41 protein-coding genes, 1 tRNA gene, 1 pseudogene and 1 riboswitch (1 of these 44 cut by a window edge) are annotated in these 50,457 nt (G+C 39.8%); of the genes and pseudogenes, 7 read left to right on the top strand and 36 right to left on the bottom strand.

Annotated elements, in window-relative coordinates:
* The 3 genes from MPH60_RS00570 to MPH60_RS00560 all read right to left on the bottom strand — a co-directional run.
* On the bottom strand, positions 1 to 1,412 hold a 1,412-nt coding region (locus tag MPH60_RS00570; RefSeq protein ID WP_241615802.1), incomplete at its 3' end, for a pectate lyase-like adhesive domain-containing protein.
* Between the two features lie 1,453 nt (positions 1,413 to 2,865).
* A complete protein-coding gene (yhbH, locus tag MPH60_RS00565) occupies positions 2,866 to 4,035 on the bottom strand; it encodes a sporulation protein YhbH (RefSeq protein ID WP_101223356.1) in 1,170 nt (389 codons plus the stop codon).
* 459 nt (positions 4,036 to 4,494) lie between these two features.
* Positions 4,495 to 4,674, bottom strand: coding sequence for a hypothetical protein (locus MPH60_RS00560; RefSeq protein ID WP_063235975.1), 180 nt, complete (start codon positions 4,672 to 4,674; stop codon positions 4,495 to 4,497).
* Positions 4,675 to 4,791: 117 nt separating this feature from the next.
* On the opposite strand from MPH60_RS00560, the gene MPH60_RS00555 reads away from it, so the two are divergent.
* Positions 4,792 to 5,001, top strand: a complete 210-nt coding sequence (locus MPH60_RS00555) for a hypothetical protein (RefSeq protein WP_241589380.1) — start codon at positions 4,792 to 4,794, stop codon at positions 4,999 to 5,001.
* 163 nt (positions 5,002 to 5,164) lie between these two features.
* On the opposite strand, the gene MPH60_RS00550 is transcribed toward MPH60_RS00555, so the two are convergent.
* The 3 genes from MPH60_RS00550 to MPH60_RS00540 all read right to left on the bottom strand — a co-directional run bounded on the left by MPH60_RS00550 (position 5,165) and on the right by MPH60_RS00540 (position 10,332).
* The gene (locus tag MPH60_RS00550; RefSeq protein ID WP_101223357.1) at positions 5,165 to 7,060 is read right to left on the bottom strand and encodes a PrkA family serine protein kinase; all 1,896 of its coding nucleotides are present in this window, start codon (positions 7,058 to 7,060) and stop codon (positions 5,165 to 5,167) included.
* A gap of 465 nt (positions 7,061 to 7,525) precedes the next feature.
* Positions 7,526 to 9,160 (bottom strand): APC family permease, encoded by a 1,635-nt coding sequence (locus MPH60_RS00545; protein ID WP_241589381.1) that lies wholly within the window; start codon positions 9,158 to 9,160, stop codon positions 7,526 to 7,528.
* Positions 9,161 to 9,342: 182 nt separating this feature from the next.
* Positions 9,343 to 10,332: a glutaminase gene (locus MPH60_RS00540; RefSeq protein ID WP_241589425.1), complete on the bottom strand. Its 990-nt coding sequence runs from the start codon at positions 10,330 to 10,332 to the stop codon at positions 9,343 to 9,345.
* 427 nt (positions 10,333 to 10,759) lie between these two features.
* On the opposite strand from MPH60_RS00540, the gene MPH60_RS00535 reads away from it, so the two are divergent.
* Together MPH60_RS00535 and MPH60_RS00530 are read left to right on the top strand one after the other, a co-directional pair.
* Positions 10,760 to 12,019, top strand: coding sequence for an ATP-binding protein (locus tag MPH60_RS00535; protein ID WP_241589426.1), 1,260 nt, complete (start codon positions 10,760 to 10,762; stop codon positions 12,017 to 12,019).
* A gap of 4 nt (positions 12,020 to 12,023) precedes the next feature.
* Positions 12,024 to 12,971 carry a response regulator gene (locus tag MPH60_RS00530; protein ID WP_241589382.1) on the top strand — a complete coding sequence of 316 codons (948 nt, stop codon included), beginning with the start codon at positions 12,024 to 12,026 and terminating at the stop codon, positions 12,969 to 12,971.
* Between the two features lie 82 nt (positions 12,972 to 13,053).
* Here MPH60_RS00530 and MPH60_RS00525 read toward each other — a convergent pair whose 3' ends face one another.
* The 8 genes from MPH60_RS00525 to queG form a co-directional block, all read right to left on the bottom strand.
* On the bottom strand, positions 13,054 to 14,061 hold the full coding sequence (locus MPH60_RS00525; RefSeq protein ID WP_241589383.1) for a FecCD family ABC transporter permease: 1,008 nt from the start codon (positions 14,059 to 14,061) through the stop codon (positions 13,054 to 13,056).
* Positions 14,058 to 15,068 (bottom strand): FecCD family ABC transporter permease, encoded by a 1,011-nt coding sequence (locus tag MPH60_RS00520; protein ID WP_241589384.1) that lies wholly within the window; start codon positions 15,066 to 15,068, stop codon positions 14,058 to 14,060. The genes MPH60_RS00525 and MPH60_RS00520 overlap by 4 nt, the downstream gene beginning before the upstream one ends.
* 66 nt (positions 15,069 to 15,134) lie before the next feature.
* Positions 15,135 to 16,055 carry an iron-hydroxamate ABC transporter substrate-binding protein gene (locus tag MPH60_RS00515; RefSeq protein WP_241589385.1) on the bottom strand — a complete coding sequence of 307 codons (921 nt, stop codon included), beginning with the start codon at positions 16,053 to 16,055 and terminating at the stop codon, positions 15,135 to 15,137.
* Positions 16,006 to 16,854 (bottom strand): ABC transporter ATP-binding protein, encoded by an 849-nt coding sequence (locus MPH60_RS00510; protein ID WP_241589386.1) that lies wholly within the window; start codon positions 16,852 to 16,854, stop codon positions 16,006 to 16,008. Before MPH60_RS00510 ends, MPH60_RS00515 begins: the two co-directional genes overlap by 50 nt.
* 268 nt (positions 16,855 to 17,122) lie before the next feature.
* A complete protein-coding gene (nfsA, locus tag MPH60_RS00505; protein ID WP_241589387.1) occupies positions 17,123 to 17,872 on the bottom strand; it encodes an oxygen-insensitive NADPH nitroreductase in 750 nt (249 codons plus the stop codon).
* A gap of 71 nt (positions 17,873 to 17,943) precedes the next feature.
* Entirely contained in the window at positions 17,944 to 18,432 is a 489-nt protein-coding gene (trmL, locus tag MPH60_RS00500) for a tRNA (uridine(34)/cytosine(34)/5-carboxymethylaminomethyluridine(34)-2'-O)-methyltransferase TrmL (RefSeq protein ID WP_241589388.1), read from the bottom strand.
* Between the two features lie 67 nt (positions 18,433 to 18,499).
* Entirely contained in the window at positions 18,500 to 19,357 is an 858-nt protein-coding gene (locus MPH60_RS00495; protein ID WP_241589389.1) for an amidase domain-containing protein, read from the bottom strand.
* 179 nt (positions 19,358 to 19,536) lie between these two features.
* On the bottom strand, positions 19,537 to 20,676 hold the full coding sequence (gene queG, locus MPH60_RS00490; protein WP_241589390.1) for a tRNA epoxyqueuosine(34) reductase QueG: 1,140 nt from the start codon (positions 20,674 to 20,676) through the stop codon (positions 19,537 to 19,539).
* Between the two features lie 106 nt (positions 20,677 to 20,782).
* Between queG and MPH60_RS00485 the strand changes: the two genes are divergently transcribed.
* Positions 20,783 to 21,451, top strand: a complete 669-nt coding sequence (locus MPH60_RS00485; protein ID WP_241589391.1) for a B3/B4 domain-containing protein — start codon at positions 20,783 to 20,785, stop codon at positions 21,449 to 21,451.
* A 792-nt stretch (positions 21,452 to 22,243) separates the two neighbouring features.
* On the opposite strand, the gene MPH60_RS00480 is transcribed toward MPH60_RS00485, so the two are convergent.
* The 5 genes from MPH60_RS00480 to mgtE all read right to left on the bottom strand — a co-directional run bounded on the left by MPH60_RS00480 (position 22,244) and on the right by mgtE (position 28,038).
* A tRNA-Gly gene (locus MPH60_RS00480) sits at positions 22,244 to 22,317 on the bottom strand.
* 190 nt (positions 22,318 to 22,507) lie between these two features.
* A complete protein-coding gene (locus tag MPH60_RS00475) occupies positions 22,508 to 22,921 on the bottom strand; it encodes a YbjN domain-containing protein (protein ID WP_241589392.1) in 414 nt (137 codons plus the stop codon).
* A gap of 165 nt (positions 22,922 to 23,086) precedes the next feature.
* Positions 23,087 to 25,039, bottom strand: coding sequence for an FUSC family protein (locus MPH60_RS00470; protein WP_241589393.1), 1,953 nt, complete (start codon positions 25,037 to 25,039; stop codon positions 23,087 to 23,089).
* Between the two features lie 248 nt (positions 25,040 to 25,287).
* Positions 25,288 to 26,316 (bottom strand): NADP-dependent oxidoreductase, encoded by a 1,029-nt coding sequence (locus MPH60_RS00465; RefSeq protein WP_241615837.1) that lies wholly within the window; start codon positions 26,314 to 26,316, stop codon positions 25,288 to 25,290.
* A 363-nt stretch (positions 26,317 to 26,679) separates the two neighbouring features.
* Positions 26,680 to 28,038, bottom strand: coding sequence for a magnesium transporter (mgtE, locus tag MPH60_RS00460; protein ID WP_241589395.1), 1,359 nt, complete (start codon positions 28,036 to 28,038; stop codon positions 26,680 to 26,682).
* A gap of 249 nt (positions 28,039 to 28,287) precedes the next feature.
* A riboswitch (M-box (ykoK) riboswitch) is annotated at positions 28,288 to 28,453 on the bottom strand.
* Between the two features lie 926 nt (positions 28,454 to 29,379).
* Here mgtE and MPH60_RS27655 point away from each other — a divergent pair.
* Positions 29,380 to 29,508 (top strand): hypothetical protein, encoded by a 129-nt coding sequence (locus MPH60_RS27655; protein WP_272492785.1) that lies wholly within the window; start codon positions 29,380 to 29,382, stop codon positions 29,506 to 29,508.
* A 303-nt stretch (positions 29,509 to 29,811) separates the two neighbouring features.
* On the opposite strand, the gene MPH60_RS00455 is transcribed toward MPH60_RS27655, so the two are convergent.
* From MPH60_RS00455 to speB, 14 genes and pseudogenes are all read right to left on the bottom strand, one after another.
* Positions 29,812 to 31,335, bottom strand: coding sequence for a sodium:solute symporter family protein (locus MPH60_RS00455; protein WP_241589396.1), 1,524 nt, complete (start codon positions 31,333 to 31,335; stop codon positions 29,812 to 29,814).
* A complete protein-coding gene (locus MPH60_RS00450; RefSeq protein ID WP_241589397.1) occupies positions 31,332 to 31,532 on the bottom strand; it encodes a DUF3311 domain-containing protein in 201 nt (66 codons plus the stop codon). Before MPH60_RS00450 ends, MPH60_RS00455 begins: the two co-directional genes overlap by 4 nt.
* A gap of 11 nt (positions 31,533 to 31,543) precedes the next feature.
* Positions 31,544 to 32,716 carry an amidohydrolase gene (locus MPH60_RS00445; protein ID WP_241589427.1) on the bottom strand — a complete coding sequence of 391 codons (1,173 nt, stop codon included), beginning with the start codon at positions 32,714 to 32,716 and terminating at the stop codon, positions 31,544 to 31,546.
* A 231-nt stretch (positions 32,717 to 32,947) separates the two neighbouring features.
* Positions 32,948 to 34,246: a hypothetical protein gene (locus tag MPH60_RS00440; RefSeq protein ID WP_241589398.1), complete on the bottom strand. Its 1,299-nt coding sequence runs from the start codon at positions 34,244 to 34,246 to the stop codon at positions 32,948 to 32,950.
* Positions 34,247 to 34,987: 741 nt separating this feature from the next.
* Positions 34,988 to 35,587 (bottom strand): undecaprenyl-diphosphatase, encoded by a 600-nt coding sequence (locus MPH60_RS00435; RefSeq protein WP_245406225.1) that lies wholly within the window; start codon positions 35,585 to 35,587, stop codon positions 34,988 to 34,990.
* 248 nt (positions 35,588 to 35,835) lie between these two features.
* Positions 35,836 to 36,357: a topology modulation protein gene (locus tag MPH60_RS00430; RefSeq protein WP_241594826.1), complete on the bottom strand. Its 522-nt coding sequence runs from the start codon at positions 36,355 to 36,357 to the stop codon at positions 35,836 to 35,838.
* Between the two features lie 141 nt (positions 36,358 to 36,498).
* Positions 36,499 to 37,545 (bottom strand): annotated as a pseudogene (locus tag MPH60_RS00425) (alkene reductase); the annotation flags it as partial.
* A gap of 201 nt (positions 37,546 to 37,746) precedes the next feature.
* Positions 37,747 to 39,177 carry an MDR family MFS transporter gene (locus tag MPH60_RS00420; protein WP_241594822.1) on the bottom strand — a complete coding sequence of 477 codons (1,431 nt, stop codon included), beginning with the start codon at positions 39,175 to 39,177 and terminating at the stop codon, positions 37,747 to 37,749.
* A 61-nt stretch (positions 39,178 to 39,238) separates the two neighbouring features.
* Complete coding sequence (locus MPH60_RS00415; protein ID WP_241594823.1) at positions 39,239 to 39,811, bottom strand: TetR/AcrR family transcriptional regulator; 573 nt, start codon at positions 39,809 to 39,811, stop codon at positions 39,239 to 39,241.
* A gap of 849 nt (positions 39,812 to 40,660) precedes the next feature.
* Entirely contained in the window at positions 40,661 to 40,753 is a 93-nt protein-coding gene (locus MPH60_RS27935; RefSeq protein WP_220126990.1) for a putative holin-like toxin, read from the bottom strand.
* A 156-nt stretch (positions 40,754 to 40,909) separates the two neighbouring features.
* Positions 40,910 to 41,899: a D-2-hydroxyacid dehydrogenase gene (locus MPH60_RS00410; RefSeq protein ID WP_241594824.1), complete on the bottom strand. Its 990-nt coding sequence runs from the start codon at positions 41,897 to 41,899 to the stop codon at positions 40,910 to 40,912.
* A gap of 73 nt (positions 41,900 to 41,972) precedes the next feature.
* The gene (locus tag MPH60_RS00405; protein ID WP_272492873.1) at positions 41,973 to 42,752 is read right to left on the bottom strand and encodes a class II aldolase/adducin family protein; all 780 of its coding nucleotides are present in this window, start codon (positions 42,750 to 42,752) and stop codon (positions 41,973 to 41,975) included.
* Positions 42,753 to 42,776: 24 nt separating this feature from the next.
* Positions 42,777 to 44,216, bottom strand: a complete 1,440-nt coding sequence (locus tag MPH60_RS00400; protein ID WP_241594827.1) for a sodium:solute symporter — start codon at positions 44,214 to 44,216, stop codon at positions 42,777 to 42,779.
* Positions 44,217 to 44,317: 101 nt separating this feature from the next.
* Positions 44,318 to 45,316, bottom strand: coding sequence for an agmatinase (gene speB, locus MPH60_RS00395; protein WP_241593906.1), 999 nt, complete (start codon positions 45,314 to 45,316; stop codon positions 44,318 to 44,320).
* Positions 45,317 to 45,859: 543 nt separating this feature from the next.
* Here speB and MPH60_RS00390 point away from each other — a divergent pair.
* Positions 45,860 to 47,263, top strand: coding sequence for a sigma-54 interaction domain-containing protein (locus MPH60_RS00390; protein ID WP_241593904.1), 1,404 nt, complete (start codon positions 45,860 to 45,862; stop codon positions 47,261 to 47,263).
* A gap of 481 nt (positions 47,264 to 47,744) precedes the next feature.
* Here the strand turns inward: MPH60_RS00390 and MPH60_RS00385 are convergent, their stop codons facing one another.
* From MPH60_RS00385 to MPH60_RS00380, 3 genes are all read right to left on the bottom strand, one after another.
* Complete coding sequence (locus MPH60_RS00385) at positions 47,745 to 48,065, bottom strand: antibiotic biosynthesis monooxygenase family protein (RefSeq protein ID WP_241593902.1); 321 nt, start codon at positions 48,063 to 48,065, stop codon at positions 47,745 to 47,747.
* A gap of 173 nt (positions 48,066 to 48,238) precedes the next feature.
* The gene (locus tag MPH60_RS27650; protein WP_260359184.1) at positions 48,239 to 48,367 is read right to left on the bottom strand and encodes a hypothetical protein; all 129 of its coding nucleotides are present in this window, start codon (positions 48,365 to 48,367) and stop codon (positions 48,239 to 48,241) included.
* 279 nt (positions 48,368 to 48,646) lie between these two features.
* On the bottom strand, positions 48,647 to 48,826 hold the full coding sequence (locus MPH60_RS00380) for an IDEAL domain-containing protein (RefSeq protein ID WP_137019900.1): 180 nt from the start codon (positions 48,824 to 48,826) through the stop codon (positions 48,647 to 48,649).
* Between the two features lie 431 nt (positions 48,827 to 49,257).
* On the opposite strand from MPH60_RS00380, the gene MPH60_RS00375 reads away from it, so the two are divergent.
* Positions 49,258 to 50,457 carry the 5' portion of an MFS transporter gene (locus MPH60_RS00375; protein ID WP_241593900.1) on the top strand. 99 nt of this gene lie beyond the right edge of the window, so 1,200 of the gene's 1,299 nt are visible here — the first part of the coding sequence; it begins with the start codon at positions 49,258 to 49,260; its stop codon lies off the right edge, out of view.

Genomic DNA, 50,457 nt, shown 5'->3' with positions numbered 1-50,457 from the left:
TCTTCCACTTTGTTCTTCGCATCGGCTAGGTCTCTTTCTGCTTGTCCATCCACATCTTTTCCTATTTCAATCTTTTTTGTTTCACTAAATGCAATATTGAAATTCTCTGGATTACCACTAATTGATTGAGCTACGTTATAACGATATATAGCTTTCCAAGTAAGATTGCCACCGGATTTGCCCACATAACTATTTGCAGCATCACCTGTCGCACTCGTCCAGAGCTTTACCATGCCCGTAACCATACTCATCGTAAGCGAGGTACTTAAATTATTTAATGCTTGTTTTTTTATTGAAGACAACACAACATTCTCAGGATTAATAAAATCAATGGTGGATACTTTATTTTCCACTTCCATAGCATGACCGTCTTCTGTAGTTACATGGAGTTTCGCTTGATCATTAATGTTCGCTGAGCCATAAAGTGAGACCATGGGATATGAATCCGTTCCCGTTCTATTCATTTGTACATCTGCATTCGAATCCACGTTGAATGATTTAAACTTTCCACTTTGAGTCATTCCCTTTTTTCCATCTATTTTTACCTTTGCATTATTTCCAACGGCAAAATCTATATCACCGCCTGTTGCATAAAATATTCCATATCCACTTTTTTGTGTATTAATTTCCACATTCGCATTTGGGGCTATCTTAAATTGCGGTTCTTTTGTAATCGACCAAATAAGAGCATATCCATTATTATGGCTTATTTTAGTTTCACCATCGAATTCCACACTCCCGGTTTCTGCCATCTCTTGTGCAGGTGACGATCCTGTCATTGTATGATCATTAATATAAATGTCGTTGACTCCTTTGAAAATCGCGTTCCCGTTGCGGTTCCAAATTAATTGTGGCCCACTGTAATTTACATTTTCGAATATTTGCTCTACATTTTTTGTTACATCATGTATTGTAATGAGACCATAATAGTTCTTTCCTTTAATATCCACGTTCTTGACATGGACACTGCTTAATATATCACCATTGGCATAGATACCACCTGATACTCCTACAGCTCCCGTTTCCGATAATGTATGGTCATTTCCTTCGATAACGATTTCCGATTTTTTCGGGTGAATTTTAATCGCTTCGCTGATATCAATGCTTTGTCCAAGATGGATCGTAGTAATTCCGTTATCCGCCTCCAAGGCAACCTTCAACTCTTGAAAATTATTGACGACTGCTTCATTTGCCATCATTTTTGAAACTGCTTTCCCTGGAGACTGAGTTTCAGTTGCTTGTGTACGAGCTTCTTGATTATTCACCCTAGACTCTTGTGAATTCGAACTATCCTCATTCTTTGGTGTGGATAGTTCTTCTGCAAATCCTGCACTTGGCATTAATAGAGAACTTGCTAAAAGAAATGATGTTGTCATAACGTTAATAGGCTTTAACATTTTACTTTTCTTCATAAAAGAAACGCTCCTCTAAAAATTAATTTTACTTACAAGATTCATAATACTTTTTTTCGAGAAGTACCTCGTTCCAATAATGATTCATAAAAAATCATTTTAGGAACCACATTAGGGCATTAAACATCAATTTTCATGTTATTATTTTCATTTTTGGCGACGTGTTTAATCGGAAGAAACGATCCTGCAATTTATAAAATCATAATTTCATATCATATCCACCTTAAAATTTAAGGGGTTACAATCATTATGGTTACATAACTAAAAAGGTGATAAGAGAAACCTTAGGTTCCCTCTTATCACCTTTTCGCTTGAAACGAATTATCCAATTTGAGTTATTAGTTTCATTCCCTGAAGAGGTTACTTCAATTTCCGTCGGATTACATGAACATATATCATCCAGCGCTTTTGGTACACCTCCCATAGGACTTTTCACCGTAATCTCCTTACATGCACTTTTACTTATATTCACCTTTTTTTCCCATGGGCACTTTTAAGAAAGGAAAGTGAAGTTATTAATATGAGGGTGATTTTCAGCGTATTTATTTCTTGTTCATTTAATAAAAGATACATCAAAAATAAGACTAAAAAGGCTTGAATAAAATAGATCCTGTATTTCAATAGGGTGAACCAAGTTTGTGACACCCATAGTAAAAAAGAGGTAAATTGCTTCGACATCATCTTTCTCCTTTATCATGATGTAGATATGATCTAAATCTAGATTCTGGCATCATTATATACAAATTGATAGGTGTCGGTATTTCATAAAGTAAAATCATTCGTTCTGAAAAGGAATGCAGTTCATGGAACTTTGCTCTGATTGATCATTCTTGAATGTGAAAAATATGGGTGCAGGTCAGAGAGCGGTTGATTTTTCTTTAGAACGACTATTGTTTCGATAAGATGGTATAGGGATGAAAAGGAAGTGTGGGCATAACAAATAAAAACGAGTAGCCATTGGGGAAACCCCCCCACTAATATCCATCCACCGGTACTTTTTATTTCTTAAAGGATCGAAACGTTATTCATAAAAAAACAGCCTGCCCCCTAGGATCATAGGGAACAGGCAGCCTGAGGGGTTATCCTAGGCATAATGTTTTGGAACCGCTCAGAGAATGGGTTTTCTGCAATGGGGTTTTTGGGAAGGATCCTCACTGCTACTTTATTTTATAATATATTCCAAGTCATTACGTTTCAAAAATGGAATGAGATAAACCATTTTTTATATTGCGCCTACAGTAAAAAGAGTGTCATGAACGAAAACCATAACTTTATATCTTGAATTTATGAACAAATGCTATTCATTTGCCTCATAGGGAGATTTGTTTAGAATCCTTCGATTAGTCACCAATTGGAACTGAATATTTTTAAATCAGATTGATCGATAGATAAAAAAAGATTGTAGAGAGAATGACGCTTTCCCTACAATCCAGAACAAGCTAACTTATTTCTTTTAAGCATACTTCTTACTTTCCTCGTCTTTAAAAAAGCTCTTCATTGCATGGAAAACGTCAGCCTTTTGCTTTAGGATATAGTACCTGAATTTTTCATTATCGATGTTCTTATAAGCTGTCATCAATGTCGAATGACGATTGTATTGATTGACTTCCCCGTATCCGAACATATTGGAAACCTTCATGAGTTCTTCAACAAGCTTAACGCAGCGGACGTTATCGGATGTTAGGTTGTCACCATCGGAAAAGTGAAACGGATAGATATTAAACTTCGCGGGGTCATATTTATGATCAATAAGTTCTAATGCTTTTCGGTATACGGACGAACAAATCGTACCGCCGCTTTCCCCTTTTGAAAAGAAATCCTCTTCCGGAACAACTTTCGCTTCTGTATGATGGGCAATGAACTCGATTTCCACCGTTTCATATTTTGTCCGCAAGAAACGGTTCATCCAAAAGAAAAAGCTTCGAGCCATATATTTTTCCCATAACCCCATACTTCCGGAAGTATCCATCATTGCCAGTACAACTGCTTTGGAATCTGGTTTCTGAATCTCATTCCAGGTTTTGAATTTAAAGTCTTCCTTATAAATAGGATGAAAACCTGGGTCCCCTCTTAAGGCGTTCCGTTTGAAAGCCGATATCATCGTTTTCTTTTTATCGATATTTCCCATTAGGCCTGTCTTGCGGATGTCGTTGAATTCGATGTGTTCAAGCGTGTGCTCCGCGTGTTCTTTCTTCTGAAGATTAGGGAGTTCCAATTGACTGAACAGTGCTTCCTCCAATTCCATCATCGACACTTCGGCTTCATAATAATCCTCGCCTGCCTTATCACCTGCACCTTGGCCCTTACCGGCCCCGGCATCGGACGGTGAGCCATCCCTTGCGACCACATCCCCCACTTTACTGTCTCCATCGCCTTGCCCTACATGTTTGTTTTTATCATAGTTATAACGAATTTTGTATTCATCCAAGGAGCGAATGGGAATCTTGATAACATCCCGGCCATTGGACATCACGATGCTTTCTTCTGAAATTAGATCAGGCAAATTATTCTTGATCGCTTCCTGCACCTTTTCCTGATGACGTTGTTGATCATCATAGCCTTTCCGATGGAGGGACCAATTTTCCTGTGAGATAACATACTGTTGATTACTCTCTTCCGACATTCTCTTCCCCCCTTAAAAATGTTTGCACGCTTTTCATCATTCCTTCATATAATAAATTAGTGTGGGAAAGCCCACATCATTCCGGTTTTCCAATCAAAAATACAGTGCGAAAAAACGGATTAAAAGAAAAGTATTACTCTATCTTATGCAGCGATGCTGGATAATTTACAACAAAATTCAATAATGGACGTTTGCCTACGAACTAGACAAGTCCTGACATGGGCATTAGAGGCCCTTTAAAGTTCTTTCAAAAAAATGCTACTGAAAATAAATATTTCAAAAAAACGAACAGACCTGATGATCATCAGGTCTGTTCGTTTTTTTAGCGGGTGTCATTTTTCGGGTTAGAGGATTATTTAAATGCCAGTGTAATTAATGAAATACAACAAAAAGGGTGTCCCAGCAGTTTTTCTGGACACCCCTTTTAAACAGATAGAATGGTTCTGGTTGTTAAATTCGTCAATCTTTATCTTCCTCTATTTCATGTTGAACTGTACCTGGGCGTTTATCCCACTCTTTCAATTCTTCATTCGTCCTTTGATTTTCCATCTGCTTTCCAAGTTCTTTCATCTCTTCATAATCCTTAGCCATGGAGCTATTTTCCGGAACATGTTCTTTTTTCAATTCTTCTTTACTCATTTACCATCACCTCTACTTATTGATACCCAATATTTCCAAATCTAAAACGTAACATATCTCATGGAAATATGGGGTATAGATAAGACATTATGAGCAAATGTAAGGAGGTGCAAGAATATGCAAACAACTACCCTTTATGTAAAGGAAGCAACGTCAGAAGGCCCGATTTTAAATCTGGAGTCCATACTTTTGAAAACGGAAGGTGTGGAACGTGCGATCATCGATGTTGATGATGGGGAAATTAAAATTGATCACAGCGAAGAAAAACTATCACCGAATCAACTTATTACACTTATTGAACAGTATGGCTTACATGTAACTAAATAGATATCAAAGCCCCGGACTACCTCCATTCAGAAGGGCCCGGTGCTTTAATCTCTTGCATAATCACCCTTTATTAAAAGATGCATGATTTCAAGGGAATTCATTTTACATTCGCAAAAGGCCATAAACCCCTGCCCGATTGGGGGCAGGGGCAAAAAAGTATGGTTTACCGATTTAACAAGCTGCCCACATATCGCAGCAAATCATTGGCTGATGTGGAATTATAACCGTGCTCGTCGATAAGTCTCGTGATGACCTCGTTCACTTTCTTCAGTTGCCTTTCGTCTGGTGTCTTCGTTGAAGTAGTGATCTTAACAACATCCTTCAAATCCGCGAATAGTTTTTTCTGAATCGCTTCCCGTAAACGATCATGGGAATTATAATCGAATCTCTTACCTTTACGTGCATATGCAGAAATGCGAATCAATATTTCTTCGCGGAATGCTTTTTTTGCATTCTCGGAAATTCCAATTTGCTCTTCTATCGAGCGCATCAATTTTTCATCTGGATTGATTTCTTCCCCAGTCAATGGATCGCGAAGCCTTGATTTGTTGCAGTATGCTTCGACATTATCCAGATAATTATCCATGAGGATCTTCGCCGACTCTTCATATGAATAGACAAATGCCTTTTGCACTTCATTTTTTGCAATGGCATCGTATTCTTTACGTGCCAGGGAAATGAAATTCAAATACCTCTCCCGAAGTTCGTTCGTAATGGACGGATGCTGGTCAAGACCTGCTTTTAATGACATAAGTACATCCAATGCATTAATGGACGGATTTTCCTTACGAATGATCGTAGAGGAAATTCGGTTAATCACGTAACGCGGGTCGATTCCGCTCATGCCTTCGTCCTGATATTCTTTTTTCAATTCATTGATGTCCGCGGAATTAAATCCTTCGACATTTTCCCCATCATAAAGTCTCATCTTTTTCACTAAATCGATATCGCCCTTTTTGGGATCCTTCAGGCGTGTCATGATGCTGAAGATTGCCGCTACCCTTAATGTATGCGGAGCTATATGAACATCCGAGACATCACTTTCACGGATCATTTTTTCATAAATCTTTTCTTCCTCGGTAACCTTCAGATTATATGGAATCGGCATGACAATGATACGGGAATGCAATGCTTCATTTTTCTTATTGGAAATGAACGCTTTATACTCCGTTTCATTCGTATGAGCCACAATCAGTTCATCTGCACTGATCAATGCAAAACGGCCAGCTTTAAAATTCCCCTCTTGGGTCAATGAAAGCAAATGCCATAAGAACTTTTCATCACATTTCAGCATCTCCTGAAACTCCATCATCCCGCGGTTCGCCTTGTTCAGCTCCCCATCAAAACGATAGGCCCTCGGATCTGATTCAGATCCGTATTCGGCAATGGTCGAAAAATCGATGCTGCCCGTCAAATCAGCAATATCCTGTGACTTAGGGTCAGAAGGACTGAATGTTCCAATTCCAACACGCTTATCTTCCGAAAGGAAAATACGCTCGACCATCACATCTTCTATCCTGCTTCCATACTCCTGTTCTAACCTCATTACATTCAGCGGCGATAGGTTTCCTTCAATCCTGATGCCATATTCTTCAAAAAAATCATCCCGTAAATACTGCGGAATGAGATGCAGTGGATCTTCATGCATCGGGCATCCTTTTATTGCATAAATAGCACCAGTGTCTTTTAATGAATAGTTTTCAAGTCCACGCTTCAGTAAAGAAACGAGTGTGGACTTCCCGCCTGATACAGGACCCATGAGAAGCAATATCCGCTTACGGACATCGAGCCGCTTTGCCGCCGGATGGAAATATTCCTCGATGAGCCTTTCCAATGAATCTTCAAGGCCAAACAACTGACCGCTGAAAAAATTGTATTTCTTTGTCCCATTTACTTCCTCTATCCCTGCATCTCTGATCATGTTGTATACACGTGAATGAGCAGATTGAGCAACTAAAGGCGTTTCTTTCAATATTTCTAAGTACTCTGCGAAGGTGCCTTCCCACTTCAGCTTCTGTTCATCTTCTCTAAATTTTTCGATTTTCTTTAAAATATCCATTTAAGGAACCTCCCCCTGTCACTTTCAGAGAATACTTAAATCTATGCTCCAAGTCTGACAAACATGTCAGACTTTAAAAAGTCGCCGGCCATTGTTTCGAATAGAGCTTGACTCTCCATGTATCGAAAAAGGCTTAATCATTGAAGAATTGAAGACATTTATGCTGACAAGAAAAATTGTGTGCACTCCTGCTAAAAATTAGGGTATACTAAGCCTATACTTAAGTGGGACAATATGGGTAAAGGGAGGTCACAGCATGGGCACAGTTATTATCGTTGGGGTTGCTATTACATTTTTAGCCGCTATCTTCACTGCCGGGTATAATGATAAACCAGGTGTGAAATAAAAAATAACAGCCTTTCTTAAATTCCAAAAAGGGGACAGCAAATTAAAATTGCCGTCCCCTTTTTTTCACCCTTCATCGATATAGTTAGCGCATGCCAATCAATGAAGTGGCTACACCATTTATACAGCGTCCTTTTTATCTGTGTGGGCTGCAATGTTATTCTCCATCGATCTCAAGTCTTCATTTACTTTTTTTCCTTGTTCCAAATATTCTGTTTGGAAACCACTCTTTATTGCCCAACTATAAAACCCTAGCGATAAGCATGTTATGATGACCATATCCCAACCAAATGGGATTATGTTCAGTCCACCAAACTTTTCACTGCCTAAGTATGAAATGGCCATCATACAGAGTAAGTAAACAACCATCCAAACCCCTGCCAAGAAGTTTTGACGGAATCCCTTCCAATTGATTTTTGCTTGATAATAGAAATAAACGGGGAGACCAATCATGATGATAAATAATACTTGTCCTGTCAGTGGCCATCTTGCCCAATATAAAACCAAAGAAGCAAAAACAAAGCCTAACGGTGCAATGATACTCAATCCTTTTAGACGTAATGGTCTATATAAATCCTGACCGGTGCGCCTTAATGTCATAACAGTAACTGGACCTGTAATATAAGAGACTAATGTCGCAACAGAAATAACCTCTGCCAATACGCCCCAGCCTCTAAACATGAATAAAAATAAGAAAGATACACCTAGATTAAAAAACATGGCTTGACGAGGGATACCATAAAGTGGATGAAGTTTTCCAAACACGCTTGGCAAATATTTATTCTTTTCCATTCCATAAAGCATTCTTGACGTTGTCGCCGTGTATGTTATTCCCGTCCCGGAAGGTGAAATAAAAGCATCAACATATAGTAAAATAACTAACCAGTTTATCCCTAGAACAATTGCTAAATCAGCAAACGGTGAATTGAAATTCAAATGTTGCCATCCGTTCACAATCATCGACGGATCAACAGCCCCAATAAATGCAATCTGTAATAAAACGTAGATAACCGTTGCAATTAAGATGGAGCCTATTACTGCAAATGGAATCGAACGTCCAGGATTCTTTGCCTCACCTGCCATGTTAATCGGACTTTGAAAACCATTAAATGCAAAGATGATACCAGAGGTTGCTACAGCAGTTAGCACACTTGCCCAACCATTGGGAGCGATACTTCCTGCAGCGGTAAAATTGGAACCATGAAAACCGGCAAATAAAAGTGAGCCGATTGTCAGTCCAGGTATAATAACCTTAAAGACTGTAATAAATGAATTTGCTTTTGAAAACAAACTAACTGTCCAGTAATTTAATAAAAAATAGACGACCAATAATGCTGAAGCAATTGCCAAGCCTGGCCCAGTTAGACTCCCATTTTCCACTAAACCATGTGTCCACTCCGCCCATTTCCATGGCCACGAGCTCATATATTGAACAGAAGCAATCGCCTCGACTGGTATTACAGAAACAATTGCAATCCAGTTTGCCCAACCAGCAAGAAACCCTATAAACGAGCCATGAGAGTATTGTGTATATTTTACCATCCCCCCAGCTTCAGGAAACATAGCTCCTAATTCACTGTAAGATAATGCGATAAATAAAATAACAACCATCCCGATAATCCAAGAGATAATGGCAGCAGGTCCTGCGATTTGTGCCGCTTTCCAAGCTCCGAATAACCAGCCTGAGCCAATAATGGACCCGAGTCCTACCATCGTTAACGAAAACGTCCCCATCTTTCGCTGTAAATTATTCATATGTTCATCACCATGCTTTCCAAATTTCATTCTTTTCTAATGACGTTCTTAACTGATTTATGAATTGTTTCAAGTTCGTCCAATAGAATCTTAAAGTGATTTCTGCATGGCATCACCTCTTGCTAAAGTTTAGTCAATTGATAAGGAAAAATTAGCATGTCCCTAGATGCTTTTCTCTGCTTTTAGAAAATACTAAGATCCCATTCCTGTGCCATTTGTTTCAATAACATACCACCCGTTACGCTATTCCCATATTCATCAATGGCAGGTCCGTATATACCAATGCCGCATCCATCTTGAAAAGGAAGCCCGCTTCTGGAACTTGGAGGAACTAGTGCCATGATCCCGCCAGATACTCCACTTTTGGCAGGCACCCCCACAAAAGCTGCAAATTTACCCGATGCATTGTACATTCCACAAGTAAGCATTAATGCTTTGGCCAGCTTAGCCACTTTTTTTGGGAGTACTTGTTCTTTACGGATGGGATGGTATCCATCTTGTGCAAGAATCAGCCCAAGCAGGGCTATGTCTTCTGTGGTTACTTCGATGGAACATTGTTTGAGGTAAACCTCTAAAGCTTCCTCTACATCCGATTCTAAATAATTCGTCTCTTTTAAATAGTGAGCCAAGGCTCTATTTCTATGAGAGGTTTGCCACTCAGATAGATACACTGCCTCATTGATAGCCGGGCGCTTTCCTAATAATTTTTCGAATAATGTAAAGAGAAATTCTAATTTCTTTTGTGAAGAATCACCTGGGAGAAGCGAAGCTATAGTTATCGCCCCAGCATTTATCATCGGATTAAACGGCTTTCCCGGCTTATGCATTTCTAAACGAATAATTGAATTGAAGGCATCTCCAGTTGGTTCCACATCGACCCTCTCTAACACATAAGAAATGCCGCAACCCAAGCATGCGGCTATAAAGCTGAGCACTTTTGAAATACTTTGCAGCGTGAATGGGACTTCCCAATCCCCTGACTTGATCATTGTTCCACCAGGCTCCAGTATGCAGATACCTAATTGCGATAAGTGTGCATTCCTCAATGCCGGTATATAATTGGCGGTTTGCCCTTCAGTAGCATAGGGTCTGTAATGTGCCACCCATTCATCTAAGTCGGCTTGCTTTTGACCATTAACGTGAATGTCATACTCTTTCGACAATTCTTCAATCACATTTTTCCACCTCTTCAGTTGTTGTATCATTATTCAAAATGAGCGTTTATCGAATGCCATCATGCTGTAATAGATTAGATGAAAACATAATGAATATTCTAATAATTGTTAAGCGCTTTCAAAAATCTCTATCTACCGTTCATTTTAAATTGGGAACTACATAATCATACGAAAACCTACAAAATCTAAAAAATAAAAATCCACAAAAAAAAACGGATTCATCTCATATGTTCCGTTACCATTTTTTGTGGATAGAAAATCAGATTGGTTTTGCGATAATTGGTTTTAAGCCGTTCCTTTCAGGAACAAAGTAAGCGTTGTATTGAAGCCGATGAAACTGTATACTGATTTTTTAAACAAATTGGGAGGTGACGACTTGAATCTCAGTACGTTGATGAAAAAAGAGGTCAATATCCTTGCGTTGATGCTGTTGACAGTGCCATTAGCAGGCGAATTGAGTTTTTATCCTTTAAATGAAACGTTTCGGGTAAGCTTTGGTCCGCCTGTACTTTTCTTTTTTTTACTATTATTACAGAAAACACCTGCCATTCTTTCGGGCCTTCTGACAGGAACAATGGTTGTGGCATTTCGTATTCTTATAGATTTTTTCATGCATGATAGTTTTTCCTGGGCTTCCGCATTCCAAGTTCATTATCCAAGTTTTTTCTTTTATTTCACCTACTGCTTTCTTTTTTATTTAGTGAAAATCAATCGCTTTCAAAACCGATCTTTAATTATTGGATTTATTGGTCTCATTATCGAAATATTTTCCGACTCTGTAGAATTGATCTTTCAATATATTGTATTGGAAACAACCATTACGCTAGGTTCACTGAACGAGATGATCATGATCGCATTCGCCCACAGTTTTATCGTTTTAAGTTTTTTTAATATGATGAAACTTTATGAAGCACAATCAAGGGAAAGACAAATCAGAAAACAAAATGAACATATGCTGATGCTCATTTCCAACTTATACGAGGAAACGATTCATTTAAAAAAAACATTAAAAAATGCTGAGAATATTACCAAGAAATCGTATGATTTGTATCGAGATTTAAAAGCTCTGGAAAAAAGGGAAAAGCAACCCCATGTTTATACAGAGCCATATAGTCAAAAAGCATTGCGCATCGCGGGTGAAATGCATGAAGTCAAGAAAGATAATCAACGGATTTTTGCTGGTCTCTCCAAATTGATTTCCAATGAGAGTTTTAAAGATTATATGAATGCTGCTGAACTTTTTCATTTAATTATCCGAATTAATGAAAAATATGCCTTATCACTAGGAAAGGATATCCAATTTGAATATTCATTGGATGGAAATGATTCACATTATCATGTGTATACCGTGTTATCTCTTTTCAATAATTTAGTCGCAAATGCAGTTGAAGCAATTAAAGAAAAGGGAATCGTCCGTTTAAGTTTGTGTGAAGTTCATGACAATGTAGAATTTAAAGTTGCTGATACTGGACCTGGAATTCCTCAAAAATATCAGACTGTCATATTCAAACCTGGGTTCACTTCAAAATATGATCATTTCGGGACACCTTCAACAGGGATTGGTCTCTCATATGTTAAAGAGGTCGTAAAAGAACTGGGAGGCGATATCCTGTTTGAGAATAGTTTTAACGGCGCCGTTTTTTCAATAAAATTACCCATTCAAAAGTTGATCCAGAGAGGATGATTCCATGCGTTTTTTTATAACAGATGATGATTGTGCCATACGGTCAAACTTAAGCCAAATTATAGAGAACGAAGATTTAGGAGAAGTGGTGGAGGAAGCCGAGGATGGAAGCCTATTAGAAGGACATATTTTGAATTTAAAACAAATTGATATTTTATTTATTGATTTATTAATGCCCATCCGGGATGGCATTGAGACACTTCGTCATATAAAAAATACATTTAACGGGAAAATAATAATGATTTCGCAGGTTGAATCAAAGGAGCTGATTGGTGAGGCATACTCACTTGGAATTGATTATTATATTACTAAACCAATCAATCGTATTGAGATATTAACAGTTATCCGAAAAGTTATGGAACGAATTCATTTAGAAAGATCGATCACAACTATTCAAGCCTCTCTGAATAGTGTATTGAATTTTGAACAGCCAAAAGTTGATAAATCCATTAATTTTAATGAAAAAAGTATCAGTGAGGTAGGTGAATTCCTACTATCGGAATTAGGGATCGTTGGAGAAAATGGCGCAAAAGATTTAATGGAGATGCTTCAATATTTATTTATGTATGAAAGGACTTTTACTTTTGGAAAGCAATTCCCCACCCTTAAAGATATCTTTGTAGAAATCACCAAAAAAAAGCTCGGCACAGCAGCTTTGCAGGCTGATATCAATCGGGAAATAAAAGCTTCCGAACAGCGGATACGCAGAACGATTAACCATTCGTTAAATCATTTTGCTTCGCTCGGTTTAACGGATTTTTCAAATCCGAAGTTTGAAAATTACGCTTCCAAATTTTTCGATTTCACAGTCGTTCGCCAAAAGATGAAAGAACTGCAAAATGATTCATCATTCGTTCTTACACCTACCCGGGTAAATACAAAAAAGTTTATTCAAGTATTTTATTTCGAAGCGAAACGATTGAATCCTGATGAAATAAATAGATATAGATAACTCCTATTAAAACAAAAAACTGCGGAAGCACTCAAAAACATAAGATCCCCTGAAATCATTCAGGGGATTTTTTAGCAAATTGTTATTTTTTCAACAATAAATACATGAAATAAGGAGCACCGATCAATGCGACCATGATACCTGCAGGAATCCCCTCGGGTTCAATGATATTACGGCCTATCGTATCGGCAAGCAGCAATAGCCATCCACCGATTAAAATGGCAACCGGAATGAATAGTTGATTTCGAGGTCCTACCAAGGATTTTGCTATGTGCGGGGACATAAGTCCAATGAATGCAATTCCGCCTGTAACAGAAACGGCTGCCGCTGCCAGTGCCACAGCCGTGATCAGCAGGACGATCCGCTCCTTTTCAATCGATACACCGACCCCAATTGCGACCGGTTCATTTAAGCCAAGCAAATTCAAACGATTTGCTTTATATAAAGTGAATGGAATGAGGATGATTAACCATGGAATGATTGCCCAAATGAAAGGCCAATCCGTGCCCCATATATTTCCCGCCAACCATTTTGCGATGAAATCGACCTTCGCTCGTTCCGCTGACGAAATGAGGACAATCATCAGGCCTGAAAGCGCCATTGAAAAACCTACGCCGATCAACACTAACCGAACGGGTTCAAGGCCACTCTTTCTCTTGTATGAGAGGATATATATTAAACAGGCCGTCAGTAACGCTCCGATAAAACCGACAAGCGGAACCATATAAACAAACGAACCAGCGTCAAGCGGGAAAAACAGAAAGAAAGCGGCAATGGCAACACCTGCTCCTGAGTTGATCCCGATTATTCCTGGATCGGCTAAATCATTACGTGTGATCCCTTGCAGAATGGCTCCCGACAGTGCAAGGGCCATGCCTGCTAAAAGGGTGATGATGATTCGCGGCAAGCGGACGGAAAATAATATGAATTCCTCTTTAAACGTCCCTTGCCCGAAGAGCGTTGGAAACAGTCGCCCTAAAGAAAGATTTGAATATCCCGAACACGTCCCTATAATGATCGTAATGATGATGAGTGCAGTTAATGCACCTATTATCCAACGCTGTTTTTTGACTAAAGCTGAGTGGATCATGAGAATGCTTTACCTCCTTTACGCACGATTAGGAGGAAGAAAGGTAAACCTATCATCGCAACAACCGCTACCACAGGTGTTTCATATGGAGAATTGATGGTACGGCCGATCGTATCGGCAAGCAGCATGAAAGTGGCTCCCAAAATCGCAGACATAGGAAGGATGAATCGATAGTCCGTACCCACGATAGCCCGAACAATATGGGGGACCATTAACCCGATGAACACCATATTTCCAACAAGCGCAACGGCAGCTCCTGCCAGGAGAATGATGACCACGAAAAGGACCACCTTTATTTGTGTTGTCTTTTGCCCTAAGCCTACCGCCACTTCTTCACTTAAGCTAAGTATGGTGAGCTGTCTGGAAAAGATAAGGGAAATCAGGATGCCTATTAAAATGAACGGCACGATTACGCGAAGCTGCTCCCATGAAGTTCCGATATTCCCGCCAGCTGTCCACATCGAAACATCTTTTGATACCTTGAAATAAATGCCGACCCCTTGCGAAACGGCAAATAGGAATGCAGAGACTGCAGAACCAGCCAATACGATCCTTAATGGTGAAAATCCTCCCTTTTTGATCGCACCGATTCCGAAAACCATGGTTGCCCCGACAGCGGAACCTATAAAACACGCAATCATGATCCCTAAATTATTAGCATTTGGAATAAATGCCAAAGTAATGGCGAGACCTGCATTGGCTCCTGCCGTCAATCCAAGCAACCCCGGATCGGCAAGTGGATTCCTGGTCATCCCCTGCATGATGGCACCAGAAACGGCAAGCGCTGCACCCACGAAGATTGCTCCCACTTCACGGGGGAAACGGATTTCCCGGATGATTGAAAGCTTTTCACCGACAGCATTTGATGTCAGTGCTTGCCAGACATCTTTTACAGTAACATCAGCCGCACCAAATGCCATTGAAATAATGAACATGCCTATGAATACAGCAATCCCTATGATCAGTTTATATATAAATGGGATGAAACGTTGATTTTCTTTAGTCATCTGTCTCTCTCATCTCTTTTTTATAGAATAAAAGGAGAGGAAATGGATTTCCTCTCCCTCGCTGTATTATTTTCCAAGAAAACTTTTGGAAAAGAAGTCTAATTGATAATCTAATGTTATTGGGTCATTGAAGTAGAATTCTTTCGCATTCACTTCAAATAGTTTATTGTTTTTAACAGCAGGAATGTTTTTATACGTATCAGTTTGTTGGAATGAATTGTCCTCGTCTTTATTATTACTCAAAATAACATAATCACCAGCATAGTCTGCCAGAACTTCTAAAGACAAAGCAAAGTAACCATCTTTCAACGCTGCTTCTTTTACTTTTTCAGGCATGGCCAACTTCATTTCCTGATAAAGGATTTCCGTTCCACGACCCCAATTATCGCCAAATACATAGAACTGTTTGTCAAACTTTTCGAATACGGAAACGGTTGTATCTTCACCGATTTTGGCTTTAATGTCTTCACCGGTTGTTTTTGCCCGTTTTTTGAAATCATCCACCCAAGCTTGGGCTTCTTTTTCTTTATTCAAAAGCTTGCCAATTTCTACGTGCTGTGTTAAATAGTCCACTTTTCCGTATGTATACGTTACGGTCGGAGCAATTTCACTTAATTTATCAACATTTTTAATCGTTGATAAACCAATGATTAAATCCGGATCCAACTCGATGATCTTTTCCAGGTCTTCGTCCGTCACTTCTTCGACATCTTTTAATTCCTTAAAGTTCGGGTTCATTTTAGACCATGAATCGACACCTACAAGGTTTACATCCAAAGCCATTACGTTACCTGCGAAAGTAGATAGCACTAAAACACGCTGAGGATCGGCCGGAACTTCAACAGGGCCATTTTCAGATTGGTAGGTGATGGTACCTGATTTTTCCTTTTTGGAAGCCGGGCTTTTTTCTTTTTCGGCTGACTCGTTGCCACAAGCACTAATAATTAACACTAACAGCAGTATAAACGGGATCATTATCTTTTTCATTTGTCGTCAAATCTCCTTTTAGTAAATTGTATGTGCTGCACATTGGTTTGTTCGTTCGTTGATCTCGTCCGATTACCGCATCAATTTGGAATACTTCCTTAAGCACTTCATGAGTGATGACTTCTTCACAATCTCCTGCTTTGACTATTTCCCCGTCCTTTAAGGCAATGATATAGTCGGCAAAGCGAGCAGCTTGGTTTAAATCATGAAGAACCATGACAATTGTACGTCCCTGTTCTACATTCAGCCTTTGTAATAATTCTAGAACCTCCAGCTGATGTGCCATATCCAAATAGGTGGTCGGCTCATCAAGGAAGATGATTTCCGTTTCCTGGGCAAGGGCCATCGCAATCCAAACACGCTGGCGCTGACCTCCTGATAGAGCATCCACCGGACGGAACTTGAAGTCTTTCGTGCCGGTCACTTCAAGTGCCCAATCAATCACATCATAGTCTTTTTGGGTCAGGCGCCCAAAACCTTTTTGATAGGGAAAGCGCCCATATGATACGAGCTCCCCAACCGTCAATCCGCTTGCACTCTCGGGTGTCTGCGGAAGTATGGCCATTTTTCTTGCAAGGATCTTAGTGCTTTCTTTTAAGATATTCACCCCATCTAAAACAACCGTACCTGATTGATTGGGAATGATTCTGGTCATCGCTTTCAAAAGTGTCGATTTCCCACATCCATTTGAACCGATGATCGTCGTGATTTTTTTATCTGGAATTTCCACACTGAGATCTTTTACAATTAAACGTTCACCATAACCAATATTTAAAGCCTCTGTATATAGGCGAAGCATTTTTTAACCTCCATTTACTGAAAAATAGGTAAGTAAAAACTCAAATGAAAATGATTATCATTATCCACTACTTAATTACTATAATTCTATCTAAATATATTGTCAATGGTAATTTCATGGGCATATAAGAAGAAATCCTGACTGGATTTTTTGGGCCAGTCCGGATTACCGAGTGACAAATGAACACAGTAAAGATCCCGGAAATGTTTCCGGGATCTTTACTCCATACTCAGGACTTTGGAGGATGTCCATTATGGGAAAGGCATAATCAATGTTTCTTAAATCCTTGCTTCTCAACATATTCTTTCATGTACAACCTGCTTTTCTTTCCAAGCATTCCAGCCATTTGCTCGGTCCAGGTGTCTTTTCGTTTACCTTTAGTCCGTTGCTCGTAATAGCTGGAAATCGTTTCATTATACTCTTCAAGTTGTCCGATGAACTCTTGCCTATCCTCCTGATATCCATTTTCATGATAGATATTGGCCAGCGGCAAACGCGGCTTTTTATCCGAACGGTTTTTCGGATATCCGACAACTAGACCGAATAATGGCATAACGCGATGCGGTATATTCAAAATCGCTGACACTTCCGGGAGATTATTGCGGATCCCGCCTATATAGCAAATGCCAAGATCCATCGATTCTGCTGCCAATGCCGCATTCTGAGCCGCAAGAGCAGCGTCAATACAGGCAACCATGAACTTCTCCGTACTTTCAATTGATTCGGACAGGTCAGTGTTTTCCATTTCGGAAACCATATCCTGACGATATAAATCGGCACAAAAGACGAATAGATGTCCATTCTTCTCTACATATGCTTGTGGTCCGGCAAGTTCAGCAAGCTTGGCTTTCTTTTCCGGATCGGTTACCCCGATGATTGAATACGCTTGAATATAACTTGAAGTCGATGCAGCTTGGGCACATTCAACAATCGTGTTGATTTGCTCATCAGACAACAACTTGTCCTCAAAAGAACGTATGGAACGGTGATCTAAAATCTTCTCAATAAAGTTATTCAATGCTCCCACCCCTTAAGAATATGTATCCATCATCGGGGCTGAAATGCCCCCGATGATAGTATTGATGAAACTCAACCTTTTGTTTTCAAATCCAAATCACGGTAATTTTGCTGTCTAAGTGCTTCATAAACCAAGATGGCAGCCGTGTTCGACAGATTAAGTGAACGCACTTTATCCGTCATTGGGATCCGCAGGCACCGATCCATATTTTCTTGGATCACCTCTTTCGGGAGACCCGTCGTTTCTCGGCCAAAAATGAAGTATATCTCACTGTCTTGATCACTGTAATCGAAGCTGGAATGTGGCTGCTCTCCAAATTTCGTCAAGTAATAAAATTCACCGCCGGCATTTCTTTCATAAAACTCTTCTAACGAATCATAATAATGGATCTTTACATTCTCCCAGTAATCGAGCCCGGCCCGTTTGAGCTGTTTGTCATCCGTCGAGAAACCGAGCGGGCGAATGAGATGTAAAGACGTATCCGTCCCTGCACACGTTCTTGCGATATTTCCTGTATTTGCTGGAATCTGTGGTTGATATAAAACTACATGTATTGACACTTCATTTTCACCTCTAGTTTGAACTTCACCTTAATTATAGCATTAAACAAAAAAGACTAAAAACCAATCAACCTCCATCCAAAATCACAAAAAATTTATAAACGATGTTCGGTGTGTATCTGGTTGAATCCTCATATGTCCAATAGCGGTGACGGCTGTTCATCGTATGTGCATTCACTAGGGGCATCCCGTCCTGATCCTTCGCCGTTACGATCAAGTTATGATCAAACCGTCCGTCCCCTTCGAAATCTATGCAGAGGATATCTCCCAAATTCAATTCCTTGGCAGACTCGACCTGCTTTGTCCTTATGGCATTCCCGGCTTTAAGCAGATGATATAAAGCATGGGCCGTCGTCCATGTATAACTCCAGCTTTTCCCTCTCATCCACCAGCCCTTACTTTTGTTTGGCGCCCCCCACATCGGTATGCCTCCCGCATGTAAACATTGAGAAATGTAATTCGTACAATCATCAGTGAATTTATGATAAGCGGGATTGAATTCGTTCCACCAACGCTCAGCATATTGGACGGCCTTCATTCGATCATACTTATATGCGAGACGATCTGCGCCTGGATCACATTTTGGCGGTGCCTCTTCGGTTTCAAAGCTGGGAAACAGCTCATGTTCATCCACTATATACCCATTTCGAAAACGGGCCTCCCTTTCTTCCATTTCTTCTTCTATATAAAATGAATCCTCCTGTTTCAATAAATATTGCAGGTGCACATGATATGTCAGAACTGTATCATTGTCTTCCTTTCTTTTCGAATGTACCTTACCTGCCGCATTCACCCGAACAATTTCCGCCGCACGGTTCCTCATCACTTCCTTCTTCAAATGTAACTTCCTTTCACCCCGTTCTAAATCATCGGAAGTATAAAACTCCACTCTTTCTTGTAAAAGGCGTTGCAATTGTTCCCTCAAGTTCATGCCCTCCTTCTTACCATCTATGCTAATGTGTATGTATGTAGGCATGGACAAAAACACAATTTCATAAAATGTGGGAGTTTCAACTTTTAAAAAGGCTTCCTCGAAGGTAACGATATATTTTAAGCCAAATAAAGCCGCCCGTTAATATTTACCGGGCGGCTGCATTTTAGATATCATTTTGTTTCCAAGGTAAACTGCAGTCCTTTCTCAATTTCCGCCAGTACCTCTTCATCCGTTTCCTTCATTCGTGCTTCTTCCAATGCGGAAACAGCCTGCTCCCGGCCAATTTTCCCAACTGCCCAGGCCGCCGTCCCCCTGATGACAGGCCGCGGATCATCCTTCATGACCTGTATCAATTGTGGCAATGCCGTTTCATCTTTGAAATGGGCCAATGCTAAAATGGCATTTCGTTGGATTGGTTTTTTACCGCGCCAAGAGCCAGATACATGGCCGTATGTCTCTTTGAAGTCCCGATTTGAAATCGTAAGCAGGGGTTTCAACAGCGGTTTCGCCAGCTCCGGGTCGGGTTCCATCTCTTCATGAAAATGAAAATCCATTCCTTTATTTTTCGGACAAACGGTCTGGCATGTATCACATCCATACAAACGATTGCCTATTTTCGTCCTGAACTCATCCGGCAGGAAACCTTTTGTTTGCGTTAAGAATGCGATACAACGCTTGGAATTTAGCTGCCCGCCCTGAACGAGCGCACCAGTCGGGCAAACATCGACACATTTATTGCATGTCCCGCATTGATCTTCCATCGGTTGATCCGGTTCAAAAGGCAGGTTGGTTATCATGTCTCCCAAGTATACATAAGAACCGAATTCCGGTGTGATGATCATACTGTTTTTTGCACTCCAGCCAATACCTGCACGCTCAGCCACTGCCCTGTCTGATAATTCGCCCGTATCGACCATGGATTTCATCATTGCCCCTGGCACTTTATCTTTAATGAAATCCTCAAGCAACTGCAATTTATTACGAAGAACGGTATGATAATCCGTTCCCCAAGACGCCCGGCAAAAGATCCCCCGGCGCTCACTTTTTGTACTTTGCGGAGCATTCTTCAATTTCGAAGGATAAGCAAGCGCAATCGAAATGATCGATTGCGGTTTATCGAATATCAATTCTGGCCTTACCCTTTTTTCTATATCAGCTTCTTCAAAGCCTGACTGATAATCCAGCTCTTGTTGACGTATCAACCGACCTTTCAACTCGGTAAAGGCCGTGGCCGACGTAAAGCCGATTTTATCGATGCCGATTTCCTTACTATATAAAATCACTTCTTGCTTGAATGTGTTCATATCCATATTAATCACCTACGTTCATTCAGTATTCCCATTGAAAGCTTGAATCTTTTTCAAACCATTGCTATCTATGATAAACTAATTGCAATCATTTTTGGAGGTGAAACGGTTGGAAATTACCATATCAGCTAATCTTAACAGTAAAATCCCTCAATTCAAAGTTGGGATCATTACATATGAAAACATCGAAGTAGGTCCCTCCCCGCAAATGGTTAAAGGAAGACTTCAACTATTTCAGGAAGCCCTTTTCTTCGACCTTGAAGAAAAGGAATTGACCGACTTTTCCGGCATTAAAGTGTGGCGGGAGATTTTCAAGGCTACAGGAACAAATCCGTCACGGTACCGCCCCTCCGTGGAAGCTCTTTACCGCCGCGTAAAAAAACAGAATTACTTAACACCCATCCATTCAGCCATCGATTTAAATAACTTCTTTTCGCTGTTATATGAAGTTCCGATCGGCATTTATGATGCGGAAAAATTATCAGGGGACATCTCGATTAAGATCGGCGAAGCGTCAGATGGTTATGAAGGTTTGAACGGCCGCTTGAATTCCATGGAAAATATGATTACATCAGCCGATCATGTGGGCGCCTTCGGAAGTCCTTACGTTGATTCAGAACGCACGAAAGTCACCGAGGAATCGAAAAAGGCCATCCAAATCATTTATTTACAGCCCAATACTCCAATCATGGAAGCAGATCAGCTAACGAAATCCTTGATGGACATGTTCCTTGAAATCCATGGTGGTGAAGGGACTTACTCGATTGTAGAAGGATAATTAAAAATTGACGAAAATAAACCCTTTCCACAATCGGAAGGGGTCTTTTTATGATTTTTCCAATTAATTAAACCAGTGCCATAGTATCCTTTTATTCAACCGATCGATCCATCCCCTGAAAAAGGCTGGAATTTATGAACATAAAGGATATTCACTCATATCATTACTACAAGCTTAGGTAAGTACATGACAAATAATATTTAAAGAAGCGAACACACCACAACAATGGTTACAGACGTAGGCAAATTAATAATAGTTGCTGTTGATTTTTCGCCGACTGCTTGCCAAGCCTCATCAAAGCAAGCTTCTTTGAATCCCGTCTAGCCAGTTATTCGGCAGGAGTGTCGCAAATTTCTTCCATCCAGTAAGGATTACTGTAAAAAAATATGAAGATTAACCTAGCTTAAACTTGGTTCGGATGAGTCCACCCTGCGTTTTTTTCTTAATAACATTTCAGTTGATTCCAGCCGGAGCACTTTTGTTTCAACCTACACGACTCCCCACACTTTTTTGGTCGGTAAACCGCAACCATAACAATGGTTACATAGCCTGGCACCTCTTTCTCTATCCCATTAACAGTCGCTAAACAGACTTCGACTTCACAACTTGCCAGTTTGGACAAAAAAACTCCGGTTTTCGTTTGCGTATGACATACGGGAACACTGCTTTCATAAAATGCAGGTAATTTGGACAATAAAAAAATCCCACTGTAAACAGTAGAATTCTTGTAATAATATTTAAACGCAAAGCTTCGTTCTCCAGGTAACGAAACCCTACGTTATGAGTATGTATTGGAGCGGGTGAAGGGAATCGAACCCTCATCATCAGCTTGGAAGGCTGAGGTTTTACCACTAAACTACACCCGCATATTCTTGTAGAAGTTTGTCGAATTACCAATCAACAAAATTAATTATATAGTTTAATGTGAAAAAATGCAATAGTTCTTTTAAAAAAAATTAATAATTAGCGTATTGTAACGTTAATATATTCATTCACTCTAGTAAAAATGTTAAAAAGTCCCCTGATTCAGAGAACTTTTTCATCCTTTATGATGATTTAAGACCAAATGACTTCCATTAGCCGCGGATAAACCTGCTGTGCCGTTTCAAGCAGCATGATTAACTTCCTGAACGCCAGATCCGGTACGATATCCCCTTCAATGGAGTATGAATACCGAATGGAAATGGTCCCATTTTCCTCATACAGCTTAGAATACCTAAAATTAGCATTATATTCATTCAACAGTGTATGTACGGCCTGTTTCTTTTCAGGATTCTTCAATTCGGCGACATTAAAGCAAAATAAGTCCGCCACATTTTCATCTTGATTGAAAGCAAATACTAAAAGAACCTTCCACCCGTCCTTTAACTTCTGCTCAGCCCTAAAAAAGGTGGTGCCATCTTCATTCAACTCATTCATATAGATTTTCTCACTAGTTAAAAAATCACGAAATTTAGCAACGTTTGACATGGTTCATCACCTTTCTCTTTGTAATTACATTTTATAATGAAAACTGGCATTTTTACAGACTTTTCTATAACTCTTCCAATTTCATCCTATTAATAGAGGTGAAGAATCACTCATTTCAGGATAGGGATTCAAATATGAACTCCCATAAGAGGATCAATGGATTGATTAGCCAGTTGCTTCTCCGCAAAACTGGAGCGCATCTTGCAGGTCCAGAATTTCCTGGCGGATTTTTGAGTATCCTTCTATTTCTGGCACTTCTTTATTCGTAAGTGATCGACTTTTATCGGCCGCTATCGCCATGGTTTCGAAAACATACAGCAATTGAGCAAGCTCTCGCTCTGAAAGGATTGGCCGTTCAGAGGATTTTAAGCTGGCATTTAGATAATATCCCAACTGTTCTATCGAAAATATAACGGGCCAAAGAGATTCCAAGCTAGCCTTGTTTTTGAATATCTCACCAAGGGATGCATTGTAGACGGTTAATAGATTCACCATATTTGTTTGCATTTTGTTCCTTTCACTGCTTTCATCAATTGCAAGGTCATTATCTTTTTCAGAGAACGCCATCAATAATAGCTGCCCCTGGCTACGAATCGTTTTGGCTATTAAATGATTGAGAAGACTGGATGCCGAACGACTTCCGAGCAACAGCGACCCAAGAAGACCTATCAAGCTTCCAACGACAATATCGGTTATCCTTACAGTCGCAAAAAAACCGAAATCATAGCTTTGAGATGAATATTCCGCCATGATCAATGCAGAAGGGGTAAAAAACATCGCCGCCAATCCATAATTCCGAACGATGAAAAGCTCTGTAATGAATGTCAAAGATAAAATGATCAGAACGATGATGAACTCGTTATGGACGGCTGCTAGAATTAAACTTGCTATCAGGAGTCCGATGACCGTCCCGAAAGTCCTTTGGACCGCCCGATGGAATGTGGCGATGATGGTCGGACCCGACATTACGGCCGCACAGGATAAGGGAATCCAGTACGAACGGTTAAAATCGGCAGAATAGGCGATGATTGCCGCAATGGTAAGGATTGTTCCATATCGAACGGAAGAGAGGAAAACAATGGAATTCTTATCGAACGCCCCAAGAAAAATGGTTTTTAAAGAAGGCTTGGAGATGGTTGCTGCTTGATCGATTTTATGCACAGGTTCATTCATGATGGCATCTGCATCGTAAATCATCATGAATAACTCTTCCACCTCATAAGTCATTTGGTCTGGTTGAAGGATCATTTTTTTATTCTTTGTTCCAGATGCAATGGAACCGGCCAAGGCACGAACGGATTGACCTAATTCTGGCGGCATCACGATCTTTTTGTTCAAGGTAATCTCCAGAGCCTCCAAGAATATGGCATTTGCATGTTCATTCAATAGATATAATCGCTTCAACTCATCTTTACTTCGCCTGTTTGAAACCCCCGCTAACAGTGTATCTTCAGCGTGTTTCATCGCCAATACCGTTCTCTGTCTTGCTTTATTGAATGTCTCGGTGCCCATGGAATCAAAGAATGCCCCCAATTCTATGTACACCTTTTCTACCGCAAGCGATTCTGGTCCATGAGGGTTGAAAAACCAGCCTAACATACAGATTATCCATGATAGTGCCCCACCCATTAAAACGAGGACACCACGCAATGGGGCCAGGCTTTGGTCAACGGGCATACCTGTCGCAAGCGCAAAGCTCAAGACGAAGAATACCGCCGAAGGACCGGTTATCTTTAATGCACCAAATACAAAAAAAACACTGGCCCCGATGATACCCATCATTATGGCCGTTCCTAATTGGTATGGAGCCAAAAGCGTCCCTAAAATAACAGATAAAGCAAGACCCACCATCACAAAGAAAATCTTTTTAGCTCTTTGGCGATACGGTTGGTTAAAAACGTATAAATAAGTGAAACCTCCTATCCCTGCAAGTAAACCGTACGATAAATTGCCGAATAATAATCCAATGAAAACAGGTAGTGCCGCAGCTATACCTGCACTTAGTGCTTTTATCCAAGGAAATGGATTCTTTTTTATTTCAAAAGCCTGTTTAAATGTCGTATGTATCGTATCCAATTTCAGAGATTCGGAAGAGGACCTATGCTTATTTTCACTCATTTTAAATCTATCCTTTCATTAAAGATTCCATTACCTCTGTAGTGAAAGCTATGTCTGATGAAGTGACTTCTAATAATTAATATCCTTCATATGGATCAAAAGATACCACTAAAGGTAATGAAGGATCATATTTTAACTTGAAAGGAAAACGGCCTTTCCCCGATTGAAAATCGAAAAAAGGCCGCTTTTGTCATAAGCTGCTTAAAAATCACAAAAAAGGACCTTCCTCAGCTTTATTTCCAGAAAACTTATAGTTGAGCGAATTCAGGTTCCGCAACTTTTACAAGCTGTTTACCGAGGTTCGTTCCTTTAAACAAACCTAAAAATGCATCAGGCGTGTTTTCGAACCCTTCAATAATCGTTTCTTCATACTTCAGCTTTCCTTCTTGAAGCCACTTACCTAAATCCGTAGCACCTTCTTGGAATCTAGCGGCATAATTTCCAACTGTGAAACCTTTCATTAGTGCACTTGTTTTGATCATCGCCGATTGCAGACGCGGTCCTAGATTTTTTCCTTCTGCGTTATACGAGGAAATCGCTCCGCATAATGGTATTCGGGCATTTGCATTCAAAAGTGTGAAAACAGCATCGGACACCTCGCCGCCCACATTATCGAAATAAATATCGACTCCATCGGGAACAGCATTAGCTAAATCTGTCGCAAAACTATCACTTTTATAGTTTACGGCTCCATCAAATCCTAGCTCTTTCGTTAAATACTCAAGTTTTTCATCTGAACCAGCGATGCCAACAACCTTCGCACCTTTAATCTTAGCAATTTGTCCGACTACTGAACCAACTGCTCCAGCCGCTCCTGAAACGACTACCGTTTCACCTTCTTGAGGTTTACCAATATCAAGCAAACCAAAGTAAGCAGTTAAACCGGTCATTCCAAGAATCCCTAAATGAGTTGTGACCGGAGCCACCTTCGGATCAATCACGCGGATTTCCTTTTCGGTAACAACTGTGTATTCTGCCCAGTCGATATTTCCAACAACGACATCCCCTTGTTTGAAGGAATTCGATTTGGATTCAACAACTTCAGCAACAACGCCGCCCGTAATGACTTTATTCAATTCAAATGGAGCAATATATGATTTGGTATCTTGCATTCTGCCACGCATGTATGGATCGACAGATAAATATAGTGTACGTACTAAAATCTCATTATCCTTTGGTGTGGGAACTTCACTCTCAACAAAGTTGAAATCCCCTTTCGAAGGCATACCTTTTGGACGATTTGCCAGGGTGATTACTTGTTGTTTAGTTTGTGTCATCATTGTTCCTCCTTGGTTTGAATACGTAATTTCGAAAAGAAGCGTATCACTGATGAAGTTCATAGGTCAAAGAATATGATTGGCTATTGCTTCCATAACACTCTTTATGTAGCCTTTCCTGAAAACCCCAAACTTGCTACAGCCTATTATGTCCCATGTTTTTCATTTCAATATACGGTTCACTCCTGAGAAAAATTTAACGGCCTTCCCCGATTGGATACCGAGAAAAGGCCGCAGCTTAAAACTCTATTTTTATCTTGGCAGATGTTCAATTGCACTTTCCCGATTTAAAACATCAGCCTGGACAATTTGTACTGCAATCATTAAGACCATGTTCGCCCTTTAAAAAACTTAATGGATCGTCTACATCAATTTTGAAATAAACATCGTGGCAATTCCAAAGTAAATAAGTAACGAGAGTATATCATTTAGTGTTGTAATTAGCGGACCGGAAGCTACTGCAGGATCGATGTTGAATTTATATAATACTAAAGGAATAATGGTCCCAGCTAAAGTCCCGATAATTAGTGTCATCACTAACGAACTTCCAACCACTAATCCCAGAACGGGATTTCCCTGCCAAACATAAGCTATGATGGAAATCAATATTCCACAGGTAATGCCTATTATCAATCCAACTTTCAATTCCCGTATAATAAGTCTCGTCACGACTCCTTTATCCGTATCACTAGTGATTAGGCCCCTTACAACAACAGCTAAAGATTGAGTACCTGTATTTCCAGTCATCCCTGCGATCATCGGCATAAAGAAGGCAAGAGCAACAACTTTGGACAATGTTTCTTCAAAACCGCTTATAATGGTTCCAGACACTAATCCGATAAACAAAAGTAAAATAAGCCAGGGAAGCCGGCGATATGCGGCCACGTGCGCCTTCGTGTCAAAGTCTATAGCTTTACCGGATGCCGATAATTTTTCAATATCTTCATTCGCTTCCTTGATGACAACGTCAATGATATCATCGACGGTTACAATTCCTAATAACTCATTATTTTCTTCAACTACAGGAATTGCTAAAAAATCATATCGCTCAATAACACGAGCTACCTCTTCTTGGTCTTCATAAGCAAAAACGGAGATAACCCGGCTATACATAATATCTTGAATTTTTTCAGATTCATCATGTATTATTAAATCCCGATATGAGACAACACCTACTAATTTTTTATCATGATCTATTACATAAAGATAATTGATCGTTTCCGAAAACTCCGCAAAGATTTTCAGTTTTTCAACTGATTCACGAACCGTATAATGTTGGGGGATCCAGACAAAACGGTTTGTCATTATTCGCCCTGCCGTTTCAGGCGGATAATTCATGATATTTTGAACGATTTTTGATTCTTCTTGTTTCATGCCTGAAAGAAGTTCTTCAATTTTTCCAGGGGATAGGTCCTCTAACAATGAAGCTAAATCATCATTATCCATTAAATCCATTACATGGCCGGATTTCTCTATTCCTAATTTACTAAGGATTTTTAATTGATGCACTTTCTCAACTTCTTGAATCAGTTCAGCGATTTGTTCTGAATCAAGTAATAACAAGAAGCGTGTATGGTGTTTTTCTGGGAGCCCCTCAAAAGTTCGCGCAATGTCATATGGTTGGAGTTCTTCTAATATTGCTTGAAATTCTTTCTTTTTTCCTTCTTTTAAAACCTTTATGATTTGTAAAGTCATTTGATCTTCCGTCAAGACTTTTATCATTTCGTCACTCACTCCTTTTTAGGGGGAGCCAAAAAATATTTCCCTTAAATATTAAGAGTAAAAAAATATTTATTCCCCTTCCAAAATCTTGTTTTCATTCTCGGGTATGTCGTCGTGAATAGTTATCCAAAAAAAATAAAAACACCTCCATTACAAATGAAGGTGTGAAATACGGTTTACATGCGTACTTTGTCTGAATGACAAATACAAACAGCCGTATATGACTGAATGATAAATACAAGCATAAATCCAGTTCCTCCATTCGTAGAGCTTTAGCACTGTGTGGCATAGGACAAAGCCAGCTACATTAAAAACCACCTTATGTCGATGGTTTCTGTTGACCCATTGGCGTCTTTCGACATTTTTGGGCAGTAGCGTATCTCCTACACAGGAGCCTCACCTAACGAGGATATTTAATTTACACATCCACTCTAAAAGAGTTTCTTTTAGATGTCAATGTTTGATTCAAATAATTCTAATAGTCAAAACAGCTCCGACTTAGGCGCTCTCGATTAAAGCAGTCTTATTGAATGTCTGTGAAGGAAACATTCGACTGATCTTTCATAAAGTACATACCTAAATCAGTTATTGGAATCCCAAAATAGCACGTGAAATATATTCCATCGAGGTAATTGGTGAAAATAACATGATAATTCACCCATTTTTTATGGTGGATCCTTTTTCACCAAAATCTTACATCCTGAAAAACAATGGCAGGTAATCTAACATAGAGGAAGATATTGTATTCATTCATTAGTATAATGAATGAAATTACAATAAGAAAGGAAGATCACTATGAAGATGCTTATACATACTTTAAAAAGGAATACCACATGTATCCTTGAAATCATTTATCTGTATATACTTTTCTTTTTTTCAGAGCTACAAAATACTACTGCAAGCTTATTAAAAATAAAGTAAGAACCATGTAATTTACCCCTCTTGAATGAACTTATGTTTAAAAAAGATCCTCTAGTTCCCGAACATTCCATAATATTTATTTCATCTACATAATTAGAACTTTCAACAGTCGTGACAGCCAGTTTGCACACTTTGTCTGTGTAAAAACCCCTCAAGGCGAAATGCAGATCTAGGTCCGACAAGCGTTTTAGGACTTTAACTCAGTCCTCTGTAATCAACTCCCACCAACCTGACTCGATATATGCAGCTGAGCCCCTTTTTTCAACACGTAATGATTATTCTACCTATTCTCCCTACTGAGCTTCCTTACTAGCCGTGAATGAAAAATATCACTTGATAAAGATGTTCCTTTCAAGTGAAAAACATAAGTTCACCAAAAAGGGACAAACTGTATTTGAAAAAAGAAAGGAGATGTGAGACATGACAAAAAAATTTAATAAAGGCAGCCGTAACCAAAATTCACCGCAATTACACGGGCAAACTCCTGTTAGTGGGGACAACAGCAAAGGTAATAAAAGAAATAAAGATCAGAGCTCTAAAACAGAGTAATTAAATGAAACAAACCGGCCGTATTCATACCGGTTTGTTTCATTTGTAGATAATCTTCTTAGTTATTGGGCAGAAAGAGATCAAAAAGGACAATTCTCAAAGTTACCCCTTCTCCCTTTAATCCCAAAATGGAGACTCGCTGAATTACCCTGTGTCTACTGGACACCTTTGATTCCCAAAAGGACAATTCATTATTAGCGCTATCCGAACTGTAAATGCAGTCCTACAAAACGCTCCCAGAAAAGTTTAATTGGAGGGCATTCACTTTTCATATACATATCTTGAAGTGAATTTAAATTCGTGTTAGCTATTTGATTCTTTTTGCAATAGGACCTTGTGATCCACTGTTGATGTCTCCAAATCATCAGTATCTTGATGAGTATAATTAATGTTTTTTGTCATCAGGCTTACCACCACCAAGACTGCGATATTAACAAATAGGGCAATAATTCCTACATTCAGGTCTTTAATTGCTTGAGGAAGATTAGGAAATAGTTGACTGATTTTTATGTTCCCCAGTTCCATAATAGAGACTAGCACTCCTCCTGTTATTATCCCGGCAAATGCTCCATGTTTGGTTACAAAATTCTTTCTCATCAAACTTGCGAAAAAGGCAGGGGCAAGTTGTGTAATGAAATTATAAGCGATTAAAGCGAGACTAAAGAGGGAATTTCCACCTTTAAAGGTCAAGTAAATCCCTACAAGAGAAATTAGGGGAACCAAGTATTTTACCAGCTTTGCAATCTGATTTTCCGTTGCTGATGGAGCGAATACGCTATATACATTTTTCGCCAGCAATGTTGATATTGACATCAACAGCATGGAACTCGGGACTAGAGCCGCTAACACGCCTGTACCACCGATTAAGCCTACAAACCATGGATCAAAATCCTGTTTAGAAAGCTGCAGCAAGATTTGATCGGCTTCGCCGCCTTTTAATCCAGGCATCTGTAGGATCGCTGCAAATCCAACAAAAAAGGCAAACAATAAAATTAATTGGTACATTGGCATTAGGATTGCATTTTTTCGCAGGGCTTTCTCGCTAGAGGCAGCATAAATAGGTGAAAACCCGTGCGGCCACATATAAAAACCAATAGAGCTTAATAGAACGGTCGATATATACCAAGAAACACTCATTCCTTGATCTGGAAGTATGGTATAGTTTGGCTTTACTTGTTCAATGGCCTCATACATAGGTTGAAGACCGCCATAATAATGAAGAGGGAAATAAACTCCTAAAAATACGACAATGCCAAGAATCAGAATATCCTTCAAAATAGCTGTCCTGGCAGAACCGTGAATACCGGAAACCATTACAAAAATGGTAACGCCAATTGCTCCGACCCAAATGGCAGCTGTAGAAGAAATAGCCCCATATGATGTTGCAGAAACGATATATCCTAACCCCTTCAATTGCAGGACTAAGTAGCAAGTACAAGCTACAACACCTATAACTGCAACAAGCACACCAAGATAAGGACTTTGATATTTTTTTACAAAAAAGTCAGATTGGGAAACTAATTGGTGTTTCTTTGCATACCTCCAGATTGCAGGAAAGGTCCAATAGGAGATAACTGTAGCCAGGCAGCCGTATGAAACGATACTAAAGATGGAACCCCCTTCCCCATAAGCAGATCCACTCGCACCCAAAAAGGTAAAGGTAGTATACATTTCACCTGCGGACAAGAGAAAAATCAATAGGGTCCCCATCCCGCGTCCTCCAACCGACCATTGTTCCAAGTTCATTTCTTTCCCTTTTTTAGCCTGGATACCGATCAAAACAGAAATGACGAAAAAAAACAGGATAAAAAAAACGGCAATATTCATCTTGAATCCCCCTTCTGATTAGCAGGATCCAGTAGATAAATAATCCACATTATACCTGTGGTCAGTACAGACCAGAGTACAATCCAAAAATGAAAAAATGGCATTCCCAGAACATAGGGAGTCACTTTATTTGTAAACAAAGCGCCTACAATAAAGCCAAGAAACGGGACAATTCCGAGCCAATATATTTTTTTCAAACTCTTCCCCCCTAGTATTTTAGATTTAACATTTTCAAAGTCCCATGAACAAATAACTTCACCCCATAGTGCAAAGCCTGTTCATCAATTGTGAATTTGGGATGATGGTGAGGGTAAATAATCCCCTTTTCTTCATTTCCGGCGCCAATCCCAATATAAGATCCCGGCACTACTTTTTGAAAAGCAGAGAAGTCTTCACTTCCCATAATCGGCTTTAAAATCTCTCGACTTCCTTCACCAAATACTTCACAGATCGTTTCGTCCATCAATCGGGTAATTTCTTCATCATTAATGGTCGGGGCATAACCAAACTGATAATTGAATTCATAAGTAGCTCCATGTGCTTCCGTAACTCCTTTTAGTATGCGTTCGATAAAATTCGGGATTTCTACCTGAAGTTCCGGTTTGAAGCTTCGAACTGATCCACCAATGCTAACCTTACTTGGAATAACATTAATCGCACTTCCAGCATGGAACTGGGTCACTGAAATCACCAGGGCTTCCTGGGCATCTCTATACCTCGAAACAATGTGCTGGAGATTCGCTACAACCTGTGTACCAATTGCTATGGGGTCGACAGTAAGTTCAGGCTGTGAGGCGTGCCCCCCTTTACCGACCACGGTAATGTTAAAAGTATCAGCCCCAGCCATCACCGGACCGTAACCCAATCCAATTTTCCCTAAAGGAAGAGTCGACAAGAGATGGGCGCCAATGATCATATCCACCCCATCCAGCACACCGGCTCTCACCATTTCTTGAGCCCCACCCGGCGGCAGTTCCTCAGCATGTTGAAATAAAAAGCGCACCTCCCCTTTAATTTGATCCTTTAACTGTGTGAGAATTTTTGCCGTGCCAAGCAGCATCGCCGTATGCCCATCATGTCCGCAAGCATGCATAACTCCTGAATTCTGTGACACAAAGTCAAAATCATTCTCTTCTTCAATTGGAAGCGCATCCATATCTGCCCGCAGTGCAATGACCTTCCCAGGCTGCTGACCGATCAAACGGGCCATAATACTCGTCTTTGTCGGACGTGAAATTTCCAATTCACCAAAAGTTTGCAGCTTTTCAAAAACAAATTGTGCTGTTTTTTCTTCTTGAAAAGAAAGCTCCGGATACTTATGTAAATATCTTCTCCAAGCAACCACTTCATCTTTAACAGCCTCGACCAAACCATGAATCATTATCGTTTGAGACACTCACTACAACCCCTTTTTCATTCAATTTACATAACAGCCCTTAATTTAGGATAGTTTAAGGAAAAAATTCCTTAAATAGAGTATAATCTCCTTCGGTTTTTATTTCAATATTTTTTGAAAATTCCAAACTATCTTTCACACTGCATCTATTTGTTAAATTTTTTTAATACGACATAAAGCAGAAATAAAAAAGCACCCAAATTGGGTGCCTGTTATTTATAATAATTGATAAATTTTACTCGGCCTGCCTCGGGTGGCATTAGCCTCTTCACCAATACATTGTGCCAAATCAACTTCGCACATATCTGCAACAATTCGCCGTACATTGCGCTCTGTCATCTCAAGATGTGTCGCTAAGTCTTTTGTAGTAAAATCACTCCAGCCCATTCTTTGAACGAGAGCCGAGATTTTCTTATACGTTTTAACACTGATGTTTCCGTTTTTTAACTTTTCTATAAGGGTTTTATTGTGGGAACGGGTATCATATTGCAGTTCTTTCGTTTTGCCTGGTGATTCGATAATTTTGCCATCATCTTGAATAATCACAATTTCACGCTTTTTCATCTCTTTTGAATGTTGAATAGCACGAAAAGCATTGATTTCCGCTGAATAGGCAGTCTCGCCGAAGCCAATTCCTACGGTAACGGGTGTATCTGCTTCAAAGGCCAATTTTTGAATGGTATCTTCGAGCGTTATCAGTTCTCGTTCAATTGCGCCGCGAGAACTAAAAATCATGTACCTTCCATTCCCCTTCTCTGAAAAGGAACCATTTATTTTTTCTCCAAGTTGAATCAACACTTCTTTTAGCCGAAGCTCCAAGTACTGTAAATGATAAGGAGTTTTCATTTCCTCTGCCACTTTGTTAAAATATTCGACTTCAATGATTTCAACTCCGATTTGTGTCCCCTTAAAGTAGGATGTCTTTACTTTTTCAGAAAGAATTCGAAGCGTTTGCCGAATTTCCATCTTACTCATCGACATACGGTAGGCTGGAATGCCATATTCCCTTAAAGTTTCACACACAGACGGAAAACAAGAAAAAGCGCCTTCTGTCTTTCCCGTATTCCATAAATTCAAGTGAAAATGTACCAATTCATCCGTATCAACATCAGTCTCAAAAACTTTCGTATAAATCTTTTGGGTCTTTATATTCAACTGTGACAAAGCTTCTTCGCTTATATTATTTGAGGACATAGTATCGATACTTAGATGCTCAATGATTTTTCCTTGTTCGTAGATCATCTCTAAAAAGGATTTATAAAAACCTGATTCTGTGGCTGGAACATGGACCAGTATTTTATCTGTACCTAGTGTTTTTTTTGCAATTTCATAGGGAAGTGGACCAGAAAAAAGCCATGCATGTACGTGAGAATCATGTTCCTTTACAATATTCTCTACCTCTTCGGTCCTTACATAGGGCAAAGAGATGAACTCTAACTCTTGTTTATATTCTTCTGCCAATACTAAAATTTGTTCTATAGAAGTTTTTAAACCGACAAGTCCGATTTTATACATCCAGTTCGACTTCCTTTATCATCTGTAATAGATTCATTGTTCTTTGTAGAATATCCTGGTTTAATCTAAGTCATGATATCGTAGTCCTAATTCTTCTGCTGTCTAACTATTGCTCAATTTGTATTGAGTCCTGGTTATAAGTTGTTTTGTTACTCTTGATCATATTTCAGTAGCAAAAAGGAGAGATTAGTTGTATTCATGCCCTCGCCAAACTTTTCTCTTTTATATCATTTTATCATGCAACATGAAGGAAAAATACGTTGTATACGTTAATCAAATGATACATTACTACTTTTCCAACTCATTAAACTTATCTTCTTTTAAGTTTAAGTAAGACTGAAGACTATCTGGTATTTGTTCAAACCAAAATTGTATTGTTTTTTAGTTATCCATTTGCCCAATATTCGCCATTATTTCTTTTATCTTATTATTTGAACTTATTAAACTAAACTCCCTCAAAACTAAACACTACCATAAGAAAAAGGTTGCCGCAGCAACCCTTTGTTACTATCGACCTTTTAGTTGAAGAATGGTAATTATAAACTAATGTTTAATAGTTCTTTTATCAAAAAAACATCAGAAGTATCTCTTTTGTTTATAAATACATCATTTTCTGTCCTGCTCCATTTGCTTCTTGCTTCTTTCCGTTCGGTTCTTGAAACAAGGCTTATAACAACAAGTGCTAGTGAAACAATGATCGATTTGGTCTGCTAATTTGGTAGTATATTAGGAAACTCTTTTTTAAAAGTCCTTTGAGTTACCTTCCTTTTGTTTGGAAAGGGCAGATAGAATGGACTGTTCGCCCTCTGCTTGATTTCCTAAAAATTTCTTAGTAAGACTTAACTTAAGAACAAGTTGGTAAACGATTGTGGCTGAAACGATACTTATGATGGCTCCGACAAGAACATCTGCTGGATAATGGACACCTACCCAAATTCGCGAAATACCTACAAGGACAGCCAAAATTCCCCATAAAAACCCCCAACCTCTTTTGAATAACCAGAAGGTTATACAAAATGAAAAAAATATGATCGTATGGTCGCTTGGAAAGGAATTATTGACTGCTTTTTCAACTAACTTATTAACGTTGGGCAACTCAGCAAATGGTTGATAATTCGTGTGGAATTGTCCTGCTATTTTCGCCAATATTTCTGAGAGAACCAGTGTAATAAATGCACAGATTACCATGATTCTATTTTTATTTCTTCGAGAAAACAAAAATACCAGGACTGCCAATACTAAGAAAAAAATCATGTATTCAGCGATGAATACAAAGAAAGGATTTAAATCAGGGTATTGTTTACCTAGATTATTAATCATTCTAAACAATTTACTATTCATTTCAGACAAAGCAATTTCCTCCTGATTGTATTGTCACGTTATCCTTCATTAAGCTCGATTATGTATATAAGATGAACTTCAATTAAATCTATATTTTACATCTTTAAGAAAGAAAGTCCATCATCAACATTGATAATACATGTATACCAATACTCAAGTACAAATTTGATTTATCATTCCCTTTTCCATTTTGGCTTTATATTAACTCTGGAAATCTCTAAGTATCATAAAAATTAATAGGAAGAAGCTTATCCCTTCACATTCAACACATATCCTTCAATTTCTTTCTTGCTTTTTAAAATAACTATTACCTTGTCAGGGTCACTCTTTTGAAGATCGGCAAATCTGGCTTTCATTTCTTTCTTGCGAGGAAAGTAGGTGGTCATGATAAATTTAACAAACTGCCAGTCTAATTTTTCATTGCAGCCTTTGCCCATATCCGGTCTTGTTTTACCTAGATAAGACAACCATCGTTTTATAACACGGTAAAGACAAACACGGAGAGGAAGTTCTAAATAAATAATCGTATCGGCAAGCTCCGAACGTAACTTAATAGAATTACTATAATTGCCCTCCATGATCCACTTGTCATGACTCAATATTTCCTTCTGAGCAGAAATAAAATCCTCTAATGGAGCTTCCACCCAGCCGGGCCTCCAGTAGTATGTATCCAAATGATGTACCTCGATATTCAAAGTATCTCCAAGTCTTCTTGCAAAAGTAGATTTTCCGACACCCGCGGACACTCCGACAACCATGATACGTTCCATTGATATACCATCCACTCTCCCTTTTATGTTCATAAGAAAAGGCGACCCTTCTTGAAGAAGAATCGCATCAGTGATAGAAAAGGAAGTATGGTTGCTGCGGTGTCCTGTCATGAACAAGCCCTTCCTTATATCTCATCTTTATTAAATCAGTTGCCCTAAATGTTTCTTCGCCTCATAATCAACAAGTTTTTCATCTTGCTTGATTCGTGCCAGATAATCCGGGTTGGCTAAAAGCGGACGTCCAATCGCCGCAACGTCAATGATGCCTTTTTCCAGTGCAGCTTCTGCTGTTTCAGGATCAAGCCCTCCCACACCGACTATAATTCCATCCCAATGACTGCGTACCAATTCATGCATGGTCAATCCTCTTGCAATCGGTTTGGTAAATTCCATCGTGGATGGGTGAATCATTTTGACTCCTGCTTCATTGAACGCTTCAATAAATGTTTGGATCGCTTTTTCAGGGTCTTCCCACATGTAAGATGGCTGGTCAATTTTCAAAGCCGAGAAACGAATAAGGGTCCGTTCCACTCCAACCGCATCAATAACTGCTTTTAGCACTTCCTTCATAAAAGTCAGGCGCTCTTTTAAATCACCACCGTACCGATCGGTCCTTTTATTGGAGGTGTCAGAATTGAACTGGTCTATTAAGTAGCCGTGTGCACCATGAATTTCAACGCCGTCAAAGCCAGCATCCATTGCATTCTTTGCAGCTTGTTTATATTGATTCACAACTTCTGCAATATCCGTCTCTGTCATTTCTTCAGGAGTGTCAAAAGGTTTGCCGAATCGTGAAACCTTTCCTTCTGCAGCGATAGGTGACGGAGCCTGTGGAGGAAGTCCTCCTGCTATTTCATGGTGACTTGCACGGCCCACATGCCAGATTTGCGCAATAATCGTTCCGCCTTCAGCGTGTACTGCTTCCGTTACTTTTTTCCATCCGTTGATTTGCTCTTGAGTATATATACCGGGAACTCCAGGATTGCCCTTTGCTCTTGGTGAAATCACTACACCTTCAGTAATGATAAGTCCGATTCCATCTTGAGCCCGTTTTCGGTAATATTCTACGGTCAGGTCATTTACAACACCAGTTTCGTTATCGGCAAAAGCCCGTGTCATAGGAGCCATAGCCGTTCTTGTTTTTAAGTTCCATGCGCCTATTGTTGCAGGTTCAAACATTTTGGTTTTTATTGTTTTCATTTAAGTCCCTCCTGTTAACCGCTTTACCTGAGCTAAATTTAGTAACTATCATTGTGTAAGATTATCCGATAAGTGGTTAATTTTCAAATAATTCACTCTGATTTTAGAGCTTTTGATAAAATATGGTAATAAAGACCAATGAAAAAGCCAGACAGAGAATTTCCCTGCTGGCTAATTTACTTTAATATCTTATTGGTCTCGCGCTGTTCTGATAAAAAAGGACACGATCAAACCAATGATTGCTAGGACAAGACCGAAAATAAAGGCATCCTGAACGCCTGCAGTCAATGAACCGCTAATGGCAGATGGATCGAACGGATCTTCTGCATCTGCCATATAACTTTTTTGGGATGCTGACATGATTGTAATGGCAACGGTTGTACCGATGGCCCCTGATACTTGTTGCAATGTATTCATTAGAGCCGTTCCATCCGGATAAAGTTTTTTCGGCAGTTGATTCAGCCCATTTGTCTGGGCCGGCATCATGACCATCGAAACACCAATCATAAGGAGGGAATGCATGACGACTACCATAATGATCGTCGTTTCAGTCGTTACGTTCGTCAAAGTCCATAACATGACAATCATGATAATGAAGCCAGGGATCACTAACCCTCTTGGCCCGAACTTATCAAAAATGCGCCCCGTAACCGGAGACATGATACCATTAAGCACTCCACCCGGTAATAGTACAAGCCCAGCAGAAAACGCAGCTAATGTAAGCCCTGTTTGCAGGTATAGGGGTAAGAGAATCATGGATGACATGATGACCATGAAGGTGATGAAGACGGTTATTAAACCTAATGTGAACATCGGGTATTTAAAAACGCGTAAGTCAATCATCGGTTTATCCATGTTGAATTGTCTTACGGCAAACAAGAATAGCGCTATAAGTCCAACAATGATCGAAGAAAGAACTATCGCATTGCTCCATCCTTGTTCTCCGACAATACTAAAGCCATAAACAATTCCGCCAAAACCAATGGTCGATAAAATAATGGATGGTACATCAATTTTTGGTTTGGTGATTATTGAAACGTTTTGCATATATTTGAGGCCGAATAGTAAAGCGATCACAAAGAACGGCAAAGACACCCAGAAAATGTAATTCCACTTCAGGTTTTCAATAATCAAACCTGAAACCGTCGGCCCGATTGCTGGGGCAAACATGATCACCAGCCCCATCAATCCCATCGTCGCTCCCCTTTTATGAATAGGGAAAATCAATAGGATGGTATTGAACATGAGAGGCAATAAAAGACCCGTTCCGATTGCCTGGATGACACGGGCTAGCATCAAGATGCCAAACCCGGGTGCAATTGCTGCAATGAGCGTCCCAATGATGGAGAACACCATTGAGGCAATGAATAATTGACGAGTATTGAACCACTGGATCAAGAGTCCCGAAACGGGAACCAGTATCCCCAACGTTAATAGGTAACCCGTTGTCAGCCATTGCACGGTGGAAGGACTGACATTGAACTCTTGTATTAGATCGCCCAGCGCCATGTTTAATGCCGTCTCACTGAATAACCCAATGAACCCTGCAATTAAAAATGCTATTAAAATGGGAGTCGTTCTAATGACTGTTTTTTGTTGCTGTGTTGCATCTGTAGACATAAAATTTTTCCTCCAATTACTAACTGTTCGACCTAAGCTTAAGATAATTTTTCCGTATGACTTATTTATTTATCAGCAATAATGGTATCTGTTCGGCAATGGCATGGAGAGGTTCCCCGCTTTTCGCCGTTAAGGATAAAAGGATACCGCCTTCAATTAAAGCATTAATTACGATACTCAATTCTTTTGCCCGTTTCTCACTGAATTCCGCTTCGAGTAATTTCTTCACATATATAGATTGCCAATCTTCTATCGCTTCTTGGCAGGCCGTTCTTATCTGCTCACTCGTCGTATATGTTTCTGCTGCAATCGTTCCGATTGGCAGTCCTAATAGGTTTTCACTATCACCAAATACCTCGGATAATTGAAAAATATGAGCCTGAATGGCTTTTATGGGATCATCGATTTCATCAAACCCCCGTTGAATTTCATCTATCACGAATTCTTTTGTATGAATAATCGCCTCTATCGCCAATTCTTCTTTGCCTTTCGGAAAATAATGATACAGAGAACCTTTTGGGATTCCGCTTTCCTCAATAATGTCCTTAAGCCCTACACCATAATATCCACGTATTCGAAAAAGTCGGGAAGCAGCTTCAATAAGAATGTCTTTAGAGTTTCGTTTCTCTGCCATAGCTGGATCACTCCTTAAAATTATATCAACCGGTCTATTAGAGACTATACTTGTCTATCATTGTTTTGTCAAAAATGATACTCATGAATGGATTGAAAACCACCTCATAATAAGGTGAAGACCGAAAAAAACTTGTGAACGGTCGAATATAGGGCCTCAACGGCCGAATACTTTGCGGGGTAGGTCGAATACAGGGCCCCAACGGCCGAATACTTTGCGGGGTAGGTCGAATATAGGGCCTCAACGGCCGAATTCTGTGCGGGGTAGGTCGAATATAGGGCCTCAACGGCCGAATTCTGTGCGGGGTAGGTCGAATATAGGGCCTCAACGGCCGAATTCTGTGCGGGGTAGGTCGAATACAGGGCCCCAACGGCCGAATTCTGTGCGGGGTAGGTCGAATACAGGGCCCCAACGGCCGAATTCTGTGCGGGGTAGGTCAAATATTGTGTGTGAATGACTGAATAAAGTGTGGTTTAGATCGAAAAACTGCGTCAACGGCCCAAGATAGTGCAGCGAATCAGATACTGTGCTCCGGTCTTTATGTTTTTTTACTGCAAGCCTCATCGGATTGAAGAAATTGGCGACACTCCTGCCGAAAAACTGACTAGACGAGACACCACAGGCGCTCCGCCGAGGAGGCTTGGCAGACAGTCTGCGGAAAGGGAGCGGATTTCTGAAATCAACTGAACTTCTTAAATAAAAAACTGCAGGCAAACTGAGTTTTCATCGAGTTTGTCTACAGTCTGATGAACACCTCATAATGGTGCTCTTGCAAAAAATCGAGGAATCCTACAATCCACTAAAACGCTTCCATTTATAATCAAAATAATCGGCCGGCCATCTTTATCTTCAAGGATTCTTGTCATGATTTTTGAAATCAAGAATAGCAATTACAAACATGCCAAAGCTTAGCATCAGGGAAATAACTTCGAAAGTACCCATTCATACATCGCCTCCTTATATCAAGCTTTTCCTGATCAGAGATTGTCCTATACAAGAAAAAGATGAAGCAGTGGCTTTTAAACAAAAAATAAGCAAACCCAATCAGGGTCTGCCCTTGTACTCCATTCGAATTTCTTTTCAAAAGACCGATTGCTGTTAATAACCAAGTTTTTTTTCTACAACGTTCATTAGGGGTTTACCGTCAGAATAAAGCTTTAAATTTTTCAGGAATAATTCCATTACCCGATCTAGGTGTTTGGAAGAGTTGTAAGCATTATGTGGGGAAATCATGACATTTTCCAGCTGCCAGAAAGGGTGGTCCTTAGGTAAAGGTTCTACTTCAAACACATCTAGAGCCGCTCCTGCTATGTGCCCATTGCTCAAGGAATGAATTAAATCTTCATCAACAATCGTATTACCTCGGCCGACATTAATTACATAGCTGCCTTTTTTCATTTTATTTAAGCGTTCTTTATTAAAAAAGTATGATGTATCTTTTGTAAACGGAAGGGCCATGACGACAAAGTCGGACCTGGAAAGGACCTCATCCACTTGATCCATTCCCATTATCAAATCAGCAGGTTCATATTCTGTGTTCCTCTTGGAGGGATTCCGGCGGCACCCGATAACGGTCATACCCAGTGCTTTACATCTCTTTGCTATCTCATAGCCAATATCACCATACCCAATTATCCCCACTGTCGCATTCTCGAGATCTTTCACAGGAATTTCAACCCAAGTTTTGTTTATTTGATTTCTGATCATTGTGGGTACACCTCTTGCTAATGAAGACAGCATCGCTATTGTATGCTCCGCTATCGGGACAGATGTGCAGCCTTTGACATTGGTGATGATGACATCGCTGTTTTGTATATCTTCATTCAGCATGGCTTCCACTCCAGCAGTGTCTGAATGGACCCATTTAATCGTTGGAGCTTTTTTTATAATGTTAAGATTATCATGAAGCCCCAGCGTATAAATGACATCAAACTTTGATAGATCAACTGTTGGCTGTGGTTCAGGTTCACCGAATTCCCATGGCTCGACAACAACTTCTGAACAAATCTCCTTAAACTGATTGATGTATTTTTCCGGTATATCGACCCTGATATAAAGTGAAGGTGCTGTTTTCTTAGAACCGGACATTATAAAACCTCCTCAAGACCCTCTTTTATGGAAAAGCAATCCGTTGCGGATTAGACCATGCCTTGCTTTATGGTCACTTCAAGAAATCTGGCTGCTCTTTTCTGATTCTGTCCCAAAGAGGCTGAAAACTCAGCCATCCCTCATATTCCGTTCCCGTTTGTTCTGCCGTTAACTTTGCATACTCTTCTTCTATAAAAATAGGCTTACCTACAGACTCAGCCATTATCTGTGCTTGACATGACCGTTCCATCGTTATGAACCACCACGCTGCTGAATCTACAGACTGTCCTACAGTTAACAATCCATGGTTGCGGAGAATGACAGCTTTATATTGACCTAAAGCCTTAGCAATGCGTTTCCCTTCTTCGGATGCATAAACCACACCCGTAAAATCATCAAATAATGCATGATCTCTGTAAAATTGGCAGGCATCTTGCGTAATCGGGTCTAACAGTCTCCCTAAGGAAGACCATGTCTTTCCATAGACTGAATGAGCATGTGCCGCTGCAATGGCGTCCGGTCGCGCTTTATGAATTTCAGAATGAATGGCAAAGGCAGCACCATTCACGGAATGCTCACCCTCTACAATATCACCTTTATGATTGACCAATATAAGATCCGAAACGGAAATTTGACTAAAATGCATCCCAAACGGATTAACCCAGAAATGGTCTGTATATTTAGGATCCCGGACCGTAATATGGCCAGCTATCCCTTCATCGAAACCAAACTTTGAAAAAAGACGGAATGAAGCTGCCAACCGTTGCTTCCTGTGAATGCGCTCTTCTTCCAATGTATTGAATGTTGCCGGTTGCAGGGAAATTGTCTTTGTCATTTTTACTTTCCTCCTCAATTTTTCCGTTTTTTTGCCGAACCATCAATTAGCCATTGTGTCCATGTCAGCTTTACCCTTTATATCTTGCTTTACTTCACTTTTGTTCTTGTTATCATTATTCGGACTTAGGAGAGTGATCGTAGTAATGACGACAAAACTAGTAGCGAGCCCGTACAGGATTGGTTGAGTGGAGGAAGGTCCATTAATCACCAATCCGACAATGATAACGATCATGCTGGCCAGAATCGAGTAAAATGCCGCTGTAGCCGTGACCCTTTTCCAAAAGAAACCAAGGATGATCGGAAAGAACACAGCACCGGATAAAATTGCGTAAGCTACATCCAATGCAACTAAAATATCTTGAATCCATATCGAAACGATTATGGTTAATACACCAATCGTTAAAGTTGTAATTCGGGATGTTTTTAAAAATTGTCGTTCACTCATTTTTGGACCAATATATTTTTTAATGATGTCATTAACAACTAAAGTGGACGAAGCAAGCAAAGTTCCTGAAGCAGTGGACATAAGGGCCGATACCACACTCGCAATCACAACCCCCAATAGACCAACAGGTAAAGTTTCCATCGCTATACTGGTAAATGCATTTTGAGGATCGCCTAAATCAGGAAGGATAATAAAAGCGCACATTCCAATGATACTGATTGCAATCGCATAAAAAACACTATATAGTCCCGCTCCAACCGTTCCGCCACGAGAAACAGCTTTGGTTCGTGCGGTAAAAAGACGCTGCCAAATATCTTGGCCAACAACTACCCCTAGAGTAAATAGTAGGAAATATTGAAAAATTGTTTCTCCGCCAATGTTGCCTAGCTCGAAATGTGAGGCAGGGAGATTTTCTTTAAGTGAGCCCCACCCTCCTGCCTTAGAGATGCTCATCGGAAGCATGATAAAGAAAATGCCGATCGTCATGATGACGAATTGCACGACATCAGTCATGGTGACTGACCACATACCACCTAATATTGTATAAAATAAGACGATCCCACCCCCGACAATCATGGAAATCGTTAAATTCCAGCCAGCCAAAACATGTAAAATGGTCCCCATCCCAATCACTTGCGTTACAGTCAGCATGAATGTATAGATAACAGAGACAAGTGCACTGATCAATCTTGTCTGAGAGTTGTATCGCTTCTCAAGCATTTCACTGATCGTCAATACTTTTAAATTAAATATCTTATTTGTTAAAAACAACCCGATAGCGATTATGCCGAGCCCAATCATCACCACTAGCCAAATACCGGATATCCCAAACTGATAACCTAACTTTGCTGTTCCTAGAGTAGAAGCACCCCCTAATATCACAGCAGCTAAACAAGATAAATACATAAAATGACCAAGATTACGTCCTGCTACAATGAAATCATCTGCTGTTTTTGCCCGTCTGGATCCGATTACTCCCACAATGATTAAAACAGAAAAATATAGAATCATGATCGATATATCCAAAATATGCATGTACACATCTCCTTTTGGGCTTGTATTGTTCTTATCGCTTTGTAAAGAGGGAAGAAAGGATTTCACCTGATTTCTTCCTTCTTTACAGTTAAATGGGGAAACTAGTTGTTAAGCTGGGTTTCCAAATCTCCGACTCTCTCTTTTTTCTCCAGTTTCCCTTTTTTTGCGAGAGCGATGAGTGTGATGAATTCATAGACAATATTAGCGGCAGCGGCAGCCGTGATTTGTCCGTGATCGTATGATGGTAAAACCTCAACAAGATCGAATCCAACAAAATCTATATTCGTCAAGCCTCTCACTAAGGCTAAAGCATCATCAATGCTGGCACCCGAAACTTCAGGGGTACCCGTTCCCGGAGCATAAACCGGATCTAAAAAATCAATGTCAAAAGATAAAAACACCGGACCATTCGCAACACGCTCATGAATGACCCCAAGCATCTTTTCAACCCCGAGACGTTTATAATCGTTTGTCGTATAAACGCCCAAACCTAAATCCCGGGCATCCTGAAGATCTTCCGGTCCGTACAGACCGCCCCTCATACCAATTTGAAGAGATCGTGATACATCGATGAGACCCTCTTCTATTGCACGGCGAAAAACGGTTCCGTGATTATACTTTTGGTCAAAATAACTATCCCAAGTATCAGAGTGAGCATCGAATTGAAGCAGGGCAACAGGTCCATGTTTTTTTACGATCGCACGTAACTCCCCTAGCGTAATGGAATGATCGCCTCCCAATGAAATGGGAATGATCCCTTTTTCAATGACGGGGGTAAGCTCATCTTCAATCTTCTTATATGTTTCAGAAATATACCCCGGAATGATCGGAATATCCCCATAATCTATTCCTGATATATAGTCAAAAATATTAATATCTTGTTCTGGATTATAAGGACGTAAAAGGATTGAAAAATCGCGAATGGCTTCTGGTCCGAATCTCGCACCCGTTCTAAATGATTGCCCGGAATCAAAAGGAATTCCGGTAATGACAAAATCCATATGTTCATCTACCCGTTCAACAAATGGGAGCCGCATAAACGTACGCACTCCACAAAAACGGGGTGATTTGAATGAGTCTTTCGGTTGATACTTCATCATGTAACATCCTCCTAAATTCTAATTCTGCCATATTTTTTTGTCTCCACTGCCCTTGCAGCTGTCCTACAAACTTCCATCTTTTCAAATGGCTGTTTTCGCATACTTTGTTGCTATTCACCAAGTAATGCGGTGTGGTCGATTTCCCCTCCAATGCTCGCTTTCCGCGGGGCGGGCGGTGAGCCTCCTCGGCGTGAACGCCTGTGGGGTCTCACCTGTCCCGCTGCTCCCGCAGGAGTCTCGCACTTCCGCTCCAATCAACCTAAAATCGTTTCGTTTTAAAAACAACAATCTTTACGAAAAGAGCCTTTCAATAGAATGGACATATAAAACACCTTGTTTGAAAATTCTTTTCTTACCTTATACATAAGCAAGATTCAGGCCAACTATTTCGCTGTGGTATATGGGGCTTTTCGTTATTTTTTTTCATTCAATTGATTAAAAACTTAATCATTTTCTTGTTTTTTAATTTAATTTTTGATTATTTCGACTTTTTGATTTATATTTTAATTAAACAGCATCCCAAAATCCAAAGGAGCGGAACTTATGTACGATGATATGCTGGAGGAAGAACTAAATAAGATTATTGAAACATCGAATAATAACATTCTCATTACCGATCAAGATGGGATCATTTTATATTCCAACCCAAAGCTTTGGGAGATTTATGGTATGAAAAGTGCCTCTTATATCGGTACCTCCGTCTATCAATTAGAAAGTGAAGGACTTCTCACACCTTCCATCAATGCGATTGTTTTAAAAGAAAAGAAAGCGAAGCGCATTATGCAAGAAACGAAAACGGGTCATGTCGTCATGTCTACTGGCTATCCCATTTTTAATAAGGAAGGACTTCTCGTTAGGGTAATCAGCTATGGTCAGGATCAAACCGAGATTTTGCAATTGCAGGATCAATTTGAGCAATTACAACGAAAAATAAAAGGCTATCAAACGGAAGTCGAGGATTTAAGAGAAAAGGAACTGGATAACCATTATTTGATTGCCAGAAGTAATGAAACGAAGCATATTTTAAAAACGATCCATAATGTTTCAAAAACCGATGCCACGATTCTCTTATTAGGACCTTCCGGGGTAGGGAAAAGCACTTTTGCCCGTGCTGTTCATGACCAAAGCAACCGGAAAAAAGAACCTTTTATCGAAGTGAATTGCAGCACGATACCTGAAAGTTTGTTTGAATCAGAAATATTCGGCTATGAGGCGGGATCATTTACAGGGGCAAATAAACAAGGGAGGCAAGGCTTGATTGAGCAGGCTGACAGCGGGACTCTTTTCTTAGATGAAATCGGGGAACTCCCACTTGCCATGCAAGCTAAATTACTGAAAGTATTGCAGGAAAAAAAGATAAAGCGCATCGGCGGAAAAAAAGAAAGCCATATTAACTTCCGCCTGGTTGCCGCCACTAATCAAGATTTGAAGGAGATGGTAAGTCAAGGCAAGTTCAGATTGGACTTATTTTATCGTTTGAATGTGATTCCCCTCCAAATACCGGCATTACATGAACGTAAGGAAGATATCCCACTCTTAATTCAGCATTACTTACAGAAAACCAGTGATAAATACCAGAAATTCAAAAAAATCCATCCATCGACTTATGAAGTTTTGACTCATTATCATTGGCCCGGAAATATACGGGAATTAGAAAACTTAATTGAACGGTTGATCCTGACCATAGAAGAACCCATTATATTTCCCGAACACCTTCCCCAATCCATCACAGGGCAAATAGAACAGCCTGAAGATTCCACCTTCCTGGCAATCGAACAGGAATGTGAAGAAAATTTCGATTTAAAGAAGACACTGGAAAAGGTTGAAAGGCAACTGATTGCAAAAGCATGGAAACAATGTAAAACCACATACGAAATGGCAGAACATTTAGGCATCAGCCAGCCAACAGTCATCTATAAATTAAAGAAATACAAAGAGTATTTGTAAATGCTTCTGACTAAAATCCCTGCAAACCATGAATGGTCCTTAGCTAATTAAAGCTAAGGGCACATTTTGAAGCCTTATATGACAGCAATTCGAAGTGAAACTAAACCGATTTCCCCCACTTCTCCTGTTGTACCGGTTGATCCAGCAGCTCATTCTTCCCTTTGCTCCAATTGCACCTGTTACTCCTGCTCCCCTTCTCTTCACATTTCCATGATTGTCTCCATTTTAATGAAAATAAAAGATATTTTACTATATCAATAGAATAGGCATTACATAACCTAACCCGGGATGGTTCATCAACAAAAAGAGGCACCCATAATGGGAGCCTGAACTTTTAGTGAAGGTAAGCTATTATATGTAAACGGTAACCATTCCGCATCCTTATGCTAACACGATGATTGATAAATGGGATATTCCACCCAGTATCTTAGGAATTATCTTTTCTATTGTAGAGCATTAAAACAGGCTAGCTTATCGTTGGTTATTTCACTGCCTTTTTTATAGCTTTCACTTCATATAATGATCCTTCCGAACTGACGATATATTCAGGCTTCGGTTTCCCAAGGTTCGCTTTATGGCCTGCGATATGGGCTTCGCTCTTTTCCCACTGCTTCCAATGTGCCTCCGACTCCCAATTGATCATAATGATGACCTCTTCATCCCCGCGTCGCACTTTTTTCACCATCACACTTAAATCGATGAACCCTTCCTGCTTTTCTATGATTCCTTCCCCACTGAACCGTTTTACTACTAGTTCTGCATTGCCTTCTTTTACCACCATTTTTCTCATCTGAACGAACAATCTGAACAACTCCAATCGATGTACTCATAATGAATCATTTTATTCGATAACGATTCTCATTGTCAATTACTGAGGCTTCGAATTAAGTGCCCTACTTAAAACTTTAAATCCCAAAAACAAAAAAATGGAACAGGAAGTTATGGCATATCTTCCTGTTCCATTTTTTTTGTCATTCACCTTTTATCTTTAAGACTTTTGGGAACATAGTCATTCAGTTTATTAAATAAAGAAGTAATGTAGGAGCTGAGTTCGAATCGATCCTCCTGAACAAATTCAACTAACGACACTCCATTCTTTTTCATAACTTTTCCCCCTTTAGTTTTTATCCCGGTGCATGAACCTTTTCAGCCTCTAATACCTGTGAATTCCGCCATTAGCGGACTTACATGACTTCTCTCCATTTTTTTCTTTATTTGATTATACAAGAAAGCGCTTACAATGTAAAATATTATAATACTAAAAATTGCTATTTAATTAGAGTGTTCCAGTTATATAAAGCTACATTTATTATTAAGCTATGCTGGCTTTTAAGTGCACTCCTTAATCAATTACTACTTGTCTTGTTCACAGTGTATTAAATTTCATGAAATGCCCTTCAATATTTCAGTTAATCGCAGGAACTCTTCCTTATCGCGATTTCTTAATGAGTGATCGATTTCTTTTTCGATTTGTGCTTTCCGGTAATCACTTAGGGCCTTTTTCAAAACCATTTCAGCCATCTCTTCAGGTTCAAGCGATGTTCCTGGCAATTGCTTCTCCATACGAAACCAACTCCTTAACCTTTTTTCTATTATACTAAATATCTTGGAGATTATTATTATTTATTAACTTCTCCTTTCCTCTTTTTTATTTCCTTATCCACATGATTTCCACTTTGCCACTCTTCCATACATAAAAAATACTAAATGATTTGAATTAAAAATTTTTTATTTTATCCGGGAATATCGAAGCATTTATTTCCATTACTTTAGAATGAATTATATTCCATTACCTGATGATTGGAGCTAAGTTATTCGCTTCATTTTTTCAGAAAAGTCAGAAAAATATTGACCGGTACGAATAAGCCCTCTAAAATAATCTAAATAATCCAGTTTTTTACTTATATTCCTTAACCATCATTTTTGTTCTTTTCGGCTTTATTATTGTTGAAATTAATTTAGATGAAAAACTTAGCATTAAAGGAGCATTTATCATGAAAAAAAGTCGAGTTCTTTTCGCAAGTTTAGCTGGTTCCGTTATTGAGTGGTATGATTTCTATTTATACGGGACAGCAACAGGCCTGGTTTTTACAACTCTTTTCTTTCCCAATCACGATCCTGCCATTTCACTTCTTCTCGCCTTTGTCACTTTCGGGGCTGGTTACGCAGCCCGTCCAATCGGAAGTATCCTATTCGGTCATATGGGTGATCGCATTGGACGGAAGGCTGCACTCATGTTCACCCTTATTGGTATGGGGGGGAGTTCGATGCTTATCGGTGTTCTTCCCACTTATGCCCAGGTTGGGCTGGCCGCCCCCGCCATCTTGGTGGTCCTGAGGTTGATTCAAGGGATTTCTTTGGGTGGTGAATGGGGCGGAGCCATCCTATTGGCAACGGAATCTGCTCCAAAGGGTGTCCGTGGGTTATATGGATCCATTCCCCAACTAGGAGTCCCCATCGGTTTGGTTGCCGGTTCGTTCAGCCTGACCCTTATCAGTTCCTTGACAACCGATGCCCAATTTTTAGCTTGGGGTTGGCGGATTCCATTCCTTTTAAGCGGTGTACTGATTGCATTGGCAATCTGGGTAAGGAGTGGCATTGAAGAAACGCCGGAGTTCCAGCAGCAGAAAGATAGCGGCGATCTTGCAAAAGTTCCCATTATTGAAACGTTGAAACACGATTGGAAAAGTGTGCTGCAAGTGATCGGACTAAAAATCGGGGACGGGTTCTTCAATGTATTCATCATGTCCTATGTTCTCGTCTTTACTACAATGTATTTTGGTTATTCCCAAGATTCAGCCCTTACCGGTTTAACGATTGGCTGCGCTACAATGCTAATTACCATTCCTGTCATTGGGTACATTTCAGATTTCATCAATCGAAAAATCATCTATTTTGGGGGCCTGATTCTCCTTTTCATCTTGGCCATCCCCTATTTCACAATGATTGGGCAAGGGGTCGGCTGGTTCTATTTGATGCAGGCAGTTGTACTCGGCGTCATATGGGGAGCCATTTTTTCTACACAAGGGACGTTATTCTCGGAACTCTTTCCAGCCAAGGTCCGTTATACTGGATTATCGGTCGGTTATCAGGTCGCGGCAGCCATTGCAGGTTTCGGTCCGCTCATCTGGACCACCATGGCGGAATCATATGGCCCATCCCCTTTGGTATTTGGAGGATTCATGATGGCAGGT

It is taken from the genome of Peribacillus sp. Aquil_B1 (assembly GCF_022603275.1).
In the GTDB taxonomy this organism is placed as follows: Bacteria; Bacillota; Bacilli; order Bacillales; family DSM-1321; genus Peribacillus.
This window is presented reverse-complemented; position numbering and strand designations above follow the sequence as displayed.

Excerpts from the sequence above, each read along its gene's own strand:
- MPH60_RS00455 (WP_241589396.1), bottom strand. The coding sequence starts at position 31,335 with ATGAATATTGCCGTTTTTTTTATCCTGTTTTTTTTCGTCATTTCTGTT.
- MPH60_RS00550 (WP_101223357.1), bottom strand. The coding sequence starts at position 7,060 with ATGGATATTTTAAAGAAAATCGAAAAATTTAGAGAAGATGAACAGAAG.
- MPH60_RS00555 (WP_241589380.1), top strand. The coding sequence starts at position 4,792 with ATGCAAACAACTACCCTTTATGTAAAGGAAGCAACGTCAGAAGGCCCG.
- MPH60_RS00380 (WP_137019900.1), bottom strand. The coding sequence starts at position 48,826 with ATGGAGAAGCAATTGCCAGGAACATCGCTTGAACCTGAAGAGATGGCT.
- MPH60_RS00545 (WP_241589381.1), bottom strand. The coding sequence starts at position 9,160 with ATGAATAATTTACAGCGAAAGATGGGGACGTTTTCGTTAACGATGGTA.
- MPH60_RS00430 (WP_241594826.1), bottom strand. The coding sequence starts at position 36,357 with ATGGAACGTATCATGGTTGTCGGAGTGTCCGCGGGTGTCGGAAAATCT.
- MPH60_RS00390 (WP_241593904.1), top strand. The coding sequence starts at position 45,860 with ATGTACGATGATATGCTGGAGGAAGAACTAAATAAGATTATTGAAACA.
- MPH60_RS00470 (WP_241589393.1), bottom strand. The coding sequence starts at position 25,039 with ATGAGTGAAAATAAGCATAGGTCCTCTTCCGAATCTCTGAAATTGGAT.
- MPH60_RS27935 (WP_220126990.1), bottom strand. The coding sequence starts at position 40,753 with ATGGGTACTTTCGAAGTTATTTCCCTGATGCTAAGCTTTGGCATGTTT.
- mgtE (WP_241589395.1), bottom strand. The coding sequence starts at position 28,038 with ATGATAAAAGTCTTGACGGAAGATCAAATGACTTTACAAATCATAAAG.
- MPH60_RS00520 (WP_241589384.1), bottom strand. The coding sequence starts at position 15,068 with ATGACTAAAGAAAATCAACGTTTCATCCCATTTATATATAAACTGATC.
- speB (WP_241593906.1), bottom strand. The coding sequence starts at position 45,316 with ATGATGAAGTATCAACCGAAAGACTCATTCAAATCACCCCGTTTTTGT.
- MPH60_RS00530 (WP_241589382.1), top strand. The coding sequence starts at position 12,024 with ATGCGTTTTTTTATAACAGATGATGATTGTGCCATACGGTCAAACTTA.
- MPH60_RS00465 (WP_241615837.1), bottom strand. The coding sequence starts at position 26,316 with ATGACACAAACTAAACAACAAGTAATCACCCTGGCAAATCGTCCAAAA.
- MPH60_RS00420 (WP_241594822.1), bottom strand. The coding sequence starts at position 39,177 with ATGTCTACAGATGCAACACAGCAACAAAAAACAGTCATTAGAACGACT.
- yhbH (WP_101223356.1), bottom strand. The coding sequence starts at position 4,035 with ATGTCGGAAGAGAGTAATCAACAGTATGTTATCTCACAGGAAAATTGG.
- MPH60_RS00410 (WP_241594824.1), bottom strand. The coding sequence starts at position 41,899 with ATGTCCGGTTCTAAGAAAACAGCACCTTCACTTTATATCAGGGTCGAT.
- MPH60_RS27650 (WP_260359184.1), bottom strand. The coding sequence starts at position 48,367 with ATGAAAAAGAATGGAGTGTCGTTAGTTGAATTTGTTCAGGAGGATCGA.
- MPH60_RS00510 (WP_241589386.1), bottom strand. The coding sequence starts at position 16,854 with ATGCTTCGCCTATATACAGAGGCTTTAAATATTGGTTATGGTGAACGT.
- MPH60_RS00515 (WP_241589385.1), bottom strand. The coding sequence starts at position 16,055 with ATGAAAAAGATAATGATCCCGTTTATACTGCTGTTAGTGTTAATTATT.
- MPH60_RS00440 (WP_241589398.1), bottom strand. The coding sequence starts at position 34,246 with ATGTATAAAATCGGACTTGTCGGTTTAAAAACTTCTATAGAACAAATT.
- MPH60_RS00560 (WP_063235975.1), bottom strand. The coding sequence starts at position 4,674 with ATGAGTAAAGAAGAATTGAAAAAAGAACATGTTCCGGAAAATAGCTCC.
- MPH60_RS27655 (WP_272492785.1), top strand. The coding sequence starts at position 29,380 with ATGACAAAAAAATTTAATAAAGGCAGCCGTAACCAAAATTCACCGCAA.
- queG (WP_241589390.1), bottom strand. The coding sequence starts at position 20,676 with ATGGATATGAACACATTCAAGCAAGAAGTGATTTTATATAGTAAGGAA.
- MPH60_RS00525 (WP_241589383.1), bottom strand. The coding sequence starts at position 14,061 with ATGATCCACTCAGCTTTAGTCAAAAAACAGCGTTGGATAATAGGTGCA.
- MPH60_RS00435 (WP_245406225.1), bottom strand. The coding sequence starts at position 35,587 with ATGAATAGTAAATTGTTTAGAATGATTAATAATCTAGGTAAACAATAC.
- MPH60_RS00475 (WP_241589392.1), bottom strand. The coding sequence starts at position 22,921 with ATGTCAAACGTTGCTAAATTTCGTGATTTTTTAACTAGTGAGAAAATC.
- MPH60_RS00400 (WP_241594827.1), bottom strand. The coding sequence starts at position 44,216 with ATGCATATTTTGGATATATCGATCATGATTCTATATTTTTCTGTTTTA.
- MPH60_RS00445 (WP_241589427.1), bottom strand. The coding sequence starts at position 32,716 with ATGATTCATGGTTTGGTCGAGGCTGTTAAAGATGAAGTGGTTGCTTGG.
- MPH60_RS00535 (WP_241589426.1), top strand. The coding sequence starts at position 10,760 with ATGCTGTTGACAGTGCCATTAGCAGGCGAATTGAGTTTTTATCCTTTA.
- MPH60_RS00415 (WP_241594823.1), bottom strand. The coding sequence starts at position 39,811 with ATGGCAGAGAAACGAAACTCTAAAGACATTCTTATTGAAGCTGCTTCC.